General features: G+C 70.0%; 44 protein-coding genes and 8 pseudogenes. 34 read left to right on the top strand and 18 right to left on the bottom strand.

Annotated elements, in window-relative coordinates; translation table 11 throughout:
* Positions 1-83 precede the first annotated feature (83 nt).
* A pseudogene (locus ACH4E7_RS40455) lies at positions 84-1,043 on the bottom strand (ISAzo13 family transposase); the annotation flags it as partial.
* A 50-nt stretch (positions 1,044-1,093) separates the two neighbouring features.
* Between ACH4E7_RS40455 and ACH4E7_RS40450 the strand changes: the two are divergent.
* From ACH4E7_RS40450 to ACH4E7_RS40440, 3 genes and pseudogenes are all read left to right on the top strand, one after another.
* Positions 1,094-1,552, top strand: a pseudogene (locus ACH4E7_RS40450) (transposase); the annotation flags it as partial.
* Between the two features lie 546 nt (positions 1,553-2,098).
* A complete protein-coding gene (locus tag ACH4E7_RS40445; RefSeq protein ID WP_396254208.1) occupies positions 2,099-3,637 on the top strand; it encodes a phosphatidylinositol-specific phospholipase C domain-containing protein in 1,539 nt (512 codons plus the stop codon).
* 431 nt (positions 3,638-4,068) lie between these two features.
* Positions 4,069-5,331 (top strand): alpha/beta hydrolase family protein, encoded by a 1,263-nt coding sequence (locus ACH4E7_RS40440; protein ID WP_396254207.1) that lies wholly within the window; start codon positions 4,069-4,071, stop codon positions 5,329-5,331.
* Here the strand turns inward: ACH4E7_RS40440 and ACH4E7_RS40435 are convergent.
* Positions 5,328-6,254 (bottom strand): IS630 family transposase, encoded by a 927-nt coding sequence (locus ACH4E7_RS40435; protein WP_396254206.1) that lies wholly within the window; start codon positions 6,252-6,254, stop codon positions 5,328-5,330. The two genes, ACH4E7_RS40440 and ACH4E7_RS40435, sit on opposite strands and share 4 nt — an antisense overlap.
* Before the next feature lie 20 nt (positions 6,255-6,274).
* Here ACH4E7_RS40435 and ACH4E7_RS40430 point away from each other — a divergent pair, with 20 nt between their 5' ends.
* Entirely contained in the window at positions 6,275-6,706 is a 432-nt protein-coding gene (locus ACH4E7_RS40430; RefSeq protein ID WP_396254205.1) for a hypothetical protein, read from the top strand.
* Positions 6,703-7,116, top strand: coding sequence for a hypothetical protein (locus ACH4E7_RS40425; protein ID WP_396254204.1), 414 nt, complete (start codon positions 6,703-6,705; stop codon positions 7,114-7,116). The genes ACH4E7_RS40430 and ACH4E7_RS40425 overlap by 4 nt, the downstream gene beginning before the upstream one ends.
* Positions 7,117-7,211: 95 nt before the next feature.
* Here ACH4E7_RS40425 and ACH4E7_RS40420 read toward each other — a convergent pair.
* Together ACH4E7_RS40420 and ACH4E7_RS40415 are read right to left on the bottom strand one after the other, a co-directional pair.
* Positions 7,212-7,625: pseudogene (locus ACH4E7_RS40420) on the bottom strand (Imm21 family immunity protein); the annotation flags it as partial.
* Between the two features lie 129 nt (positions 7,626-7,754).
* Positions 7,755-8,324, bottom strand: a complete 570-nt coding sequence (locus ACH4E7_RS40415; RefSeq protein WP_396254212.1) for a hypothetical protein — start codon at positions 8,322-8,324, stop codon at positions 7,755-7,757.
* Here ACH4E7_RS40415 and ACH4E7_RS40410 point away from each other — a divergent pair.
* Positions 8,229-8,420: pseudogene (locus ACH4E7_RS40410) on the top strand (group II intron reverse transcriptase/maturase); the annotation flags it as partial. The gene ACH4E7_RS40415 and the pseudogene ACH4E7_RS40410 sit on opposite strands and share 96 nt — an antisense overlap.
* Before the next feature lie 182 nt (positions 8,421-8,602).
* Here ACH4E7_RS40410 and lepB read toward each other — a convergent pair.
* The 3 genes from lepB to ACH4E7_RS40395 all read right to left on the bottom strand — a co-directional run bounded on the left by lepB (position 8,603) and on the right by ACH4E7_RS40395 (position 10,458).
* Positions 8,603-9,322, bottom strand: coding sequence for a signal peptidase I (gene lepB, locus ACH4E7_RS40405; protein ID WP_396254203.1), 720 nt, complete (start codon positions 9,320-9,322; stop codon positions 8,603-8,605).
* Between the two features lie 145 nt (positions 9,323-9,467).
* Positions 9,468-10,061, bottom strand: a complete 594-nt coding sequence (locus ACH4E7_RS40400; RefSeq protein WP_396254202.1) for a nuclear transport factor 2 family protein — start codon at positions 10,059-10,061, stop codon at positions 9,468-9,470.
* A gap of 16 nt (positions 10,062-10,077) precedes the next feature.
* Positions 10,078-10,458, bottom strand: coding sequence for a cupin domain-containing protein (locus ACH4E7_RS40395; protein WP_396254201.1), 381 nt, complete (start codon positions 10,456-10,458; stop codon positions 10,078-10,080).
* Positions 10,459-10,552: 94 nt separating this feature from the next.
* On the opposite strand from ACH4E7_RS40395, the gene ACH4E7_RS40390 reads away from it, so the two are divergent.
* The 5 genes and pseudogenes from ACH4E7_RS40390 (at position 10,553) to ACH4E7_RS40370 (ending at position 12,815) form a co-directional block, all read left to right on the top strand.
* Positions 10,553-10,750, top strand: a complete 198-nt coding sequence (locus tag ACH4E7_RS40390) for a hypothetical protein (protein WP_396254200.1) — start codon at positions 10,553-10,555, stop codon at positions 10,748-10,750.
* On the top strand, positions 10,747-11,025 hold the full coding sequence (locus ACH4E7_RS40385; RefSeq protein WP_396254199.1) for a MarR family winged helix-turn-helix transcriptional regulator: 279 nt from the start codon (positions 10,747-10,749) through the stop codon (positions 11,023-11,025). The genes ACH4E7_RS40390 and ACH4E7_RS40385 overlap by 4 nt, the downstream gene beginning before the upstream one ends.
* Positions 11,026-11,085: 60 nt before the next feature.
* Positions 11,086-11,364, top strand: a pseudogene (locus ACH4E7_RS40380) (response regulator transcription factor); the annotation flags it as partial.
* A complete protein-coding gene (locus ACH4E7_RS40375; protein WP_396254210.1) occupies positions 11,356-12,198 on the top strand; it encodes a SigE family RNA polymerase sigma factor in 843 nt (280 codons plus the stop codon). The pseudogene ACH4E7_RS40380 and the gene ACH4E7_RS40375, both read left to right, overlap by 9 nt.
* Complete coding sequence (locus ACH4E7_RS40370) at positions 12,198-12,815, top strand: PASTA domain-containing protein (protein WP_396254198.1); 618 nt, start codon at positions 12,198-12,200, stop codon at positions 12,813-12,815. The genes ACH4E7_RS40375 and ACH4E7_RS40370 overlap by 1 nt, the downstream gene beginning before the upstream one ends.
* A 248-nt stretch (positions 12,816-13,063) precedes the next feature.
* On the opposite strand, the gene ACH4E7_RS40365 is transcribed toward ACH4E7_RS40370, so the two are convergent.
* Positions 13,064-13,189, bottom strand: a complete 126-nt coding sequence (locus ACH4E7_RS40365) for a helicase associated domain-containing protein (RefSeq protein ID WP_396254197.1) — start codon at positions 13,187-13,189, stop codon at positions 13,064-13,066.
* 602 nt (positions 13,190-13,791) lie between these two features.
* Here ACH4E7_RS40365 and ACH4E7_RS40360 point away from each other — a divergent pair.
* The 7 genes from ACH4E7_RS40360 to ACH4E7_RS40330 all read left to right on the top strand — a co-directional run bounded on the left by ACH4E7_RS40360 (position 13,792) and on the right by ACH4E7_RS40330 (position 21,025).
* The gene (locus ACH4E7_RS40360) at positions 13,792-15,336 is read left to right on the top strand and encodes a vanadium-dependent haloperoxidase (RefSeq protein WP_396254196.1); all 1,545 of its coding nucleotides are present in this window, start codon (positions 13,792-13,794) and stop codon (positions 15,334-15,336) included.
* Positions 15,337-15,938: 602 nt separating this feature from the next.
* Entirely contained in the window at positions 15,939-17,765 is a 1,827-nt protein-coding gene (locus ACH4E7_RS40355; RefSeq protein WP_396254195.1) for a reverse transcriptase domain-containing protein, read from the top strand.
* Positions 17,766-17,956: 191 nt separating this feature from the next.
* Positions 17,957-18,169: a transposase gene (locus ACH4E7_RS40350; RefSeq protein ID WP_396254194.1), complete on the top strand. Its 213-nt coding sequence runs from the start codon at positions 17,957-17,959 to the stop codon at positions 18,167-18,169.
* Positions 18,170-18,583: 414 nt separating this feature from the next.
* The gene (locus tag ACH4E7_RS40345; RefSeq protein ID WP_396254193.1) at positions 18,584-19,441 is read left to right on the top strand and encodes a hypothetical protein; all 858 of its coding nucleotides are present in this window, start codon (positions 18,584-18,586) and stop codon (positions 19,439-19,441) included.
* Between the two features lie 150 nt (positions 19,442-19,591).
* Positions 19,592-20,098 (top strand): SigE family RNA polymerase sigma factor, encoded by a 507-nt coding sequence (locus ACH4E7_RS40340; protein ID WP_396254192.1) that lies wholly within the window; start codon positions 19,592-19,594, stop codon positions 20,096-20,098.
* Positions 20,099-20,109: 11 nt separating this feature from the next.
* Entirely contained in the window at positions 20,110-20,442 is a 333-nt protein-coding gene (locus ACH4E7_RS40335) for a hypothetical protein (RefSeq protein ID WP_396254191.1), read from the top strand.
* Between the two features lie 361 nt (positions 20,443-20,803).
* A complete protein-coding gene (locus ACH4E7_RS40330; protein ID WP_396254190.1) occupies positions 20,804-21,025 on the top strand; it encodes a hypothetical protein in 222 nt (73 codons plus the stop codon).
* A 41-nt stretch (positions 21,026-21,066) separates the two neighbouring features.
* Here the strand turns inward: ACH4E7_RS40330 and ACH4E7_RS40325 are convergent, their stop codons facing one another.
* Positions 21,067-21,618: a hypothetical protein gene (locus tag ACH4E7_RS40325; RefSeq protein ID WP_396254189.1), complete on the bottom strand. Its 552-nt coding sequence runs from the start codon at positions 21,616-21,618 to the stop codon at positions 21,067-21,069.
* A gap of 138 nt (positions 21,619-21,756) precedes the next feature.
* On the opposite strand from ACH4E7_RS40325, the gene ACH4E7_RS40320 reads away from it, so the two are divergent.
* Positions 21,757-22,092 (top strand): sigma factor, encoded by a 336-nt coding sequence (locus ACH4E7_RS40320; protein WP_396254188.1) that lies wholly within the window; start codon positions 21,757-21,759, stop codon positions 22,090-22,092.
* On the opposite strand, the gene ACH4E7_RS40315 is transcribed toward ACH4E7_RS40320, so the two are convergent.
* Positions 22,025-22,327, bottom strand: coding sequence for a UbiD family decarboxylase domain-containing protein (locus tag ACH4E7_RS40315; protein WP_396254187.1), 303 nt, complete (start codon positions 22,325-22,327; stop codon positions 22,025-22,027). The two genes, ACH4E7_RS40320 and ACH4E7_RS40315, sit on opposite strands and share 68 nt — an antisense overlap.
* Between ACH4E7_RS40315 and ACH4E7_RS40310 the strand changes: the two genes are divergently transcribed.
* The 3 genes from ACH4E7_RS40310 to ACH4E7_RS40300 all read left to right on the top strand — a co-directional run bounded on the left by ACH4E7_RS40310 (position 22,320) and on the right by ACH4E7_RS40300 (position 25,861).
* Entirely contained in the window at positions 22,320-23,084 is a 765-nt protein-coding gene (locus tag ACH4E7_RS40310; RefSeq protein ID WP_396254186.1) for an alpha/beta hydrolase, read from the top strand. The genes ACH4E7_RS40315 and ACH4E7_RS40310 overlap by 8 nt on opposite strands.
* A 555-nt stretch (positions 23,085-23,639) precedes the next feature.
* Positions 23,640-23,858 carry a hypothetical protein gene (locus tag ACH4E7_RS40305; protein WP_396254185.1) on the top strand — a complete coding sequence of 73 codons (219 nt, stop codon included), beginning with the start codon at positions 23,640-23,642 and terminating at the stop codon, positions 23,856-23,858.
* 512 nt (positions 23,859-24,370) lie between these two features.
* Positions 24,371-25,861 carry an SDR family oxidoreductase gene (locus tag ACH4E7_RS40300; RefSeq protein WP_396254184.1) on the top strand — a complete coding sequence of 497 codons (1,491 nt, stop codon included), beginning with the start codon at positions 24,371-24,373 and terminating at the stop codon, positions 25,859-25,861.
* Between the two features lie 341 nt (positions 25,862-26,202).
* Here the strand turns inward: ACH4E7_RS40300 and ACH4E7_RS40295 are convergent, their stop codons facing one another.
* The 5 genes and pseudogenes from ACH4E7_RS40295 to ACH4E7_RS40275 form a co-directional block, all read right to left on the bottom strand.
* On the bottom strand, positions 26,203-26,400 hold the full coding sequence (locus tag ACH4E7_RS40295) for a hypothetical protein (protein WP_396254183.1): 198 nt from the start codon (positions 26,398-26,400) through the stop codon (positions 26,203-26,205).
* Between the two features lie 1,070 nt (positions 26,401-27,470).
* On the bottom strand, positions 27,471-27,674 hold the full coding sequence (locus tag ACH4E7_RS40290; RefSeq protein ID WP_396254182.1) for a hypothetical protein: 204 nt from the start codon (positions 27,672-27,674) through the stop codon (positions 27,471-27,473).
* Between the two features lie 114 nt (positions 27,675-27,788).
* A complete protein-coding gene (locus ACH4E7_RS40285) occupies positions 27,789-29,075 on the bottom strand; it encodes an IS256 family transposase (RefSeq protein ID WP_396254209.1) in 1,287 nt (428 codons plus the stop codon).
* An 86-nt stretch (positions 29,076-29,161) separates the two neighbouring features.
* Positions 29,162-30,669, bottom strand: a pseudogene (locus ACH4E7_RS40280) (ISL3 family transposase).
* A gap of 68 nt (positions 30,670-30,737) precedes the next feature.
* The gene (locus ACH4E7_RS40275; protein WP_396254181.1) at positions 30,738-32,909 is read right to left on the bottom strand and encodes a SpoIIE family protein phosphatase; all 2,172 of its coding nucleotides are present in this window, start codon (positions 32,907-32,909) and stop codon (positions 30,738-30,740) included.
* 451 nt (positions 32,910-33,360) lie between these two features.
* Between ACH4E7_RS40275 and ACH4E7_RS40270 the strand changes: the two are divergent.
* The 9 genes and pseudogenes from ACH4E7_RS40270 to ACH4E7_RS40230 form a co-directional block, all read left to right on the top strand.
* Positions 33,361-33,623, top strand: a pseudogene (locus ACH4E7_RS40270) (TetR/AcrR family transcriptional regulator); the annotation flags it as partial.
* A 39-nt stretch (positions 33,624-33,662) separates the two neighbouring features.
* On the top strand, positions 33,663-33,929 hold the full coding sequence (locus tag ACH4E7_RS40265) for a hypothetical protein (protein ID WP_396254180.1): 267 nt from the start codon (positions 33,663-33,665) through the stop codon (positions 33,927-33,929).
* Positions 33,930-33,967: 38 nt separating this feature from the next.
* Positions 33,968-34,867, top strand: a complete 900-nt coding sequence (locus tag ACH4E7_RS40260) for an SDR family NAD(P)-dependent oxidoreductase (RefSeq protein WP_396254179.1) — start codon at positions 33,968-33,970, stop codon at positions 34,865-34,867.
* 162 nt (positions 34,868-35,029) lie between these two features.
* Positions 35,030-35,341, top strand: a pseudogene (locus tag ACH4E7_RS40255) (alpha/beta fold hydrolase); the annotation flags it as partial.
* Positions 35,342-35,479: a hypothetical protein gene (locus tag ACH4E7_RS40250; protein WP_396254211.1), complete on the top strand. Its 138-nt coding sequence runs from the start codon at positions 35,342-35,344 to the stop codon at positions 35,477-35,479.
* Between the two features lie 439 nt (positions 35,480-35,918).
* Positions 35,919-36,500 (top strand): TetR/AcrR family transcriptional regulator, encoded by a 582-nt coding sequence (locus ACH4E7_RS40245; RefSeq protein ID WP_396254178.1) that lies wholly within the window; start codon positions 35,919-35,921, stop codon positions 36,498-36,500.
* Positions 36,501-36,749: 249 nt separating this feature from the next.
* Positions 36,750-37,115, top strand: coding sequence for an alpha/beta fold hydrolase (locus ACH4E7_RS40240; protein WP_396254177.1), 366 nt, complete (start codon positions 36,750-36,752; stop codon positions 37,113-37,115).
* Between the two features lie 426 nt (positions 37,116-37,541).
* The gene (locus ACH4E7_RS40235) at positions 37,542-38,018 is read left to right on the top strand and encodes an integrase (RefSeq protein WP_396254176.1); all 477 of its coding nucleotides are present in this window, start codon (positions 37,542-37,544) and stop codon (positions 38,016-38,018) included.
* A gap of 750 nt (positions 38,019-38,768) precedes the next feature.
* Positions 38,769-39,266, top strand: coding sequence for a hypothetical protein (locus ACH4E7_RS40230; RefSeq protein WP_396254175.1), 498 nt, complete (start codon positions 38,769-38,771; stop codon positions 39,264-39,266).
* Positions 39,267-39,643: 377 nt separating this feature from the next.
* Here ACH4E7_RS40230 and ACH4E7_RS40225 read toward each other — a convergent pair whose 3' ends face one another.
* The gene (locus tag ACH4E7_RS40225) at positions 39,644-40,210 is read right to left on the bottom strand and encodes a hypothetical protein (protein ID WP_396254174.1); all 567 of its coding nucleotides are present in this window, start codon (positions 40,208-40,210) and stop codon (positions 39,644-39,646) included.
* A 76-nt stretch (positions 40,211-40,286) separates the two neighbouring features.
* Positions 40,287-41,876: a sigma-70 family RNA polymerase sigma factor gene (locus ACH4E7_RS40220; RefSeq protein WP_396254173.1), complete on the bottom strand. Its 1,590-nt coding sequence runs from the start codon at positions 41,874-41,876 to the stop codon at positions 40,287-40,289.
* Between the two features lie 190 nt (positions 41,877-42,066).
* Here ACH4E7_RS40220 and ACH4E7_RS40215 point away from each other — a divergent pair, with 190 nt between their 5' ends.
* A complete protein-coding gene (locus ACH4E7_RS40215) occupies positions 42,067-42,996 on the top strand; it encodes a CAP domain-containing protein (protein ID WP_396254172.1) in 930 nt (309 codons plus the stop codon).
* Positions 42,997-43,245: 249 nt separating this feature from the next.
* Here ACH4E7_RS40215 and ACH4E7_RS40210 read toward each other — a convergent pair whose 3' ends face one another.
* Positions 43,246-43,467, bottom strand: a complete 222-nt coding sequence (locus ACH4E7_RS40210; protein WP_396254171.1) for a hypothetical protein — start codon at positions 43,465-43,467, stop codon at positions 43,246-43,248.
* Between the two features lie 215 nt (positions 43,468-43,682).
* Here ACH4E7_RS40210 and ACH4E7_RS40205 point away from each other — a divergent pair, with 215 nt between their 5' ends.
* Together ACH4E7_RS40205 and ACH4E7_RS40200 are read left to right on the top strand one after the other, a co-directional pair.
* Positions 43,683-43,892: a hypothetical protein gene (locus tag ACH4E7_RS40205; protein WP_396254170.1), complete on the top strand. Its 210-nt coding sequence runs from the start codon at positions 43,683-43,685 to the stop codon at positions 43,890-43,892.
* Between the two features lie 169 nt (positions 43,893-44,061).
* Positions 44,062-44,445, top strand: coding sequence for a hypothetical protein (locus ACH4E7_RS40200; RefSeq protein WP_396254169.1), 384 nt, complete (start codon positions 44,062-44,064; stop codon positions 44,443-44,445).
* Positions 44,446-44,537 lie beyond the last annotated feature (92 nt).

The raw sequence follows: 44,537 nt of genomic DNA, 5'->3' as shown, positions 1-44,537 counted from the left end.
CCACGTCGACCGACCCGACGTGTCCCAGCGAAGACCATCACCCTGAACCCTGTGATAGTTCACTGAGTCAAGCAACGGCATTGCGTCCCCGGCGGAAAGTGGCAGACCGTGATCGTGAGGCCGGACTCGGCGGCGAACGGGGCCAGTTCGGCCTTCCAGAGTCGGTAGCGGTAGCTGTTCGAGCCGCCCGCGTCCGCGGTGATCAGCAGGCGGGTCGCCTGCGGGTAGTCGAGTGAGCCGCGTGCCTGCCACCACCGGCGGATCGACGCGACTGCGAATGCGGCCGTGTCGTGGTCGACGCCGACGTTCACCCAGCCCTTGTTCGCCGCTCGGTCGTAGATTCCGTACGGGATCGCGGTCTCGACATGCGGGCCGGCGAAGAAGCTGTGGTCTTCGACCTGAACCGGCTGCCCGGCCCGGTGCCATTCCCGCCCTGGCATGGGCAGTAGCCCCACCTGCTCCTTCTTCTTCGAATCCACGCTGATCACCGGCTGGCCTGTGGTCTGGTGGTCCTTGACCCGCTCGTTGATGTAGCGGAACTGGGCGTCCCGGTCCGGGTGGTGGGTTCCTTCCAGGGTCTTGGCGGTGCCCTGCAGGCTGAAGCCGTTCTCCTTCAGCAGCCGCCCGACTGTGGGCGCGGTGACCTTGTGTCCCCGCTGGGACAGCTCGGCGGCCAGGTGCGGCAGGGACTTCGTGGTCCAGCGCAGGGGCGACATCGGATCACCGCGCTCGTCCGGCTCGACCAGCCCAAGCAACGCGGAGACCAGGCCGGGATCGACCGCCTCGGCCCGCATACGGCCACCACCGAGACGCCGTGCTCGGCCCTCGGGCAACGGCTCCGCGCCAGCCTCGAGTTCGAACACACCCTTGCGCACGGTGGTCTCGCTCACCCCGGCCGTCCGCGCGACCAGGCGCACACCGCCGTGGCCGAGCAGACGTGCCTCGGTCGCCATGGCCAGCCGCCGCTGACGCTCGTTCAAGTGCGGCAGCAGGACCTCGAAGCGCTGGGCGAGTTGCGCGCAGGCCTCGTCGGATATGCGCATACCACATCAACGACTCAGCTCTGGGGAGGCCACGCGTTGTTTCTTGACGACTCCATCTCATGCGGGCATCGTTTCGATACGCGGCCCGCCAGGACTGGGACAAGATCTCCCGCGCGCTCAAGCCGATCTACACCGCGCCGACCGCCGACGCTGCGGAGGAACGCTTCCTGGAGTCCCAGGAGGAGTGGGGCGCCAAGTATCCGGCGATCGTTCGGCTTTGGTCGAACGCCTGGGCCGAGTTCGTGCCGTTCCTGCAGTTCGACGCGGAGATCCGCCGGGTCGTCTGCACGACCAACGCGATCGAGAGCGTGAATGCTCGCATACGCAAGGCCGTCCGCGCCCGGGGGCACTTCCCGAACGAGGCCGCCGCGCTCAAGTGCGTCTACATGGCCGTCATGAGCCTGGACCCCACCGGCCAGGGCCGCAAGCGCTGGACCATGCGCTGGAAGCCCGCGCTCCAGGCTTTCGATATCGCCTTCGACGGCCGACTCTCCATCGGCCGCCGGTAACTCACACAACACGAGATACACCAGTCACTGGCCACGCGGATCGCGTTGCTGACGCTGGTGCCGGTGAGGTCGGCGAGGACCGAGGCGGGGAGCGCCGCTGCCAGCGCGAGCCTGGCGCTATTGCGTCCGGGCAGGGCGGTGATGCCGTGCTGGCGGAGCTTCAGGGAGAGGTGTTCGGAACGGATAGCCCGGGCCGGGGTGCGTCCTGGAAACAGCCAGGGGATTGTGGCGGCCTGCTGGTTCTCGGGCCATACCCGATCGCACTGGTCACGGAGGCGACGGACCACCTGTCCTGCTCTGGGCGGCAGCTGGACCCTTCGCGGAGGACCGAGTCGGGCGGGGCGCTCCGTCAGGCGGGAACGTTCTTGATGACAGCGTCGGTCGGCGGCGAGAGCTGATCGGACAGCTTGTCGAGGTCTGCGGTCCGGCCGTCGGACCACTGGGCTGAACCGACGACCACGCCGTGCCCGTTCCAGCATCAGGGGCTCACAGCAGCGAGCCCGGCCTCGGCCGCGCCTGCGGCCTTCCCCTCCCCGAAAGGTGGCTATGCCCCACACCTCCGCCATGTTCGCCCGCCCGGCCGGTGCCGCCCTGCGGCGCCTGCGCCGCCTGACTCGGACGGCGACGGTGACCGCCGTCGCCACCCTCGCCCTGGCCGTGGCCCCGCTGGCCGCACCACACGCCGCCCTAGCCGAGGGGATGGACAACCGCGACGCCTTCCAGAACCTCGGTTCGGCCGACCAACAGGACTGGATGGGCAAGGTCGGGGCGACCACGCCGCTGACGGCGATGTCCATCCCCGGCACCCACGAGACGCTGGCCCTGCACGGGGGATCCAGCGCCCAGACCCAGCAGGACTTCGGCGACAGCGCGGCGACCCTGACCGCGCAGTTGGACCGCGGGATCCGCGCGGTCGACATCCGGGTCCGCATCATCAACGACAAGTTCGTGATCCACCACGGCCCCTTCTACCAGAACGCCAACTTCGACGACGTCCTGACCAAGGCGAAGGCCTTCCTCTCGGCCCACCGGGGCGAGACCCTCCTGATGCGGCTGCGGGCCGAGTGCGACGGCTCCACCTTCAGCTGCACGGACGACCATCCGACGGCGAGCCACACGGCCCTCTTCGACGCCTACGCGAAGCAGTACGCGGGCCTGTTCTACAACAACGGCAAGCGCAGCGACCCGCCGACGCTGGGCCAGGCCCGCGGCAAGATCGTGCTGTCCGTCTTCAACGCCGCCAACGGCGGCTCCTACGGCCTCAACGGCTTCGGGGACCACACCGAGGACACCTGGGCAGCCACCGACGCCCCGGCCAAGTGGAGCCTGGTCAGCAAGAACCTCGCCGCGGCCGGCTCGGCCCCCGCCAACCAGACCTTCGTGACCTACACCTCCGCGTCCCGGGCACCGTTCAACCTAGTCCCCTCCGAGTACGCGGGCGGCTACGGCGTCCTGCACGGCAAGGACATGGTCTGGGTCGACGGCGTCAACGTGCGGCTGATGAACTACCTCAACAACGACACCGCCAACCGCCGGCTGGGCATCGTCATGATGGACTACCCCGGCTGGGCGCTGGTGCATGACATCATCGCCCGCAACAGGTACTACGAGGCCAGGAACACCAGCCCGGCGATCTGGGTGGTCAAGGCCGACAAGACGTACGTGGACAGCAAGTACGGCCGGTGCATGACCCGCGGGCCCGAGTTCGACAGCTCCGGGCAGGGCGGCGTGGTGCAGCAGCGGGCCTGCCAGAGCAACCCGCCCAGCAGCCACCAGTGGCAGGCCGCCATGCCGTCCACCTTCGACAGCATGGGCTACTTCTTCATCAAGGCCGCCAACGGCCAGTGCCTGACCACCCCGTACAACAACGGGACTCCCCCGTCGGCCGGGACCCAGCTGTTCTGGTGGCCCTGCGAGACCCGCTGGATCTCCGACAACCAGATGTGGAACATCATGCCCACCAATCTCGCTGACCAGGCGGCCTACAGGTTCATCAACAAGTGGACGAACCTGTGCCTGATGGTGGATCCGGCGACCGCCTCGCAGTCGGGCGGCAAGGTCGTCCTGGGCAATTGCCCGGCCTGACCGAACCATCCCGCCACCTGGCCCGACGCTACACCGCGTCGGGCCAGGCCCGGCCGTTCGTGGTCCGCGAGGACGGCCGCCTCTGCACGAACTGCGAGCCAGGTGGATCGACGCCCGCCACAGCACGGGGGAGGCCGGCGCGCGCAGCGGATTGCCCGGCACCACCTCGCGGGGTGGCCGGGCGTCCGTCCGGGCTTTGCCGGTGGCACGGCCGGCGATGTACTCGGTCAACTGCTTCGGACCCGCTCTCGTGGGCAGTGCGGGCGGCGACCAGGTCACCGTCCGCGCCTCGATTCGACAAGGGGACGGTACCCAACCCGACCACCCGTCGGCAGCGAGGAGAGGCCATCAGCGGGGGTAGGGTTTACCCCCCGTCCGGCCGGTGGGTTCACACTGCCGACCGGCGCCGCCCGGTGCGACATCGTGGGGACATGACCGATCGACACTCGAACGCCGCCGGCCGCCCCTGCCCGGCCGGCAGGATGAAACGCAATCGCCGTATCAGCGCTGTCGCGGTGCTGGCGCTCGCCGCCCTCGTCACCGGAACCGGCGCCGGGTTCGCCGCCACGACCACACCGTCGGCCACACCGGTGGCCACGCACGCGTTCGACACCGCACCGGCCACGGCCACGGCCACCGCGCCCACGCGGTCCTTCCAAGGCACGCTCCCCGCGTCGACCGGCCCCTACGCCGCTGGCGAGGAGATCATCCACCTCACCGACACGAGCCGCCTCGACCCGTGGGTGCCGTCATCCGGCCCCCGCCAACTGACCGTCACGATGGTCTACCCCGCCGTCCCCGGGACCGGGACCCCGGCCCCTTACATGACCCTCGCCGAGGCAACCGGACACATCCAGCACGCGAAGATACCGGCGAGCTCCGGCATCACCCCGCAGAACCTTTCCAGCGTCACCACTCACGCCTTCGACGGCGCGCGGCCACAGAGGGGCAAGCATCCGCTGGTGGTCCTCTCACCCGGGTTCGGGGACCCGCGCATGGTGCTCACCTCGCTCGCGACCGACCTGGCCAGTCACGGCTACGTCGTCGCGCTCGTCGGCCACACCTACGAGGACAGCGGCGAGACGCTGGCGAACGGCCAGACGCCGCCGTGCGCGATCTGCGACCACCCGGAAACGCTCGACTTCGACTCCGTCGCCGCCAGCCGCGCGCTGGACGTGTCCTTCCTGATCGACCAGTTGACGCACGGCAATAGCGCGTGGCCCCTGGCACACCTCATCGACAAGCACGAGATCGGCATGGCCGGACACTCCATCGGCGGAGCGGCGGCCGCCACCACGATGATCGCCGACCCGCGAGTACGGGCCGGAGTGAACATGGACGGCACCTTCCACCCGGCCCCGATGCCCGGCCAGATCAACCGGCCGTTCCTCATGCTGGGTGCGGCCGACAACCTCTCGGCCGGCGGTGGCGACAACTGGGGGCAGGCCTGGGCCGCCCTCGGCGGCTACAAGAAGTGGCTGGCGGTCACCGGCGCCAACCACCCCAGCTTCACCGACGTGGACCTGCTCGAGGAGCAGGCCGGGTTCCCGACGCCGCCCCTCTCCCCGGAACGCGGGGTGGTGATCACCCGCGAGTACGTGACAGCGTTCTTCGACCAGACGCTGAAGGGGATCCACAGTCCGCTGCTGGACGGCCCCTCGCCGAACAATCCGGAAGTACTCTTCCAGAACTAGTGCAGTGCCGCGTTGATCCTTCGGGGGTTCATGCGGCTTTGAGTGGGCTGCCGTCGTAGGTCCAGCGGTAGGGCTTGGCGTCGTGTTCGTCGTAGGCCAGGACGAAGGTGTCGATGGCCGCGGCCAGTTCGTCGCGGGAGGCGAACTGGCCGCGGCGTAGTAGACGTCGGGTCAGGGTGGAGAAGAACAGCTCGATTTGGTTGAGCCAGCTGGCGTGTTGGGGGGGTGTGGTGGATGTTGAAGCGGGGACGGGTGGCCAGCCAGGCCTTCGTCTTCTTCGCGACGTGGGATGAGCCGTTGTCCATGACCAGGTGGATGCTGGTGCCGGCGGGGATGGACTCGTCGAGTTGGCGTAGGAAGCCGATGAAGGTGTCGGCGTTGTTGCGGTCGATGCGCTCGGTGAGGACTTGGCCGGTGTGGACGTTCAGGGCGGCGATGATTGAGACGGTGCCGTGGCGGATGTACTCGAACTCCCGGCGGGTGCGCTGCCCGGGGCGGCCGGGCTGGTCGGGGTGATTGCGGGAGCGTGCGGTGATCCCGGTCTTCTCATCCACGCTGATCACCACCGCGTTCGCAGGGCAGGTGCGGTAGAGCGCGCACACGTCAGCGGCACGGGTGAGGAACTGCGGGTCGGCTGGTCGGGTCAGCCAGCCGCGCACCAGGTGCGGCTTGAGATCGACGCAGGCCAGGATCCGTCCGACCTGGGAGGCGGAGACCGCCAGGCCGGAACGGCGCAGGTGATCGGATAGCAGTCGGTGGGTCCACACGGTGTCGGCGGTCGGCGGTTGGGCGGTCGCGGCGGCGATGACCTGCAGCTTGTCCTCGGCGGACAACCGGGGCCGCCCCAGCGGCCGGGGCCGATCGACGAGCGCAGCCAGCCGCTCGGCGGTGAACCGCTTGCGCCAGGAGCGGACGGTGTCCACATGCCGCCCGGCCGCGGGCCGTGGCGGCGTTCGACATTCCCTCGGCCAGTGCCAGGATCACCGAAGCCCGCTGCACCTGCCCGAACGGCGCGGTGCGCGACGACCCCAAGCGGCTCCAACGCCACATGACCCGCCACGACCCCCACATCTACCCGGGCCGGTACGTCACCTGTGTCCACACCCCCGACCGGGCCCTGTGCCGCCGGGACGACGGCCGGGCCGGCCCATCGCTGCCGGACTGCCAGCCCCTACGGTGCCGCAACGTCGCCCTGTCCGCCGAGAACACCGACCAGCTGCGAGCGGCCCTGGAAGCCCACGACCGGGAACTCGCCCGCGCGGACCAACTGGCGCCGTTCGTCCGGCACCGCCTCCAGACCCGCCGGCAGGAGCTCGCCGACTTCCTCACCGAAACCGCCGTCACCGGCCCGGACACCATGACGGAGACGCCGTGAGCCACCACCTGCGCACCGACGAGCAGGTCCGGGCCGCGATGGAGTCCGAACTCGCCGCGAGTGAGGCTTGCGGCCGACGCGCCACCGTCACCGGCGTCGAGAAGCGGCTCGGCGTCCCCCACGCGACCTTCTACCGGAACCACCCGCAATCGATCGCCTGGTTCAAATCCCGGCTCGCCGGCCGGCACCGCCCGGCCACGGCCCCGAAGGCCGGAACCCGGTCCGACGACGAGGCCGACCGCCTGCGCCGGGAGAACAGCGACCTGCGCAAGCTGGTCCGCATCTACGCTGAAGCGATCCGCCAGCTGACCGTCGACAAGGCCGCCCTGGAGGACGAGCTGCAGGCGCTGAGCGGGGTGACCAGCCTCACCGAGCGCCGCCTCCACAACGCGGACATCGGACAGAGCTGAAGGCCTCGCATGACCTCGAAGTAGCCACCTGGGGCCTTCGGACCCGTCCCAGCGTCCATGCCTCCGGGGTTGCGGGTGCGTGCTCGGCGTGCGAGTCAAGGAGTCGTTATTGACTGGCCGTCGGCCTGCGGAAGGAGCTGAACCACGCTGATCCAGGGGGAGTCGCCGGTCTTCTGGAACGCGCGGACTCTCCAGCGTCCTGCGGGCAGGTGCACGGGAGCTTGGTCCGGCTCGCCTCTGCCGTCCGGGTAAGGCATGCCGAGGTTCTTGCCATCCTCGACGGAGTCCATGAGGACCGCCGGTCCGTCGGTCTCCCAGAGGCCGCACTCCTCCCACACCGTCGCCGGGTCGCTCAGTGCCGCTTCGGCAGCAGCGAGCAACTCCGCGTCGGAGTCGGCAGCGAGCCAGCGGATGAAGGCCCTCGGCTCGGGCAGGTAGCAGGTGGTGGCGGGCTCGTCGCCCAGCACCAGCGCGGAGACGTCGCCGGAGCCACGCAGGCCGATCACCTCGGCTAGGCCGTGTTTTGGAACTGTAGGGTCCGCGTTTCGGTGTCAGAATCCGCGCATCCGTGTCAGCTGAATGGGCAGTTCTGACACTCGCTGCGGACTGGCTGGTCAGCGACCTCACCCGATCGGGCCTCACACATCCCGCCGGCGCACGATCCAGACCGTGACGGCCACGCTGATCGTCGGCCAAGCCGCGTACAGCAGCCACGCCACGGGGGTCGGCGCCAACGGGGCCGGTTGCAGGGACGGCGGTTGCGTATGCGAGATCGCGGTCCACAGCTGCACCGGCATGCCTTCGGCCGCGGCGGACAGGTTGATCGACCCGCTGCCCAGTAGCTCGGGCACGAAGAGCAGCGCGCTCCAGGTGGCGGTGACCGCGCCGGCCGGGTGGCGGATCAGCGCGCCGAGCGCCATGCCGATCAGCGAGGAGATCGCCAGCAGCAGCGCCGAGGCGACGACCGCCTTCGGGACGCCCGGGCCGGTCGGGCCCAGACCCGTCAGCTTTCCGGCGAGCTGGGATCCGGCGATCGGCAGCGCCGCCGCCGAGCAGTCTTCGAGGCTCATTTCACCGAGGCGAGCTACGGTTTCCGGCCCAAGAGGTCCGCGATCGACGCGTGCGAGGCTGTGCGCGTCGCGGCGAACCAGCGGCAGGAGTGGGTGTTCGAGGCTGATATCCGGGACTGCTTCGGGACGATTGATCACGAGGCACTCGTCGCTCAGGTGGCGAGGCGCGTGGCGGACCGTCAGATGCTGAAGCTGATCCGGTCGTGGCTGCGGATGGGAGTGCTGGAGGGCGGGGTGACCTCTCCGACCGGGGCGGGAACCCCGCAGGGCTCACCGATTTCCCCGTTGCTGGCCGGACATCACGGCCGACCAGATCGAGCAGGCCAGCAGCCACGAGATCATCCCCGACAGCGAGGGCGCGCAGGCCCGTGTGCAGCCGGCGTTGGTAGTACTGGCGCTCGGCCGAGGCGATTGGCTCAGCCGAGGCGATCGAAGGTGGCCGGTACCGGCAGCGTCCCCCAGTGCGACAGTGGCCAGGCCACTACGAAGGCGCGCCCGATCACGTTCTGCACCGGCACGAACCCGCCGCCCGGCTCGTCCATGTGGTAGCGCGAGTCCCGGGAATCGTTGCGGTGGTCGCCCATCACCCACAGCTTGTCCTTGGGCACCGTGACCGTCCCCACCGGCCGGTCCCCGCACGGCGTCGCCCCGGGATAGAGGTACGGCTCGTCCAGCGCCACCCCGTTGACCCGCACCGGTGCGCCCGCCTCGCAGTCCACGGTGTCGCCGCCGACCGCGATCACCCGCTTGATCAGGTCCTTCTCGTCCGCCGCCGGCGCCAGCCCGACGAAGCTCAGCGCCTTCTGCACCCCGTTCACCCGCGGCGTCGGCTCGTCCCTCAGCCAGTTCCCGGGATCCCGGAAGACCACCACGTCCCCGCGCTCCGGCTTCGCCCCGAACCACGGCGTGAACTTGTCCACCAGCACCCGGTCACCCACCTGCAGGGTGTTCCGCATCGAGCCGGACGGGATCGAGAACGCCTGCACGAAGAAGGTCTTGATCCCCAGGGCCAGCACCAGCGCCACCGCCACGAGGATCAGCATCTCCTGCCACCACGGGCGCTTCTTCCGTTCCCGCCGCCGGCGCCGGCCGCTCTCCCGCCCCTCGTCCGGCGCGATCTCCAACCCAGCACTCATCGCTGGCTCCCCTCCGTGCCGTCCCCGTCTCGGTCGCGGCGAGTATCCAGGGCCGCCTGTCGACCGGCCGTAAGGACCGATGCGATGGCTTTGACTGCGAAGGCGGCAGGGGCCCTGCCATGCGCCAAGGCTTCCGGGATGTTGTTCATTTCTTGGTGTCGGCGCGGAGCCAGTCGAACAGCGTCCGGTACAGCTGGCGAACCGGTTCGGGGCGGTCGTCTCCGTAAAGGTCGTCGGCAATGGTGTAGTCCTTGGCGCTGAGCAGGCATGTCAGCATGCGGTACGAGGGTCGGGCTCGTGCCAGAACGTCGACTTTGAGCCGCACGGCCGTGCCGGGGGTGCTGGGCGCGAGGCTGTCGTACTCGTATACGGGATCGAGCGAGGTGATCAGCCAGCGCCCGCCGCGGCGTTCGGCGCGGTATAGCAGGCGCGCATGTGAGGTGAGGTCCACTTCGACGCCGTGAAGATCGCCGCGCAGGTGGATGGCCGCGCCAATCTCGACGACTGCGCGGTCGCCGACGACGTCGACCGTCGCCGGGGAAAGGATATGTGTCGCGGCGTCACCGCGCGCGGCCATCTCCTGAGACGCGGCGATGAACGCCGCTCCCCGTCCGCGGAACCAGCTGAGGCGTATTGCGGCATCCGGGGCCAGGCACTCTCGCATGAGGTCCCACCAGCCGCGGTCGCGAGCCCGGCGTTCGTGGAGGACCAGCTGGGCCACGGCGGTGACGTCGTTCATGGTTGCTCCTGCCGGTTCACTGGGCCCACGGCGGCGCGAAGGTGACCCCGCCGACGGTCGCCTTCATGCCGGCGCTGGTCACGGCCGTGAGTTTGGCGGGATTGTGTGGGCAGCCGTTGCGCAGTTGCAGGGTCGCGTGGGCGGGCACGATGATCGCGTCGCCCGCCTCGGCGAGTACGTCCTCGCCCGCGACAGTCGCCGAGACCTTGCCTTCGATGACCACAAAGACTTCTTCGCGGTCCATGCTGTGGGTCTCGCTGTGGACGCCGGGTGCCAGTTCCAGCGCCCAGATGGCCAGCTCGGTGCTGCCGCGGGAGGGGACGGCAAGCGGGCGGAAGGTGAAGCCGTCGCGCTCGAATGTGGGCGCGTCGGCGAGGGGGGTCAGGGGCACGGTCACTCCCAGAGATATAGTCAACTAGCTTGACCATGTAAAGATAGGCCGATCTCAGGAATCGGTCAACTGGATTGACTACTTTGTTTGGGGAGCCGCCGTGCCGCCCAGTCCCGACTTCACCGAAGCGCGCCCAGGCCAGGTACCGCTGCTGCTGGCCGTGACGTACCGCGCGATGACCGACCGGTTCCACGCCCTGCTGGCCGAGCGAGGCCGGGAGCCGCTGCGTCCGGCACACGGATACACCTTCCGGTATCTGGCCTCACATCCGCAGGCGACGACCGTCCTCTCGGGGTGACGAAGCAGGCGACTTCGAAGGCGGTCGCGGAGCTGGAGGACTGGGGCTACGTCGAACGGCGCCCGCACACCACCGACAAACGGGCCCAGGTGCTCGCTTTGACCACCCGCGGACGCGAGTACCTGGAACTGGCCGACGAACTGTGGACGACGGTCGAGGGACAGCTGGCCGACGTCATCGGCACCGAGCGCCTGGCCGCCCTCGACCGGGACCTGCGGACTTACATCGCCGCGGTTCACGCGGATCAGGAAGTTTCGTTCAGACCCGTGTGGTGAGCGGACTGCGCGCGGCGGCCCCGCGCAGGCGATGCCCCAGATCCGATCGTGCTGGACGGCGTCGTCCTCATGGACATCCGCATGCCCGAGCTCGACGGGCTGGAGGCCACCCGCCGGATCGTCGCGGCCCACAAGAACGTCCGCGTGCTCGTCCTGACGACCTTCGACCTCGACGAATACGTCTACGACGCCCTGCGCGCCGCAGCGAGCGGTTTCCTTCTCAAGGACACCCCACCCGCCGAACTCGTCGCGGCGATCCGGGTGATCGCCCGGGGCGAGGCGCTGCTGGAGCCCGGGATCACCAAGCGCCTCATCAAGCAGTTCGCCCGGATGCCCGAGCTGGGCCGCCGCTCGACCATCGGCCGTCCCCCGGTCGGCGTCGCGCCGGACCGGGGCGAGTGCAGCCTGCCGCAGCGGCCCGACGCCCCCACCGAGCCTGGCAGGTTCCCGGCGGGGGCGTCGGCGTTCCCGCTCCCGTCCCGGCCACTGGGGCGAGTGATGTGTGTCACTTCGGGCGGGCCCGTGCAGCAGGCAGCGGTGGAAGGCCGTCATGGGTGCAGGAACATCAAAGGAGGAGAGCATGAGTGCATCGGCGTGCAGCTGGTGAGGCTGGGCAGGCGCGGCAGGGATGCCCGGAGGATCGACTTCGTCGAGTTCGTCCAGCAGCGCTCGGCGGCGCTGTTCCGGACCGCCTACATCCTGACCGGAAGTCAGGACAGTGCGGAGGACCTGCTGCAGGAGGCCCTGGAAAAGGCGTGCCGGCACTGGAACCGGGTCGCCGTCGCGGACTCGCCGGAGGCCTACGTCCGCCGGATCGTGGTGAACCTGGCCAACGACCGGTGGCGCAGGCTCCGCCGGATCGGCGAGCGTTCGCACGACGTGGAGCACGCCGACCCCCGCGATCCGTACCGGCTGGTGGATCTCCGTGACGAACTGGTGCAGGCCCTGCACACCCTGCCGATCGGGATGCGCAGCGTCGTGGTGCTGCACTACCTCCACGACATGGGGGACCGGGAGATCGCCGAGACGCTCCGGATCTCACCCGGCTCCGTACGCTCACAACTCGCCCGCGGGCTGGCCAGACTGCGCACCGCGATGCCCCAGCCCGAACCACCTCCGCCCGCACCGGACGACCACCGAACCGCCCCACTGCCCCAGTTCGAAGGTGCGTGATGACCCCGTTCCCGCCCGACGACCAGACCGGTCACCACGGCCCCATGCCGGGCCCCGACTTCAGAGAGGCACTGATCCAGGCCATGGACGACTTCGCGAACGACGCACGCCCCCCTGCCATCGACGGCACCGCCATCCTGCACCGCACCCGCCGACGACGCGGCCTCGTCGCCGTCGCGGCATCGGCGGCCGCCATCGCGCTCACGGCCGGCGCGGTCTTCGCCCTGCACGACTCCGACCGGCTGGCCGGCCGCAACGCCGCCGCTCCCGGTGTCTCCGCGACCACGTCCGCCGCCCCGAACACCCCCTCGCCCATCCCCGACACCACCGCCACCGCGTCCCCCAGCGTCCCGATGGGAAGCGGGACACCGTCGCCCGTCGCCCACAGCGAACCGAGGCCGGGCGACGCCTCCATCACCATCCCCACGGTCCTCGGCATGCCCCAGAGCCAGGCCGAGAAGATCCTCACGGAGGCCGGACTGAAGATCGGGCGCGTCCAGAACTTCACCGACTGGAACGCCCCGGCCGGAGCGGTGATCAACACGGAGCCACGGCCCGGTACCACCGTCGCCCCGGACTCGGCCGTCGTCCTCTTCGTCTCGAAGGGGAAGCCCTGAGCCGGCTCAACCGGCGCTGACCTGGCCAGGCCCGATGCCGAAGCGATCCAGGCCGTCTCTGCCAACCCGTGCCCACCACGTCCAAGGGGCGGCGTCCTCGCCGGACGCAGGCGGCCTGACGGCCTTCCGGAGTCGCCCGCACGCCGCGCCCGCCCCACCACGCGCGGCCGGCACCGGGCGGTCAGAGTGAGCGCCTCCCACAGCGCGCTGCGCCAGGTCGTGCGGGTGGCCAAGGCGGCCGGTCGTCCCTACCAGCCAACCCCCAGGGCCTCCAGCTGCCCGCGCTGCTCCGGGCTGAGCTTGTCCCGCCTGCTCTTCTGGTTGTTCAGCCAGGTGTCCAGCGACGGTCCACTCTCCTCGTGGGACCTGGGCACACGAGGACGATCCCCACCTCCCCGACGTCGACCTCCTGCGGGGCGCGGCGGGCCCCTGCCCGTCGACCGCCCCCGCTACGTCGGCGGCGGCGACGCCTATTGGGGTGGTCTCGCAACCCGGCGCCGTGCTGCTTGGCGCGACAGCCGGGCCCTCGCCATACCCATGGGAAGAAACACCGCGCCTGGACGAGCAGAAACGGCCCGCCAGCCAAGCTGACGAGCCGTCATGCAAGATTGAGGCTGAACAGGCTCGATACAGCCTCGACAAGAACCAATTGAGTTTCTGGTCAACAATGGCGCATCTCGGAACAACACGCTGATTCCGGTTCTCGGGCTCGCCTTTCCCTCGCGGTTGGGCGGAGACTATCGGTTCCTGTGCGCTTGGCGTTTTGCGTAACGCATCTACACCCATGGACGTCGATATCAGCATGTTGTTCCGAGGCGCGCACTGACACGACGGTTTTGCTTTCCGGCGGCTCCCCGCGTCGATGTTCCCGTTCCGGGGATTTCCGGTGAGATGCTTCCCCCCGCTGGGGGAAGGTGCATGGAATATCGGCGTGGCTGATGTTTGTGCCAGCAAAGCCGACATTACGCTGCCGCTGTTGATCACCGACGTTGAGAGGAACGCTGTGGCCCCCGAGTCCAAGCACGGCCAGCAGTCGGCCGCGAAACCCGTGCTCGCCCGCTTGAAGTTCCGCGTCGGCAGGCGCCTGGGACGGCTATCGGCCACCGCCGTGGCCGGTGCCTTGCTCGTCGGACTGAGCCCGCTGGCGGCCGGCGCGCAGCCGGCCGCCGCGGTGCCGAACTACAGCGGAGATCCGACGCAGTACTGGAACAACGTCCTGCTCCAGACGTTTCGCGATGCGCGGGGTATGGACGCCGCGCCGGGCAAGCTCACCAGGGCCGCCGCGATGGTCAACGCGGCAATCTACAACGCCGAGAGCGCGTATCAGTACACGCACGGAACCCTGAAGTACCAGCCGTACCTCGACCAGCCGCTGAAGTACGCCCGATGGCCGCTGCATCACCGTCGGGACGAGGAGGAGAGGGTGATCGACCGCACGGCGTACCGGATCGTCTCGCAGTTGTTCCCAGGCGACCAGGCATACATCGACGCCCAGTTCACCGCCCGGACCGGCTCCGACCCCAACTCCTTCGACATCTTGGACCGCTTGGTTGTCGACCCGGTGGTGAGGCAGATCAACGAGGCCCGATCGGGCGACGGTTCGGACAACTCGCAGGTCTACAGTGGCGACACCACCACGCCCGGCGCCTGGCGGCCGACCGGTGGCAGCTGTCGGCAGGCGAGCGACGCGGTGACCCCGAACTGGGGCGTGGTAAAGCCGTTCGTCCTCAGCTCGGGCTCGCAGTTCCGGCCGGCCACCCTGGGTGCCTTCGCTTCCTACGCCGATCTGCTGGCCAGCCCGGCGTACGCGGCTCAGCGCGACGAGGTGCGGCAGCTCGGCGCCGTCAACTCCACCGCGCGCACCACCGATCAGACCGCCGCTGCCTGGTTCTGGGCCAATGACCTGGACGGCACCTACAAACCCGTGGGGCAGCTGCTCGAGCTGACCGGGATCGTCGCTAGGCAGGGTGGGCTCGACAAGTACCAGAACACCCGCCTGTTCGCGATGGTGTCGTTGGCGATGGCGGACACCGCGATCGGGATTTGGGACACCAAGTACGATACCCCGATCAAGCTTTGGCGCCCGGTGTCTGCGATCCAGGCCACCGGCGGCGCGAACTCGACCTGGCAGCCCCTCAGCGCGGACCGCTCGGGGGCGCCGTTCACCCCGTGCTTCCCCTCCTGGGCCTCCGGGCACTCCGGCTTCGCGGGTGCCTGGGCAGGCGTGATGAAGCGCTTCTTCGACAGCGACAACGTCTCGTTCACCGCGCACTCCGAGGATCCGCACACCCCCATGGCATACCGCTCGTTCACCAGCTTCAGCCAGGCCGGTCAGGAAGAGGCGCTGAGTCGGCTCTGGCTGGGCGTGCACTACCGCTGGGACAGCACCGACGGGCTGGCGCTCGGTGACAACGTCGCCGGCTACTTGTTCGCCAACGCCCTGCTGCCGATCTGCCAGTCCGAGCCGGCGAGCGCGGACGGGCCGCGCCCCCCGAAATGCCGGGGGAGAGCGGCCCGCTGACGGCTACCGCAATCAGCCCTCGGCGCCTGCGCAGACCTTGGCCACGGCGGCGGCCGCTCGGCACTGTCAGGTCGTCGGGGCGTTGTCACGTTGTTGGGTGCGAGAGTGTCTGACTAGCCGTTGCTCTATCGAGCCTGGTGATCGTGAGTTCGCGCCTGCGGACTCGGTCGGGTGATCTTCTGGTCAGCTGGGAATGAAAGTGGGGCCTCCCGCACAGCTCGTGGGTGTCGAATCCAATCGAGCAACAGGAGGGATTGCTTGAAGCCCAATCTCCAGTGGCACAAGTAGAAACTCACCGGAACGACACCTGAAACCGGTGCCCTCTCCTTGCCGGGGACTGAAGAACAGGTTCGGACGGCAACCTCCGAGGAGAGGGGCGTCGCCCAGTGAGGGCGGTCAAGGAGATGAGTGGGCGGCCTACGTCGTGCTCGATACGTACAGCGAAGTCGTACCACGGGATCGCCTAAGAGGCGCGAGCCCTATGGCGACGGAGTGCCCGTAGTAGTCGCCGGAGTTACGACCGGCCATGAAGTCCGGGAAAGCCGGAATGAGGGCGAAGGGGCACAGGTGAACTCGACGTCCAGTTAGGGGAGGTATGCGCAATGCAGAGCGCCGAAACAGTTCTGGACGTCATCCGGGAACGCGGCAGGCGAAGCCTGCCGTTGGAAAGAGTCTACCGGCAACTGTTCAATCCGCAGCTCTTTCTGACGGCCTATGGGCGCATCTACCGGAATTCCGGTGCGATGACTCCTGGGGTCACCGGGGAGACCGTGGACGGCATGTCACGGGCTAAGATTGACACGATCATCGGCACACTGCGGTCGGAGTCGTATCGATGGACGCCCGTCAAGCGGGTCTACATTGACAAGAAGGGCGGTACGAAAAAGAAGCGCCCGCTTGGCCTGCCGACGTGGTCGGACAAACTGGTCGCCGAGGTCGTACGTCTGTTATTGGAGGCGTACTACGACGTCCAATTCTCCGATCGCTCTCACGGGTTCCGCCCCAAGAGGGGCTGTCACACCGCGTTGCAGGACGTGGTGAAGTACTGGACCGGAACGCGCTGGTTCATCGAGGGAGACATCTCCGACTGCTTCGGCAGCCTGGACCACGAGGTCATGCTCACGATCCTCGGGGAGAAGATCCACGATGGCCGGTTCCTGCGGCTGGTCCGGGCCATGCTCAGGGTCGGATACTTGGAAGACTGGCGGTGGAACGCCACGCTGAGTGGGGCTCCCCAAGGCGGTGTGGCATCGCCCGTCCTCTCCAACATCTATCTTGACAGGCTCGATCAGTTCATTGAGCAGAAGCTCCTGCCGGAATACAACCGCGGCAGAAAACGACGGCATCATCCCGAGTACCATCGGCTCGAGAGCCGGATGAACGGGGCGAAGCGGCACGGAGATCGCGCCGCAGTACGGCAACTCCGGCTCCAAATGCGGAGCCTGCCGAGCAAAGACCCCTATGATCCAGGCTTTCGGCGCCTACGGTATGTCAGGTATGCCGACGACTGGCTGCTCGGTTTCGCTGGGCCCAAGCACGAAGCCGAGGAGATCAAGGCGCGGATCACAGCATTCCTTCTGGATGAACTCCGGCTGGAACTCTCCGAATCCAAGACCCTGGTCACGCACGCCACCAGCCAGGCGGCGCGCTTCCTCGGCTACGAAGTGAAAGCCCAGCGATGCGACACGAAGCTCACGGGACCACGACGCTCCGTCAACGGTGCCATCGGGCTTTTCGTGCCACGCGAGGTAATCCGGCGGCGTTGTGCCTCCTACATGAGCGGCGGAAAACCGAAACTCCGTGGTGTACTTCTCCACGATAGCGATTTCTCGATCGTGGCGACATACCAAGCCGAGTATCGGGGACTCGTGCAGTACTACCTTCTCGCGCAGAACGTCTCCCGCCTGAACCGCCTGCAATGGGCGATGGAGACATCCATGCTCAAAACGCTGGCATCGAAGCACAGATCGACCGTCACGAAGATGGCTCGCAAGTACCAGGCGACCACCGATACTTCGGATGGCCCTCGAAATTGCTTTGAAGTTATCGTTGAGCGCGGAGGCGAGAAGAAGGCGCTGGTTGCCCGCTTCGGCGGGATCCCGCTCAAGCGACAGCGCACAGCGGTAGTAGCCGACCGGGAACCGTTGAAACCCAACTACATCAGCACCACCGAGTTGGTAAAGCGGCTCCTCGCAGATTGCTGTGAGATGTGCGGATCAACGAGCCGGATTGAGGTCCATCACATTCGGAAACTCGCCGATGTCAAGCAGCAAGGCCGGGCCGAGCGCCCCGTATGGGTGAAGTTAATGGCAATGAGACGACGCAAGACCTTGGTCGTCTGCCGACCTTGCCACGAGAACATCCACGCGGGACGAGCGACCTCATCCACCCGGAAAAGATCACTGGAGAGCGGTGTGCTGGGAAACTAGCCCGCACCGTTCGGGAAGGGGCCGTCGGAAAAGGACCCGCGCCACGGGCACCTCGTCGGCGGCCTACTTCACTCCGGCGCTGAAGGGACAACGGCCTGGTCGGCGAGTTCCACGACCGGCTGCGCGACCGGGTCCGCCGGGCCGCGGTCCGCGATCCGGAGCCGACCGCCGGGATCATCGACTCCCAGTCGGTGAAGGGGGCCGCGTCAGTGCCGGCCGCGAGCCGGGGCAAGAGGCACATCGTGGTGGACACCCTCGGCCTGCTGCTGGTCGTGATGGTCACCGCGGCATCCGTCACCGACCGCGAGAGCGGGCAGACGCTGCTGGCACGGCTGCCGCGAACGGTACTGGCGCATCACGCTGGTCTGGGCCGACGGCGGCTACACCGGGCGCCTGATCGATAAGGGGCGGGGTCCGACCGCGGACAAGGGGGTGGTGTGCATCGTCGGCCGCGCCTGGGCGCTCGGCCCGAGTGCCGCGCCGGATCCGGCCTCCTGCTGACGGCAGGCCAACCCGATGTCCACCACCGCGCTCGCCGCGCCTGATCCGGACGACGACGACCAGGGTGCCCGTGCCGACTACCCGACCGACCGGGCGGCGAAGGCCTCGCCTGTCCGGGACAAGGGGCCCGGGGCCGCCTCCACCGGCACCTCCGCCGCCACCTCCGTGCCCCCGGACGTCCGCCCTGCCCGTTTCCGCAGGCCCAGGGCCCCGGACAAGGGGCCTGGGGCGTGGCGACAACCCTCTTCCCCCTGATCCTGAGGTGCGGTGGAAGCGGGGTTCGACACAGCCGGTCAGGAATGGGGTCCTGGTCTCGCTTGCCCTGTTTCAGCGCGCCACCGGGCGGGAGTTGTGGCATCTGGTTCTGCCGGGACAGCAAGAACGACCGGGCGACGCGCGACGCCGTGGTCGACCTGGAGGCCGCCGGGAGAGTGCGCCAGGAGCTACGGCTGCCGGACAACCGCAAGCTGTGGACCCTGACCGCGGCCGGGACGAAACTCGCGGCGCTGCGTCCGGAGCGCGATGGCGCGTCGGCGGCGTTCTCCGAGCACGCCCTGGACGTCGTCGCCACCGCCGGCCCCCTCGCCCGCGCCGGCATCGGTCACCTCGGCGCGTTCACCACCGAGGTCGAGCACTCCATCCCGCACTGCCGCTCGCTGTTCACGGACCTGGTGCTGCGCGACCCCGGCGCGAAGCCGCTCACCTCGGAGGAGAGGGAGGAGAAGGCCAAGGCCGACCACTGCCGGCTGGTGCGTCGCCTGGCCGGGGTCGAGGTCGCCTCCAAGGCGTCCTGGTACACGCCGGCCTACGGCGGTGACGCCGTCCATGCCCGCGACTACCACCGCGCGCTGCCGGTCGTGGCCACCACCTGCCGTTGCTGCGCCGATTCGGCGCCGACGCCCCGGTCTGGTACCGGTTCGGTCGGCGCGGCTGGCACACCCTCACTGCGGCGCTGGCCAACCCGGACGGCGACCGGCTGCTGCGCGCGGAGCAGGTCGCCGCTGATGCGGCCCGCCAGGCCCGGGCGAAGGCGGAGCGCGAGCGGCGCCCGTCCGGCCTGCACCCGCTGCAGGCCCAGTTCAGTACCTGCTTCTGAACCCAGAGCCGCCCGACAGGACCGGGGCGACGTAGGAAGAGAGATGAACGCTCTGCCCTGCGCTCTCGAGAGGCAGTAGACCCGGCAAGAGAGTCATGGGTGCCGCGATACGCGCCGGGGACCCTTGCCTCACACGTGATCCAGTTCACAGGGCGAAGGTGCATAGCGGGCCGGGCGCCAGTGCCTTTCAACAGGTACAGGCGTTCGGAGGCCGGAGAGGTGGTGCTGGGTGAGGCAGTCGCGGGCGGATGGTTTCGATGAGTTCGTCGCGGCTCGCTGGTCGGCGCTGTTCCACCTCGCACGCCTGCTCACCGGCGGAGACCGGCACCGGGCCGAGGACCTGCTTCAGGACGGGCTCCTCAAGCTGTGGTCCGCTTGGCCGAAGGTCGCCGGGCAAGCCCCCGAGGCGTACGTGCGTCAGGTTCTGGTGCGTGCGGCGGCCCGCTCGGCCCGTCGGCGCTGGTGGGGCGAACGCCCCACCGAGGAGTTGCCGGAGACGGCTGACTGTCGGGATCTGGCCGCCATCGTGGAGGAACGCACCCGGCTGGAAGCTGCACTTGCCCTCCTGTCGGCACGGCAGCGGGCCGCGGTCGTGCTGCGCTACTACCAGGATCTGCCGGAGCGGCAGGTTGCCGAGGTGATGGGCTGCCCAGTGGGCACCGCCCGCTCCCTGGCGTCGCGCGGGGTGGCGAAACTGCGGCAGGCCCTGACCGAGGTCAGCGAGCCGGTGGGGTGAGGGAGAAACACATGGATCATTTCGAAAAGGAGCTGGCACGCATGATGCGCGACACCCAGGAACACACCCCCTTCGAACCCCGGCACCGCGAGCGCCTGCAGGCCGGCGTGCGGGCACGCCGCCGCACCCGGGCAACCCTCATGACCGGCGGCTCCCTCCTGCTCCTCACCGGAGTCGGTGTGGGTCTTCCCGCCGCCTTCGCCCAGGACCACCACACCACCAGCCCGGCCTCCACGACCACGTCCACCCCTGCGCCCGTTCCGACGTCGACCCCGACGGCGATCCCGACGTCCACCGCGACGGCGATCCCGACGGCGACCCCGACGGCGCCCCAGTCCCGATAGGAGAAGGCCGGACCAGCTGCGGCCCGAAAGACTGAAGGGCAGCAGGCGCGGGAAGCCGCCGAGCGCGAGCAGGCCACCGCGAAGCCGCAGCCGTCGAGGCGAAGCGCCGCAGCTCCTGGTGGCGCCGTTCCTGACCCCGCCTCACCCGGGGTGCAAGCCGCTGACCTGCACTGGGGAGTTTCGGCGCAGGGGTGGTGAGTTTCACCCCGGGGCGCTGGTGAGTTTGCCCGCCCCGGCGTGACCGGCGGCTGGCGAGTTTCGGGTGTCAGCGCAGGTCAACGGCCGGTGAGAACGGCCAGGGCTGGGCTGTTCGGGTGGCGGCGGGATTCGGCGGGACGGCGCGGTGGGCAGAGCCTTCGGCATGACGACACCCTCGACCAGGTGCCGCCGTGGCCGCCGTCCGGCCGCGCCCACCGTGTCTGCTCCCGTCACCCCGGTCCGCGCCGCGAGGCTGCCGCTGCCCGTCCGGCCGGGCGGCGGCGGGTGCTGCCGGACCTGGTCCAGCGAGCACCTCACCCAGGGCGGCCTGGTCGTCCGTACGACCTGGCACGAGCCCGCCTGCCCGGCCTGGGCCCGGCGCTGACCATCGGCGGTGCGGGGACCGGGACGGGCGTCCGCTGGCCCCTACGCCGGGCCGGACGGTAAGTCACCTGTCCGCGCCCGCCGTCGAACGGAGCGGTACGGTACGGCCACAGGCTGATCGTGGCCCTGCCGGGGGCGGCCGATCGGCCGCCCGGGAAGGCAGAACAGCGATGGAAAGGGGACGGCCGGATTCTCCTCGGCGGCCAGCCGCAGATCCGCCACCGCCGAGCGAACCCCGGAGGCCGCCGTGCCGACCAGCACCACCAGCAGCCGCAGGTAGGACCGCCAGCGCCGCTCCCACGCCCGCCCCGACCCGTCCTCGCCCGCCTGCTCCCACACCCGGGCGCAGGCCGCCAGCCGCGCCGCGGTCTGCTCGTCACCGGCACCGGGACGGGGCCGCTCGATGAACGCCCGCAGTCGGTGCCGCTCGGCGTCGTGGCCGGCGGTGTAGGCGAGGTGGGCGGCGGCCCGGTACACCCCAGCGTCGCCGGCGGGCGGCTCGGGGGCGGGGACGAGGTCGAGCGGGCCGCAGGCCTGGGCGTCGGTGACGAAGGCGGCGTGGATCCGGCCGACGTCGAGCAGGTGCTCGCGCACGCCATCCTCCTGTCACCGTGATCAACCAGCGGAGGACCCCTCAATCAGAGGCAGAGCCGGGAAGTTGAGCCGGAGCCCGTTCTCGCGGACAGAGCCATGCAACCTTTGCGGCGGCGCGGCGGTGAGTAGGGCAGAGCGATGGTCCGGTCGGGTCGTCGCGCGGACGCGAAGAGGAATTGGATGACCGCGAGCGTCTTGCACATCCCGGTGGAGGACCGGCCTCGGCCCGTCACGGCACCGGCTTCCGCGGGCGGCCCCGGCCCGCGTGAGCTTGACTTCGAGGGGTTCGCCGCCACGCGCTGGCGGCGGCTGGTGCGCACTGCCTACCTGCTCACAGGCGACTACCACGAGGCCGAGGATGTGGTGCAGGTGACTTTCGCAAAGGTCTTCAGGAACTGGTCCCGGATCAGCAGTCTGGAGGAGCCGGACGCTCCTCGATGGCGCTGCGTTCCACCGACAGGTGGCCCTCGATGACGGTCTCCGCACGGGCGGGCACGTTCAGATCGGACAGTTCGCACGTCACGACCTCGATGGGCTCGCCGTACAGGGCACCGACGAAGCCGGCTTCGTCGACATGGTCAGGGATCGGGATGCCGCCGACGAAGGGGATCGCCGGGTCGCCGCCCTGGACGAGTGCGTAGGGCTGCACCTGCCGGCCGGCGAGGTCCGCAATGCCCCCCGCGGTGATCCTCGGCCCGGGGATGGACATGATCAAGGAGGACTACATCTACGCGGCGGAGCGGTACTACACCTCGCGCGGCATCGTGGCGCTGTCCATCGAGGGTCCGGGCCAGGGCGAGAGCCGGGCCAACGGGCTGACCGTCGACCTCACCAACTACGAGCGCGCGATCAGCCGCTACATCGACCACCTGACCTCGCTGCCCGAGGTCGACGCGGCCCGCATCGGCATGTTCGACATCTCGATGAGCGGCTACTGGGGCTCGCGCGCCGCCGCCACCGACCGCCGCCTCGCCGCGCTGGCCGCCTTCGAGGCCGTCACCGGCGACTTCACCACCATCTTCGAGCGCGCCCAGCCGACCTTCAAGAACAACTACATGTTCATGGCCGGCTACACCGACGAGGACGCCTTCGACACCGAGTTGGTCGCCCGGATGCCGCTGGGCGACCTGGTCCAGGAGATCACCTGCCCGGTCGTCTACGGCATCGGCGAGTTCGACGAACTCACCGTGCTGGAGCAGGCGCTGGCCAACTACGAGCGGGTGCGGGCACCCAAGGAGATGCGCGTCTACGAGAACGAGTTCCACCCGCTGGGCGGCACCGCCGCCGAGGTCTTCCGGTTCGGCGCCGAGTGGGTCGAGCGCGCCCTGAACGGCGAGTTCGCCGAGCCGGGCCGCGACGTGCGGCACTACGTCCACAGCGACGGCCGCACCACCGACGGCACCGCCAACCCCACCTGGTGGCTCGGCACCACCCCGGCCGTGATCGCCGACGCCCGCCAGGCATAAGAAACCATTGTCGTACTGAACTTGATCGGCGTGTCTCCGCAGCTCAGGAATGATGTCGATGCTACCGAGGCGGGCTCGGTTGGTCGGATTGTCTCGTCGGTGGAGGTGCCGGGATGGCGTCGGTCGTGGGTCTGCTGGAGGAGCGGGAGCTGGGCGGGCGTGAGCGGGTGGCGAAGCTGCGGGAGAAGGCGGACCGGGTGCTCGCTGAACTCGCGGAGGCGGAGACGGACTGGCAGGAGTGGCTGATCGCGCGCCAGCGTGTTGGCGAAGTCCTGTCCGCGCCCCCCGGGAGGCCGGCTCGACCAGCTCGGCACCGGCCGAGGAGCCGTCCGTGTCGGAACCTGAGCCCCTCCCGGACGCGCCCGCCCAACCGTCGGCTCGTGGGGGTTCGATCGTCCCGGGTGGCGGTAGGCCCGCGGGTTCCACCGCGTCCTGCGCGAGGCGGCCGCACGGGAGGCCGTTGAGCTGGCACCGTCGGAGGACCCCAGTGGCGCAAATCGCCGTTGCCATGGGACTGGCTGGTCGCACGAGGACTTCCGTGAACTCTGGGCCGAGGTGACGGCCCGTGATCCGCACCACCTGCGGGCACACGAGGGCGCGCTGCAGTACTGGTGTGCCAAGTGGCACGGCAGCCACGAGCTGATGCACACCTTCGTCGACGCCGCGCTCGCCGACGCGCCGGCCGGCAGTCTGCTGACCACCCTGCGGGTGCGGGCAACGCCGGCGGCCCGGGCGGTCTCGATGAAGGCATCGATGGCTGCGGGCTGGGGATAGAGGAGAACCTGGCGCATGCCATCCAGCGCGGCTGAGAAGGTCTCCGGCCGCTCGAGGACCAGCTCGGCGACCGCGACGTCGGCCGGGACGGTCAGCTCGGCCGGACCGGCGCTGGCGGCACGGACGGGCAGGCCCGCGGCGTGCAGGTGGCCGATGACGGCCTGGCCGACCTTGCCGCGGGCGCCGGTGATGAGGACGGTCAGGCGGCCGCCCTTGCGCAGGATCTCGATCGTCTTCTGCTGCTCGACGGTCTGGCGGCGCAACCGCGTCAGTTCCTCGCGTTCGGCGCTGGTCAGCTCGTCCGGCCGGCCCTCACCCCGGTCGGCGCGGTCCTGCTTCATCCAGCCCCGCAGCCCCTCCGGGCTGACCCCCGGCTCGGGCCGCCCCGTCGTGGGCACCGCTTTCCGTGTTCGCGTCCATCGCGCCGACTCCGAAGAACATGCGCGATGCTGGTTACGTCGTTTCGGCACCGGCGGAGGCCCGCGAGAGCGGCCTTCGGAGAAGGAGTCGACATGGATCCGCTGCAGCCCGGCCCGCTGCGCTGCCTGGTGACCGGTGCGACCGGCTACATCGGCGGCCGACTCGTCCCCGAATTGCTCGCCCGCGGGCACACCGTGCGATGTCTGGTACGGGATCCCGGGCGACTGCGCGACCATCCCTGGCGGGCCCGGGTGGAGACCGCCACCGGTGACGTCACCCGCCCTGCCACCCTCGCCAGGGCCTTCGACGACATCGACGTCGCCTACTACCTCGTCCACTCGCTCGGCACCGGGCCCTCGTTCGAGGCAACCGACCGCGAGGCCGCCCGCGCTTTCGCAGCCGCCGCGGCGGCCGCCGGCGTCACCCGGATCGTCTACCTCGGCGGCCTCGTCCCCGACCACGCGGCCGCAGACCTGTCCCCCCACCTGCGTTCCCGTGCCGAGGTCGGCCGCATGCTCCGCGCCGGCGGCGTCCCCACGGCCGAACTGCGCGCCGCCGTGATCATTGGATCCGGCAGCGCCTCCTTCGAGATGCTGCGCCACCTCACCGAACGCCTGCCCGTGATGGTCACTCCGCGCTGGGTGTCCACCCGGATCCAGCCGATCGCCGTCCGGGACGCTCTGCGCTACCTGGTCGGTGCCGCCCACCTGCCGCCCGGGCTGAACCGCACCTTCGACATCGGCGGCCCCGACGTCCTCACTTACGAACAGATGATGCAGCGCTACGCCCGCATCGCCGGACTGCGCCGCCGCCTCATCGTCCCCGTGCCGGTCCTCACCCCCCGCCTCTCCAGCCTTTGGGTCGGCCTGGTGACTCCGGTCCCGGGTTCCATCGCCCGCCCCCTCGTCGAGTCCCTGCGCCACGAGGTCGTCTGCGGCGAGCACGACATCGCCCGATGGGTGCCCGACCCGCCGACCGGCCTGACCAGCTTCGACCAGGCCGTCACGCTCGCCCTGCGCCGGATCAAGGACGCCGACGTCGCAACCCGCTGGTCCTCCGCCTCGCTGCCCGGCGCCCCGAGCGACCCGCTGCCCACCGATCCCGACTGGGCCGGCGGCAGCCTCTACCAGGATGTCCAGGAACGCACCGTGACCGCTTCACCCGCCGCCGTCTGGAGAGTGATCGAAAGCATCGGCGGCGACAACGGCTGGTACTCCTTTCCGCTCGCCTGGGCTCTGCGCGGCTGGCTCGACCGCATGGTCGGCGGCGTCGGACTGCGCCGGGGCCGCCGCGACCCGGCCCGACTGCGGGTCGGGGACTCCCTCGACTTCTGGCGTGTCGAGGAGATCGAACCCGGCCGGCTTCTGCGCCTGCGGGCCGAGATGCGCCTGCCCGGGCTGGCCTGGCTCGAACTCTCCGTCACACCGGACGACAATCAGGGGGCGCAATACCGGCAGCGGGCACTGTTCCACCCCCACGGCCTGGCCGGACACGCGTACTGGTGGGCTGTCGCTCCGTTCCACACCATGGTGTTCGGAGGCATGGCCCGCAACATCACCGAACGCGCCCGCCGGCACCCCTGATACGGCTGCACGTCGGCCGGATCCACACTGCCTTCGTCGCTGACGCCCGCCACCGGGGCGTGGCCCGCTCGACCTCGTCCCCGCTCCCGATCTATTGTCCAGCGCCAGTGTGTACCGGCCCGCCGCCGAGCTCGCGTACACCGCAGGCACCGGTGACGAGCGGCATCGGCTGCGGTCCTTCGTCGAACGCCACCGCCCCGGTGTCGGCGCCGAGGAGACCTCCCGGCCTGCGCACAGCTGTGGGAGCGCAACGGCGGGTGGCGGCAGGACGGCCGTGGTACGGCGCAGCCCGGAGCCGGATCGCGCTACCAGCCTCGCGGGCGCGGCAGTGGGCGGGGGTGTCAGGGGCCGATGGTGGAGACGGTGCCGACGGCCAGCAGTCCGAGGGCGCCGGCCTGGGCCGCGCGGCGGAAGTCGAAGACACCGGTGAACGGCCCGGTCACCATCAGCAGGACCTTGTGCGTGCGAAGTGCGCGCCACCACTCGCGGCCGGCGGCGACCGGGGCGTCGAACCAGAGCTGTCCGGTCGGGCGGTGCACTGTCAGGCGCGGTGGGGCCGCGGCGGCGGTCCAGCCGGGGACGGGGTCGTCGTTGAGGCAGCCCGCTTCCCGGGTCCAGCCATCCCCCTGAAGGGTGTCTTTTACTGTCGTAGGGTGGCTGATCAGGGCTTTTTCGGCCCTCCGCATCCCGGGCATGATCCCGGCTCGTGGGTCTACGACTGCTGTACTTGATCTTCTGCCGTCTGCTGGGCTGGCTCGTCCTGTTGGGCCGCTCCCCGCCGCGAGCAAGGCCGAGATTCTCGCCCTACGCCACGAGGTCGCTGTACTCCGCCGCCAGGTCGGGCGGCTGCGCATGTCGTGGGCGGACCGCGCCGTACTCTCCGCTCTCGCGCGCCATCTGCCGCCCGCCTTGCGCCGACACCGGCTGGTCACCCCTGGCACGCTGCTGGCCTGGCACCGACACCTGGTGCGCTGGAAGTGGCGCCAGCCACCGGCCAGGCCCGGCCGACCACCACTCTCCGAGGAGATCCCGTCGCGCTCATTCAGCGCCTGGCCACAGAGAATTCGACCTGGGGGTACGTCAGGATCCAGGATGAGCTGCGGCGACTCGGTCACCGGGTCGCCACAGCCACCATCCGCGGGGGTCCGCCGCCGCATCGGCGGAAGTCGCCCGGCAGCGGAGCGCACTCCACCCGGGAGACACCATGACCACACCCGGCCCTGGCCCAGACCGCACTCCGGCGCTCGACGAGCACGGCACCCTGCCCGGCGGGGACACCCCGCCGACAGAGGGCTCCTACCGCAATCTCTCCACGGACCGGGCCGGCCACGACGTCCCACTCGCCGACACGCTGGAACGCGGGCACGCCTCCTTCCGCCTACACGGACACAAGCTGCACGGCGGCTACTCCCTCACCCGCATACGCAAGGACCGCTACCGCTCCGGGGACCGGGAGGCCTGGCTCCTGGTGAAGCACCGTGGACGCGAGCGCCTCGCCCAACGGCGCGACCGAACCCGACCAGGGCGCGCTCGGTGCGCACAACTCAGGACGGGACATAGGAAGTCACCACAACCCACTCCGCCCTGGCCCGGCAGACCGCCGCTGCCTTCAACGACGCCGCCGGCCCCCGCCAACGCGCACCAAGGCGTTGCGGAGGATCGAGCGGATCGCCACGTCGAGTTTGCTCGCCTGGGAAAGCCGGTCCTTCATCATGTCCTGCCAGGGCGCGGCGCGTGCATTGTGGCCGACGGTGCTACGGCTCCAGCTGAGGTGGGGGGCGACCTCGCGCATGCTCATGCCGCGCTTCAGCAACTCGTGGACCAGAGCTGGTTGGCTACGCCTGTCCGCCATCCGTCCTGTGGCTCGCTGTCTTCGTCGGTGCCGTTGGCACTGGGCCTGCCAACGGTGTAACTCGTGTGATGTGAATTATCCGCGGCCGACGGAGAGTCGGCCGTCGAAGGCGATGTCGAAGGCCTGGAGTGCGGGCTTCCATCGCATGGTCCAGCGCTTGCGGCCCTGCCCGGTGGGGTCGAGGCTCATGACGGCCATGTAGACGCACTTCAGTGCCGCGGCCTCGTTCGGGAAGTGCCCGCGAGCCCGGACGGCCTTGCGGATGCGCGCGTTCACGCTCTCGATCGCGTTGGTCGTGCAGACGATCCTGCGGATCTCCGCATCGAACTGGAGGAACGGCACGAACTCGGCCCAGGCGTTCTCCCAAAGCCGCACGATCGCCGGGTACTCGGCGCCCCATTCCTCCTGGAAGTCCAGGAAGCGGTCCTCCGCGGCCTTCGCGGTCTGCGCGGTGTAGACCGGCTTGAGCGCGCGGGAGATCTTGTCCCAATCCTGGCGGCCCGTGTAGCGGAACGACGCCCGCAGGAGGTGAACTATGCAGGTCTGCGTGACCGCCTGCGGCCGGACCGTCCCGATCGCGTCGGGCAGGCCCTTGAGGCCGTCGCAGACGACCATGCACACGTCCTCGACGCCCTGGTTCTTGATCTCGGTGAGAACCTGGAGCCAGTACTTGGCGCCCTCACCGCCGTCGCCGGCCCACAGGCCGAGAATGTCGCGGGTGCCGTCCACGGTCACGGCCAGCGCGACATAGATCGGCCGGTTGGCCACCTGGCCGTCGCGGACCTTCACGTGGATGCAGTCGATGAAGATCACCGGGTAGACCGGGTCGAGGGGCCGGTTCTGCCATTCGGCCATCCCGTCCATGACCTTGTCGGTGATGGTCGAGATGGTCTGCTTGGACACGCTCGCGCCGTAGACCTCGGCCAGGTGGGCGGAGATATCGCCATGCGTCAGACCTCGCGCGGACAGCGACAACACCATCTCGTCGACGCCGGTCAGCCGGCGCTGGCGCTTCTTGACGATCTGCGGCTCGAAGCTGCCCTCTCGATCACGTGGGACGGAGATCTTGACCGGGCCGACGTCGGTCAGCACCGTCTTCGAGCGGACGCCGTTGCGGCTGTTGCCGCTGCCGGCACCGACCGGATCGTGCTTCTCATAACCCAGGTGGTCGGTGATCTCACCTTCGAGGGCGGACTCCAGCACGCGCTTCGTCAGCTGCTGCAGCAGCCCGCCCTCGCCGGTCAACTGGAGCCCGCTGGCCTGGGCCCGGTCGACCAGCTGCCCGATCAACTGCTCGTCCAGCAGATCCGCCGATAGCTCAGTCGGCCGGACCTCTTCAACCGCCTCAACCGAGACGATCACGTCGCTCATCAGATGCTCTTCCTTGATCGGGAGATACACCGGTCACCGGGCTCTGTCCCGTAATCGGTGGTAGCGCTCTGTGGTGGTCACTGGAGGAGAACGCGGTGCCGGAGCAGGGGGAACCCGGCTCGGCCGTGCATCTGCCTCATGATCCGTTTGGTTCGCGTGTTGACTCCCTCTGTGCGGCCGTTGTGGTGCGGGGTGGTGAGTCCGGCGTCGACGGCGGCCCGGTCGAGTTCCAGGCCGTTCGCGAAGGAGTGCAGGTGGGGCAGGTCGACGGAGCGAACTGACGTGATCCAGTCGGTGAGCTTGGCGTCGTTGCCCTCGGCCGGCGTCAACAGTTGCGCGAACTCTCCTGTCAGGCGGGCGAGTTCGGTCATCTCGGGGCAGGCTTCGGTGAGTTCCCCCAGCAGTGCGGCGTCCTTGTCGCGCAGGTTCTCGGGGCGGCTGAGGAGGAGTCGGGCGAAGCGCTGCGGGGTTGTGACGGCTTGTCGCCCTCGGCGCGGCCCTGGGTGATGTAGCGGACCAGGAGATTCGCGCTGCCCGTGTAGCCCAGCTCCTTGATCTCGCGCAGGAGGTGGGTGACGGGCACCGCAGGGTCCTCGGCCCGACGTCGGCGCAGGTGGTCGCGGTAGGGATCCACGAGCGTGGGCTTGTAGCGGGGCGCACGGCGATCACCAATGGGCTCCTTCATGCGGGCGTACCGCTTGACGGTGTTCAGGGCGACATCGAGGCGGCGGGCGCATTCGAGCAGGCCGACACCTTGCCCGAGCAGGTGGTGGACCTGTTGCCAGCGTTCGCGGGTGGTCTGCTCTCGGGGGCCTCCGGAACGGACGGGGTTCACGGCGGTGGCCCAGCAGGCGGCGTGGGAGCGGACCTCGGCCAGGACCTTGCCGCATAGGTTGCTCCAGAGATGCCATCTGTCGCTGACCTGCACCGCTTTGGGGAGGGCCTGGCGGATCGCCTCGCCGTAGGAGCCGGAGCCGTCGCGGCAGACATACTCGATCCCGGGGTGCTCGCGCAGCCACGCCACCAGGGTCTGGGCGGTGCGGTCGGGCAGGACGTCGATCCGCTCGCCGGTCTCCGCGTCGATCAGCACGGTCGCGTAACGCTGACGCCGGCGCAGGGCGAAGTCGTCGACGCCGAGCACGCGCGGGACGCGCAGCGGCGGTACCGCCTGGCACATGAGCAGGCGCAGAGCGGTCGAGCGGGAGATCGCGCAGACCAGCGCACGGGAGAGGCGGGCGCCCGCCCGGCCCGCTAACTCCTTCACGACCTCACCGAGCTGGTCGGCGAGACGGCGCGTGCGCCGCTGGTAGCGCCCGATCAGGCCGGGGACCTGCTCGCGGAACGTCTGCCGCGGGCAACCCAGGACCGGACAGACCATGCGCCGGACCCGCACGGCCGCCACGACCCGACGCCCGTCCACCGGCACATCCGCGACCACCCGCCCGTGGAAGGCATGCACCTGCCCCGTCGGCTGCCCGCACATCGGGCACGGCACCGGAACCTCCCGGGTCCGCGCCACCACCCGGATGACCTCACCCTCGTCCGCCACACCCTCGACGACGAGGGCCGACAGCCCCGAAAACACCACACTCCAAGCTCGTTGACATCACGCATGCCATGCGAACGACGACCGTCACCCCTCGTTACCACCGATTACGGGACAGAGCCGAAGACCGTACAGACCCGGTCGGTGTCGTGCAGGGTGTAGTTGATGCGCAGGAGAAGGAGGGCGGTGTCGTCGGCGTGACTGCCCGAGGGCGTGGCCTGGTCGAGCAGGGCGTCTGCGATGCCGTCCAGGAGGTCTCCGGCCTGCGAGAGCGTGGCGGTGAGTTTGGTGATGTTGGTGTCGAGGTCGGTACCGGGGGTCTCGATGAGTCCGTCGGTGTAGAGGGCGAGCACGGTGCCGGGGGGCAGGGCGACCTCGGTGGTGGGGTAGGCCGCTGCGGGATCGACGCCCAGCAGGGGCCCTGGCAGCAGGGGGACGATGTGGGTGTGCGTGTCGGGGTGGCGGAGGAAGGGTGGGTGGTGTCCGGCGCTGGCCAGGTGGGCGCTGTGGTGGGAGAGGTCGAGGTGCGCGTACAGGCAGCTGGTGAGCAGGTCGGGGTCGAGGTCGGTGAGCAGCCGGTTGGTGCGGGCGAGGACTTCGCCGGGGGTGGCGCCGGCGATGGCGTAGGCGTGGACGGCGGTTCGGACCTGGCCCATCAGCCCCGCGGCGCTGACGTTGTGGCCTTGTACGTCGCCGATGACGGCGGCGGCTTCGGTGGTTGTCAGGCGGATGAGGTCGTAGAAGTCGCCGCCGATGTCCATGCCGTGGCTGGCGGGTAGGTAGCGGGCGGCCACGTCCAGGCCGGGGATCGCCGGGAGGGTTTGGGGTAGCAGGCGGTCCTGGAGTCCATGGGCGAGCCGGTGTTCGGCGTCGTACTGCCGTGCCCGGTCCAGGGCTTGGGTGATCAGGGCAGCGAGGGTGATGAGGATGGTGCGCTCGTCCGGGGTGAAGGAGTGTGGGCGTTCGTAGCCGAGCACACAGATGCCGATGGGGTGCCCGGAGGCGATGAGGGGCAGCAGAGCCCATGCGGCCATGCCGTCGTCGATGTCGGCGCCTGCCGGACAGGCGGCGCGGCGTTCCTCCCGGGAGGCGAAGAACGACGGCACCCCGGTGGTCAACCCCGGCACGGACGGGATGTACCAGGGCAGCGGCTGGTGGTCGAGGTGGTCCACGAACTCGGGGTGATAGCCCCGATGGCCGATGACCTGGATCCGGCCGGCCTCGGGGACCAGCAGCAGGAAAGCCTGGGCCCGGAAGGAGAGCAGGAGGTGGTCGGCGACCAGGTCGACCACGTCGCGTACGGTCGCCGCTTCGGTCAGCGCGCCGGCCAGGTGGACCAGGTGGTGCGTGGCCTCCAGTCGGGCGGATCCGGCCATTGGTTCGGTGCCTCCCACATTCGGCACCTTGGGGGAGTGTCTGCCGCAGGTCGGACTGATGCGCACGCTCAGGCCGGTGCGGTCCGGGTAGAGCTCCAAGTGCAGGTGGGTGTCGGGGGGCCGCAGCGCCGTGAACGAGGTCGGCAGCTGGCTGATGACCGCGTCCCGGTGGTGGTGCTGGTAGATCGGATCGTTCAGCCACGGCACCGCGTCCCACAGGCGGGCGCCCAGCAGGTGCGGGACGCTCTCGCCCAGCAGGTCGGCCGCGGTGGGCTCGACGAAGGTGATCCTCCCGCGTGGGTCGAGGGAGCATCCGCCTTCGGGGAGCCGGGTGGCGAACTGCGTCGCGGCGTCACCCCGTGCCGGGCTTGTGAGGGGGACGAAACGGGGCCGGTGTCCGGAGTCGGATCCCGGCTGGAGGCGCTGCCCGGTGTCGGCGGCGTGCTGGAGCAGCGTTGCGATGCGGTCGCCGGCCGACGTGATCGCGCGGCGCTCGCCGGCCGTGAGTTCGGACGACCGTTTCGAGGACATCATCAGGGCCAGGGCGCCCCACACCGCGCGTCCGCTGGCGATCGGTGCGACGGCGCTGGCGCGCGAGTACGGCAGGAGCAGGGCGACTTTCGGATAGCGGCGCGCGAGGTCTTCCCCGGAGCTCACCCACACCAGGTGACGGTCGCGTACCGCCTCGATGATCGGATCGGGGGCCGCGGTGGTCAGGCGTACGTGCCGCAGCGGTCTGAGGAACTCCGGCGGCACTCCCGCGATCGCTTCCAGGGTCAGGACCTCGCCGTCGGGCTCCAGGAGCACGATCGCCCCCGCAGACGCGCCAAGACTCTCCACAGTGCGGCTCAGCGTCCGGTCCAGCAGATCCTGGACGGTAACTGGTCCTTTGCCATCTGCCATCGGCGGTGTCCACTCCGCGAAGTACGTTCGCGTGCATCTCCATGCTACGGGCGCGCCGATGGCCTGGCCCGGACCGTTCGAGGGTAGTGGTTGGTGGCCGTCACAGGCGCAGGGATGCGCGTCCGGCCTTGACGAGCGGGTCGGGGTCGGGCCGTGTGATCCGTTCTCTCACCTGCGTGGATGGTTCAACCACAGCCTCGTGTACGGGTCCGTGAGCAGCCGACGGGACCGTTGTGGGTTGGAGTTCAAAGGAGGGCGGCGCAGGAACTGCTCCCCGCCGCAACCATCGAATCAAACACGCTCGAACTGCAGGTCGCCCTGAAGATCGCCGACACTGTCCTCGGCTGACGCCAACGCTCCAGGCCGAGGGCGGTACGCGAGTCGTTCCGGCGCCGCGGTAGATCATTTCCCATCACGAAGGTGAACCGCTCGTCCGGCTTCGCCCCCGGTGTCTCGACGCGGCCTGTCCGCACGAGCGCTCCGCGACCCGGAGCGCGGCGTCGCCTCGGGCCGCTTCACCTGCACCGAGCCGACCACGGCCCTGTCCGCCCTGGGCGGAACACTGCTGTCCCTCGCGGCACTGAGGCTGGCCCGCCCCGGCCTCGACGGCGGGGAGGCAGCCTCGGACCTGGCCGAGATGGTCCTGCGCATGCTCGGTGTCCTCCGGACGGCGCCCACGAGGTCACCCGGCGCCCACTGCCCGACCTCATTTGACCCGGAGTCGGCGCCCGCCGCATCCTCTGCACCAGCCACATGGGTGCCAGTGCCTCCTCGCGGTTCCAGCCCTGCCGCGACCACTCCGCCACCGAGGACGCACTGCACGCCTGCGGCGTGCCGTACACCTCGCTGCGCAACGGCTTCTACGCCGCCAGCGCGGTGCAGTTCCTCGGCCACGCCCTGCAGTCCGGCCAGGTCACACTCCCCGCGGACAGGCCGGAGGGTGTGGCGGCTGCTGCCGGAGCAGGGGGCCGTAGCGCCAAAGCGGATAGTTCATCCGATTGTGTGCTACGTTCCCCATGAAGCGGATGAACTATCCGCATGACTGGGTGGAGGAGCACATGGCGAAGACAGCTGTGGTCACGGCGGGGACGACCGGCATTGGATTGGAGACCGCCCTGGGGCTGGCCGGCGCCGGCTTCTCGGTCACGGTGGTCGGACGCGAGGCCGACCGGGGCGCTCTGGCGATCAACCGGATCGCCGCGACGAACCCGGCGCATCCCGCACGGTTCCTGCCCGCCGATCTCGGCTCGCTCGACCAGGTCCGCGCACTCGCCGACCGGATCGCCGCCGACCATGCCGCCTCCGGCGACTCCCTGACCGTGCTGGTCAACAACGTCGGCGCGATGTTCCCGGAGCGACGGACCCTGGACGGGATCGAAGCGTCGTTCGTCATCAACCACCTCTCGCCGTACCTGCTGACGGAACTGCTGCTGCCCACGCTGACGGCCGGGGCGCCGAGCAGGATCGTGAACGTGACCTCGGGTGCGGTCGGGCTCGCGAAGCGCTCCTTCGACGCCGTCGAGCCGCCCGGCGGCTACTACGGCTTCCACTGGTACGGCCGCGCCAAGCTCGCCAACCTCTGCTACACCCTGGACCTGGCCACCCGGCTGGAGGGCACTGGCGTCTCGGTCTTCGCCGCCGACCCCGGAGGGGCCGCGACCGACATGACCAACGGCACCCTGACCGACCCGAAGATCGTCTCTCCTGCCCTGCGGCTGCTGTGGCCGCTGGTACGCCGCAAGTTCGAACGCTCCACCTCGGGTCCGGCATCCACGGCCGCCCGGCCCTCGATCGTCGCCGCCACCGACGACGCCCTGGCGGGCCGGACCGGCATCGTCATCGGCCCCCAGGCCCGCCCGGTGCAGCCGTTCCGCACAGCGACCGACCGCCGCCTCGCCGAGGCCGTGCGTCGGCTCAGCGAAGCCCACGCACCCACGTCAGCCACAGCGGGCGCATGAGCACTCGCCAGTGAGCGCCGGCCGACCATCCCTCTCGCGACCGGTGTCAGTTGCTCGCGCCACGCCCCGGCACCCGCACCGGCCCGCAGTTCGCCCATCGCCCCTCGTTCGCAGGTTCGTCAGATGAGGACACGACCATGACCAGCACAGTCCCGGCCGGCTATGCCCGCATCGTCCACGGCTCTGGCCCCGGCCTCCTCCTCGCCCACGGCGCGGGCGGCGGCATCGAGGCCAACTTCGGGCCGATCATGGACGGGCTCGCCGCCGAGTACACCGTGGTCGGGGTCGACTACCCGGGCTCAGGGAAGACCCCCCATCGCGCCCGCGCCCCTGGGGCTCGACACCCTGGCGGACCAGCTCGTCGCCGCGGCGGACGCCGAAGGGCTCGACACGTTCGCCGTCTGCGGATACTCCCTCGGCGGCTCGGTCGCGATCCGAACCGCAGCCCGCCACCCGCACCGGGTCACCTCGCTCGTGCTGAGCGCGACCTTCGCCCACCTGGACACCCGCACCGAGCTGGCCACCGCGGTCTGGCACCAGCTCCACGAATCCGGACAGCACCTCCTGCTCGCCCAGTACCTGGCCCATCTGACCGTGACCCGCCGCTGCTGAACTCCCTCACGCGCCCGGCCAAGTGCGCGCGGCCGCAGAACAGACCCCCCGGTCCTGCACCCGGCACCGGAGCGCAGGTCGACCTGGTCCGCCGCGCCGACGTCCGCGCCGAGCTCGCCGCGATCACCGCCCCGACCCTCGTCGTCGTCACCACCGCCGATCCCCTGATACCGGCCACTCTCCAGCACCACCTGGCCTGGGCCATCCCCGGCGCGCAGACCGCCGTGCTCGCCACCGGTCACCTGCCCTTCCTGGAGCAGCCGAAGCAGTGGCTGGACATCATCACCGGCTTCCTCCGCCAGGCACACGACCGGCCCTGACGGCCGTGGTGGGCGGGACGACCGGCCCGCCCACCAGGAGCGCACCCACCCCGTCCCGGAACCCCGCATATGATCGAACGTCGAACCACGAATCGAGACGAGTGACCGGACGGTCCACCATGACGACCACACAGCTGCGCAAGGACGCCGCCCGCAACTGGGACCGGATCGTCGCCGTCGCCCGCGACCTCGTCGACCAAGGCATCGCACTGCAGCTCAACGACGTCGCACGCCGGGCCGGACTCGGCGTCGGCACCGTCTATCGGCACTTCGCCACCCCCGAGGCCCTGCTGGAGACCGTCGCCACCCCCTGCCTGGAAACCCTCGCCGAGCACGGCCGGCACGCACTGGCCGACACCGATATCCGGCGCGCGCTGGAGGGCTTCCTGTCCCACGTCGTCGAAGCACAGGTCGCCGACCCGACCCTGGCCGTGGTCGTCGGCTCCGCCACGGATGCCCTGCCGCGCACCACGGAACTCAAGCGGTCGCTCTCCTCGGCCGGCACCGAACTCCTCGACCGGGCCCGCGAAGCCGGATCAATCCGCCCCGAGGTGGTCGCCGGCGACCTCGTCCCGCTCATGTGCGGCATCGCCCACGCGGTCAACATCCACGGCGGCACCCCGGCCGACCGGACCGACACTGCACACCGCTACCTCAGCATGCTGCTCGAAGGCCTGCACACCACACCGCCGAGCGCGTAGGCCGCCCCCAGCAATCGCCGAGGTGGACCGGCGGCCCCCGGTGCCACCGGTCGAACCCCACAACTCGCCCAGCCTGAGGTCGAGATGAGTGCCTGTCGGGAGCCCGCGGAACTGCGCCAGTGACATCCGTGAATGATCTTCGACTCCCTGTCGTAACGGCGGCTACGTCTACCGTTGCTCGGAAGGCAGCCGAGGCGGACGTGGAGGCAGCGATGAGGGTCGTGTTCGTGCACGGGGCGTATGTGCGGGATGGGTCGGTTCGGGGACGGCAGCCCCGCCCCGTTCCTCGCCGTCGACCGCGACGCCGGCACGTTCGAGGTTCGCCCCGAGTTACTCGTGGACACATTCCTGCCGGACTGCGACCCCGAGGTCCAGGCGCAGGCGGCGGACCACCTCGTCAGGCAGAGCGTGCAGGTGATCGGGCAGCCGGCCAGGGCGGCCGCATGGCAGCAGGTCCCCTCGACGTACCTCGTCTGCGCCCAGGACCGGGGCACCCCGCCGCGGCTGCAGCGCGAGTTCGCCCGCCGGGTCGGCAGCGTTGTCGAGCTCGACGCCGGCCACCACCCGTTCCTGTCCCAGCCCGCCGCGGTCCGGGACCTGCTGCTCAGCCTGTAACGGCAGTGACAGGCTGATTCACGGAATCGCGGCCCGAACCGTTTTCACTGTCCTCATCAACGTCCGAGAGCTGCCGCTTGCTCCGGACCGTGGGCGACGTTGCCGAGGTTCGACCTTGTGCCCGGTGGCGGGCCCAGGGCTTGGGCCCGCCACCGGTCCGCGTCTTCCGATGTGCGGGTGGCCGCCGAAGCGGCCGACGCCTACGCCTGCGGTGAGGGCAGCGGGTCCTGGCCCACCAGGCGTTGTCCGCGGGCGGCCGAGTCGCGCACGGCGTCGAAGCCGTACTCGATCATCTTGTGGGGCCCGTAAAGTCATCGCTGCAGGTGGAAGGCCGTGTCCAGGGCTGGTCGGTGGTAACTGGGATGCTGCGCGGATGATCGTGTCGCTGCTCTGCCGAGCCACCCTGCGCTGCTGTCCGTACCGGCGGTGCTGTTGCGCCGGGACTCCGCCAAGGACGCCGAACTGCTGGTGCTGCGGCACGAGAACGTGGTGCTGCGGCGACAGCTCGGCGGCTCGGTCCGCTACGAGCCCACGGACCGGTTCCGGCCGGCCGCACTGTCGTCGCTGATACCGCGCCACCGCTGGACGGACGTCTTCCCGGTCACGCCGGGAACGCTGCCGGCCCGGCACCGCAGGCTGTTCGCCGGGAAGTGGGACTACTCCGCTCAACGCCGGCGCACCGGGCGAGCGCCCACCGCGGCCGCACTCAAGAGGCCGGTCCTGCGCCTGGCGCGGGAGAACCCGCGGTGGGGGCATCGCAGGATCCAGGGCGAGCTGGCCGGGCTCCAACGACCGCCCCAGGCGAACGGGCAACCCGCTGTCGTAAACGACCTCGAGACCCGCAGAGTCCTGCGCACCCACATCCTCGGCGGCGTTATCAACGAGTACCGATACACGGCTTAAGCTGCAACGATGACTTTTCGAGCCCCACAGGATCGGCAGCCACGACAGCGGAGAAGACGTCATACCGGTGCAACCGCCCGCCGGACCGGACGGTCACGGGTGCAGCAAGGGTGCCCTTGCTACACGCCGCTGCTGCGACTGCGACCGGCCGAGCAGCAGCCGGCTGCGACTGCAACGGCCCGCGCAGCCCCCAGCGCTGCGACTGCTGTGACTGCGACCGCTACTCTGCGAATCCGAGCCGCATCTTGCGAGTCGCTGGGGTTGCCCGCCCTGACCTGCTGAGCCGTGCCGCGGTAGTTGGAACCTGGTCACGGGAGTTGGAAGCGGCGGCGGGGCGGCAGGCGTGGGCGGCACCGATAGAGTCGGCTGGTGACCGAGCGCATTGCCTAGCCGCCCCTCCGGCTGACAGGATCCGATTGGCCCGCTTCTCGCCGGGCGTGAGCTTGCGGGAACGGGTGACCTTGAGCCGGTGACGATGACCTGGTCGTCGGGGTTCTTGGACTTGTCCGCGCCGATGAAACCGAGGCCCGCCAGGGGGCCACCCGCCGGCGGGGTGCGGGCGAGGCACTACCCGCGCTCCGCCAGCTACGCGCCGATCTGCATCGCGCCGACGGAGACCGGGAACGTTCGGTGAGCCCCGAAATACCCAGTCCCCGGGCGTGGTTGATCGCCTGCGTCGTGCTTACGTAGACTCGCTGACCTCGTGTATGGGGCGGATCGACGGTCGGGCATAGGGCGGAGGGTCAAGGCATGACCCAGGTGGACAAGGTCCAACAACGGTTGACCGGTGAGCTGTTGCCGGGGGAACAGGTGCAGTACGGCATCCTCGGATTCAGGATCGGCGGAATTCGCAAGACCATGATCGGTGGGGCCGCGGGAATCGCCGGAGTGGCGGGCACAGCGGCGATGGCTGTGGCCACGAGCGGTGCCAAGGCCGACGTTCCCGCCGCGCAGCTTCCATTGCCGGGCCGGTTCATCGTCGGGCTCACCGACCAGCGCCTGATGGTGTTCTCGATCGGGGGAGTCTTCGTCGCCAAACCGAAGAAGCTGCTGCATGCCTACACCCTGGATCAGCTTGCATGGATATCTGAGCCCGAACTGATCGCAGGCGTGGCGCAGGCGCTCAGGGTCTTCATCGGCGTGGCGGGTGCAGGGGTGTTGAGCTTCGAGTTTCCACGGCTGCAGGTCACCGAAGCCCGCAACATGGTCAGGCGGATCGAGAGGGGCATGCCCACTCCTCAAGCGTAGGCCCGTTATGCCAGCCGTCACGCTCCTGCCGCCTGACACAGTCGTCCGGGTCCACAAGCCCGAGTTGCGGGCAGGGGACTGTGTTGCGCAAGACCATGCGCATGCGCGAGGCATGGGAGCGCAGCAGACGAGCCCGCTTGCCCGACCTGGGCCCGGCGCTGATCATCGGCGGTGCGGGGACCGGGACGGGCGTCCGCTGGCCCTTACGTCGGGCCGGACGGTAAGTCAGCCACCTATACCCACCAGTGCGGTACGGTACGGCCATGGGCTGATCGTGGCCTTGCCGGGGGCGGTTTCGGCCGCCCGGGAAGGCAGAACAGCGATGGAAAGGGGCGGCCCGCGCTCGGGCCGCTCCTTCGCCGTTCCCGCCCCGCCGCCTACAGTTCCGTCCACCCGCACGCCCGCCCGCCCCGGGCACCGAGCGGATGCCAGACGGGCGCGGACGGTCCGCGCTGGACCAGGTCCTCGATCCGGGCGGCACCGGCCGGGACGGCGGCCAGCAACTCGGCGGCGGCCGGGTTCTCCTCGGCGGCCAGCCGCAGGTCCGCCACCATCGAGCGCACCCCCGCGGCCGCCGTGCCGACCAGGACCACCAGCAGCCGTGGGAACGACCTCCAGCGCCGCTCCCACGCCCGCCCCGACCCGTTCTCGCCCGCCTGCTCCCAGACCCGGGCGCACGCGGCCAGCTGCGCCGCGGTCTGCTCGTCGCCGACGCCGGGACGGTGGCGCTCGAGGAACGCGCGCAGGCGGTGGCGTTCATCGCCGGTGCCGGCGGTGTAGGCGAGGTGGGCGGCGGGCCGGTACACCCCGCCTTCGCTGGCGGGAAGCTCCGGGGCGGGGACGAGGTCGAGCGGGCCGCAGGCCTCGCTGCGGGCGCGGGCGTCGGTGACGAAGGCGGCGTGGATCCGGCCGACGTCGATCAGGTGCTCGCGCCCGTGCCTCACCGCCGGCTTCTCCGAGCCCGGCACCGGGGCACCCAGTCGCAGGGCCTGCCGAGGGGTGGGTTGGGTGGTGGGGTAGTCAGTTGGGGGCGGCGAGGTCGAGGGTCCAGAGTGGGCCAGCGGGGGTGGGGGCGGTGCCGACGCCGGCGTCGGTGAACTTGCAGTCGAGGATGTTCTGTTGGTGGATGGCTCCGTCCAGCCAGTCGGTCAGCACGTCTGCGGGTGTCTTGCTCTTCCGGTCGAGGTTCTCGCCCCACGTGCTCCACTGGTAGCCGGCTGCGGTGATCCGGCTGTTCCCTCGGCTGCCTTCCGGATCGAGGTGGTCGAAGTAGTGGTGGGCGGCCATGTCCTGGGAGTGCTGTTGGGCTGCGGTGTGGAGTCTGGGGTCGACGTGCAGCGGACGGCAGCCGCTCTTGGCGCGCTCGGCGTTGATCAGGTCGACGAGTTGCTGTTCGGGGCTGCGCGGCGGCGGGGTCGCGCTCGGGGTGGGCGTCGGATCGGCTGAGACGGCCGGGGACGCTGAACTGGCGGAGGTGGTCGGTACGGCGGCGCTGGCCGTGGTCGGGGCCGCGGCGGGGGCCGTGGTGATCTCGGGCGTCGGTAGGGAGGCGGGGGCGGCTCGCGGGGAGTCGTCCTGGTCCGGGAGCGCTCGGACGGTGACCAGTGCGGCGACGGTGATGGTGAGCGCACCGGCCAACTGGGCACCGTGCCGCAGGCGGTGGCGCGCGCCGCGTCGGGTGCCGCGCGGGTGGGTTCCGGTCCGGTGCGAGGAGTGCGCAACGTTCGCGTGGGACTGCGTGTCCGGTGCTGCCGGCTGAGCCGCTGCGGGGACGGTTCCGGTGGCTCCGGGCACCGCCTGGCCGGTGTGCACCGGCAGGCCGCCGGTGAGGAGGCCGTGGACCGCGACGTCGTGCAGCGGGACCACCAGGGCGAGCCCGGCGAGCAGTCCTTCGGCCGGAACGAGGTCCTGGCCGAGATCCGCGCAACCGTCGCAGGCCCGGATGTGCCGTGCGATCCGCTTGCGCCACAGCGCACTCGGCCGCCCGTCCCAGGCCGTGGTCAGCTCGGCCAGTTCGGGGCAGCACGGCGAGGCGGCGAGCGCCCGGACCACCGTACGGCCGACCTCCAACTGCTCCTTCATCCGCTGGACCCGCACCGCCGCGTGTCGCGAGGACAGCTCCAGAGCGGCGGTCAGTTCCGCCCGGGTGAGCCGGCCGGCCGCCTCCAGCCACCACAGCGACAGCAGGTCCCGGTCTCCTTCGTCCAACCAGCGGGTCGCCTCGGCGACCTCGCGGCGCTGCCCGGACAGGCCGAGGCGCAGGACCGTGAGCCCGACGAAGTCCCCGGCCGGGTCTGCCAGCTGGTCCATGGCATCGAGGGCCGAGGCGGGCGCGGTGCGGGTCGACCAGTAACGGCGCACTTCGTTCATCGCGACCGCCACCAGCCAGGACCGGAACGAGGACGGGTCCCGCAGGCCGCCGAGGCCGCCCACCACGCGGATCATGGTCTCCTGCACCACGTCGTCCACGTCCGGATGCCCGTTCATCGCCCGGCCGACGACGTTGTAGACCAGCGGCAGATACCCGGCGACCAGCCGTTCCCGGGCCTGTTCGTCCCCGGCGCGCGCGGCCGCGACCGCCTCCGTGTCTATGCCGCCTTCCCTGTGCATCCGTTGTCCTCACTCGTCTCGATCGCACGGACCCCCATGCGCTGGAGACCTGCCGCGGCGCGGCGGACAACAGAAATGCCGCCGTGAAGATCGGCCGAACTATTTTCGTTGTCCCGGTTCTTCCGGGCGGTCTCCCACGGTGTCGGAACGAAAAGCCACCGGCGCGAATCCGCTCAGGAAGCAGACCACCATGAACGACGACTTCACGAAGTCCATCCCGCGGTACATGGGGGAGGGGCCGGGGTGCGGCCCTGCGCCCGAAGAGGACACACTCGCTCCCGCACCGGGCACCGCCGGGACGCGCACCCGGCGTACCCGGCGGCGGGCAGCCACCTCCAGCCGCCGCCGCGCTGCGGTGATCTCGGCGGCCACGGCGCTCGTCGTGGCCGGCATAGCCGGGCACAGCGTGATGTCCTCCGCTCACTCCGGCGGCGGTGACCCGGCCCGGACGGCGGCGGTGACCGGTGATCTGCCACTGACTCCGAACATCCCGGGCGACACCTCGTCTGCTGCCTCCGCCCCCGCTTCCCTCTCCGTCTCCGCGTCCACCGGCCCCTCCGCCTCGGCTGCGGCCGGCAGTACGGGATCGGCCGGCGGCTCGCCTTCCGCCCCGGTCAGCGCCGGTCGGAACAGTTCAACCGCCCGGGCCTCCAAACCAGCTGCCACGGCGACCACCGGCAGCCGGTCCGGCGGCGCCGCACCTGCCACCAGCACGCCACCGGCCACCGGGACCGGCGCGCAGTTCGCCCAGCAGGTCGCCGACCTCACCAACATCGAGCGGGCCAAGGCCGGCTGCGGCCCTCTCACGGTCAACGCCCAAGCGCAGAGCGCCGCCCAGGTGCACTCCGACGACATGGTCGCCCGTCACTACTTCGAGCACCCCGACCCGGAGGGCCACCACGCCGACTACCGGCTGGAGGCCGCGGGCTACCGGTGGAGCCTCTGGGGCGAGAACATCGCCTACGGCCAGCCGGACCCGGCCGCAGTGGTGGACGAGTGGATGCACAGCCCGCCGCACCGCGAGAACATCCTCAACTGCCACTTCACGGCCATCGGCGTAGGCGTCAACTTCGGCCCCAACGGGCCCTGGTGGACGCAGGTCTTCGCATCGCCCGCGTGACCAGCACCCGCGCTGGGCGGCAGGCGACGAAGCGTACGGTGCCCGTGCCGCCAGAGGGCGGCGACTGCCACTGAGTCATCGGCAACCGTCGTTCCTTCTCCGCCGTGCCGACGGGCCTCCCCCTGCCCGTCGGCACCTCCCGGCAGTTCGCTACTTCCCTGTGGGTGCCGACGACCCTGTCACCTGCACTGAGCTGCAGGTTCAGGGTCACGATGTGATCACGTCGAGAGTGTGCCCGAGGCCGGCACCTCAGGCTTGGGGATCGTGACGTTTCGTGTCGTCTACCGATTCGGCTGCCTCCTGTTCAGCCGGCTGCGTCTGCTGGCTCGCTCCTCTGCGGCCAAGGACGTCGAGATACTGGTGCTCCGACACCAGCTGGCCATCCTGCAGCGCGGCAACCCGAAGCCCGTCTTCACCCGCGGGGACCGTGCCGTGATCGCAGCCCTGTTCAGACTCCTGAGCAAGCGTCACCGCAGTGGCTTGAAGCTGCTGATCACCGCTGGCACGCGAGGCTGGTTGCTCGGAAGTGGACCTTCCCGCCGCGTCGCCCGGGCCGCCCGGCCAAGCCCGAGGCCCTGCGGGCCCTGGTTCTGCGCCTGGCCCGCGAGAACGACATCCGGGGGTATCGCAGGATCCACGGCGAACTGCGCACCCTGGGCTGGAAGGCCTCCACCGTCTGGGAGATCTTGAAGAAGGCCGGCATCGACCCGGCGCCCCAGCGCGCCGACCGCTCCTGGTCACGCTTCCTCACTGCCCAGGCACAGGGGATCATCGCCGTCGATGTCCTCCACGTGGACACCGTGTTCCTCAGACGGCTGTTCGTCCTGTTCTTCATCGAGCACGGCACCCGGCGGGTGCACATCGCCGGCGTCACCCGCAACGTCACCGCCGAGTAACGAGCGGCGAACCAGGCGCTAAGTGACTCGCGAGTAGCTCGGCCGATGGCCTGCTGCCGCGCGCCGCCACGACACTGCCAGCCCTTTCGGCACGATGATGAGGAGATCGCCGGGACCCGCCGTGCGGTCGACTGCGAAAGGCGGATTCGTGCCAGCTCAGGACTCCGGCTTGGGAGAAGTCCTCGCCGACGTGCTGGCCGCCTCCCACCGCCTCGCCCCCCGCGAGATCCCCGCATTGGTGCAGGAAGCCAGCCGGCGCCTGGGACTGTCCCAAGCACGCGTCTACATCGCGGACATGCAGCAACGCGAACTCGTCGCACTTCCCAACCCCGCCCAAGCGCACCAGATCGCCACCGGCGTGGCCACGGAGCTGGAAAGATTGTCGGTGGACGCCTCGCTCGCCGGGCGCGCCTATCGCACCGAGACGGTGCAGATCGCCGCGGCTACGGTTCCTGGCGAACGCGTGGGGTGGCTGCCGCTGGTGGACGGTGTCGGCCGTCTCGGGGTGCTGCGGGTGACGGCGCCCGCGCTCGAGTCACCCGTGTTGGAGTGAAGTTCCACCCTGCGCTCGGACACTGTCTGTTTACGCCGCGAGGGTGTGACCTTGCTGGTGCCGCTGGCGGATCTCGATGGGCGTGAGGTAGC

The organism is Kitasatospora sp. NPDC018058, from assembly GCF_044327205.1.
Classification (GTDB): domain Bacteria; phylum Actinomycetota; class Actinomycetes; order Streptomycetales; family Streptomycetaceae; genus Kitasatospora.
The sequence above is the reverse complement of the archived record's forward strand: the minus strand, read 5'-3'. Positions and strand labels throughout refer to the sequence as shown.

What these genes read in the sequence shown, in the direction of transcription:
- ACH4E7_RS40445 (WP_396254208.1), top strand. Translation starts at nt 2,099, where the DNA reads ATGCCCCACACCTCCGCCATGTTCGCCCGCCCGGCCGGTGCCGCCCTG.
- ACH4E7_RS40440 (WP_396254207.1), top strand. Translation starts at nt 4,069, where the DNA reads ATGACCGATCGACACTCGAACGCCGCCGGCCGCCCCTGCCCGGCCGGC.
- lepB (WP_396254203.1), bottom strand. Translation starts at nt 9,322, where the DNA reads ATGAGTGCTGGGTTGGAGATCGCGCCGGACGAGGGGCGGGAGAGCGGC.
- ACH4E7_RS40400 (WP_396254202.1), bottom strand. Translation starts at nt 10,061, where the DNA reads ATGAACGACGTCACCGCCGTGGCCCAGCTGGTCCTCCACGAACGCCGG.
- ACH4E7_RS40375 (WP_396254210.1), top strand. Translation starts at nt 11,356, where the DNA reads ATGCCCGAGCTGGGCCGCCGCTCGACCATCGGCCGTCCCCCGGTCGGC.
- ACH4E7_RS40370 (WP_396254198.1), top strand. Translation starts at nt 12,198, where the DNA reads ATGACCCCGTTCCCGCCCGACGACCAGACCGGTCACCACGGCCCCATG.
- ACH4E7_RS40355 (WP_396254195.1), top strand. Translation starts at nt 15,939, where the DNA reads ATGCAGAGCGCCGAAACAGTTCTGGACGTCATCCGGGAACGCGGCAGG.
- ACH4E7_RS40335 (WP_396254191.1), top strand. Translation starts at nt 20,110, where the DNA reads ATGGATCATTTCGAAAAGGAGCTGGCACGCATGATGCGCGACACCCAG.
- ACH4E7_RS40330 (WP_396254190.1), top strand. Translation starts at nt 20,804, where the DNA reads ATGACGACACCCTCGACCAGGTGCCGCCGTGGCCGCCGTCCGGCCGCG.
- ACH4E7_RS40320 (WP_396254188.1), top strand. Translation starts at nt 21,757, where the DNA reads ATGGTCCGGTCGGGTCGTCGCGCGGACGCGAAGAGGAATTGGATGACC.
- ACH4E7_RS40310 (WP_396254186.1), top strand. Translation starts at nt 22,320, where the DNA reads ATGGACATGATCAAGGAGGACTACATCTACGCGGCGGAGCGGTACTAC.
- ACH4E7_RS40315 (WP_396254187.1), bottom strand. Translation starts at nt 22,327, where the DNA reads ATGTCCATCCCCGGGCCGAGGATCACCGCGGGGGGCATTGCGGACCTC.
- ACH4E7_RS40300 (WP_396254184.1), top strand. Translation starts at nt 24,371, where the DNA reads ATGGATCCGCTGCAGCCCGGCCCGCTGCGCTGCCTGGTGACCGGTGCG.
- ACH4E7_RS40275 (WP_396254181.1), bottom strand. Translation starts at nt 32,909, where the DNA reads ATGGCAGATGGCAAAGGACCAGTTACCGTCCAGGATCTGCTGGACCGG.
- ACH4E7_RS40265 (WP_396254180.1), top strand. Translation starts at nt 33,663, where the DNA reads ATGGGTGCCAGTGCCTCCTCGCGGTTCCAGCCCTGCCGCGACCACTCC.
- ACH4E7_RS40260 (WP_396254179.1), top strand. Translation starts at nt 33,968, where the DNA reads ATGGCGAAGACAGCTGTGGTCACGGCGGGGACGACCGGCATTGGATTG.
- ACH4E7_RS40245 (WP_396254178.1), top strand. Translation starts at nt 35,919, where the DNA reads ATGACGACCACACAGCTGCGCAAGGACGCCGCCCGCAACTGGGACCGG.
- ACH4E7_RS40240 (WP_396254177.1), top strand. Translation starts at nt 36,750, where the DNA reads ATGGGTCGGTTCGGGGACGGCAGCCCCGCCCCGTTCCTCGCCGTCGAC.
- ACH4E7_RS40230 (WP_396254175.1), top strand. Translation starts at nt 38,769, where the DNA reads ATGACCCAGGTGGACAAGGTCCAACAACGGTTGACCGGTGAGCTGTTG.
- ACH4E7_RS40220 (WP_396254173.1), bottom strand. Translation starts at nt 41,876, where the DNA reads ATGCACAGGGAAGGCGGCATAGACACGGAGGCGGTCGCGGCCGCGCGC.
- ACH4E7_RS40215 (WP_396254172.1), top strand. Translation starts at nt 42,067, where the DNA reads ATGAACGACGACTTCACGAAGTCCATCCCGCGGTACATGGGGGAGGGG.